Consider the following 54,176-nt stretch of genomic DNA (forward strand, 5'->3'; position numbering starts at 1 on the left):
ATTGTAAGGGTTGATCAGCGTGACGAATTCGCCGGTCGTCGGGGTGCTGTAGAGCCCGGGATTGATGGTCGGCGGAATCACGGTCGAGTCGATGCCGAACCTTTCCTTATAGGTGCGCGCGGTGAATTCGGAGTTGGCGATATAAAGCGCCGAATGCAATTCGCGCAGGTCGCCGGCCAGCTCGTGGAATTCGACGTTCCGCAGATAGACCACCAGCGGCACGCCGAGCGCCTGTAGCGCCTTTCCGATCGGCACCGATTTGTGGCACTGCACGACGGCGACATCGGGATCGAGCCGTTCGACCGCGAAGCGCGCCGCCTCCCAGGGAAACCATGCCCGCACGACCGGATAGCCGGGATAGCTGTCGATAACCGCACGCTGGCGAAGCAGCTTCATCTTGGCGCGCGCCTTGAAGCCGAACATGCCATCACCGAACAGCGCCGCCAGGACCGAGGCGTCATGACCGTGCTCGCGCAGCTGCTCGACCAGATGGTGCGTGCTCGACTGAACGCCACCGCTGAACTGCGGCGTGTAGCCGTTGCCGCCTGCAAACAGAACTTTCATGGACCTGGCTCCTTGCTGGACCACCTTATCGTCACGCCGCCATTCTGCCGATGCTGTGATATTCGATGCCGTGGCGAGCGATAACCTTGGGGTCGTAAAGGTTGCGTCCGTCGAAGATGACGGGCGTGGTCAGCGCGTCCTTCAATGCATCGAAGGACGGCGCACTGAAGCTCTTCCACTCGGTCACGATCAAGAGCGCGTCGGCGCCTCGCACCGCGGCCTCCTTGGTGCCGCACAGCTGCAGGTCGTCGCGCAACCCGTAGATTGCCTGGCATTCCTGCATCGCCTCAGGATCGTAGGCCTGCACATTGGCACCGGCGGCCCAGAGCGCCTCCATCAGCGTGCGGGCCGGGGCTTCGCGCATGTCGTCGGTATTGGGCTTGAAGGCCAGGCCCCACAGCGCAAAGGTCTTGCCCTTGAGATTGCCCTTGAAATAGCGGTCCACCTTCTCGAACAGGACCGACTTCTGCTGGTTGTTGCGCTCCTCGACGGCACGCAGCAGCTTGGCGTCGAACTTGATGGCTTCGGCGGTCTTGATCAGAGCGCGCACATCCTTCGGGAAGCACGAGCCGCCATAGCCGAGGCCCGGATAGATGAAGTGGTAGCCGATCCGCGGGTCGCTGCCGATGCCCTTGCGGACCTCCTCGATGTCGGCGCCCAGTTGCTCGGCCAAATTGGCCATTTCGTTCATGAAGCTGATCTTGGTCGCCAGCATGCAATTGGCCGCGTATTTGGTAAACTCGGCACTGCGCACGTCCATCACGATCATCTTTTCGTGGTTGCGGTTGAACGGCGCGTAGAGCTCGCGCATCACCGCCTCGGTGTCCTCGTTGCTGGTGCCGACGATGATGCGGTCGGGCTTCATGCAGTCGCTCACAGCGGACCCTTCCTTGAGGAATTCCGGATTGGAGGCGACGTCGAAAGCCAGATCCTCGCGCCCGCGCGCCCTCAGCGTCTCGGCAATCCTGGCCTTTATCCTTTCGCAGGTGCCGACCGGCACGGTCGACTTGCCGACGACGATCTTGGGCGCGTCCATCTCACGACCGATAGCCTCGGCGACGGCCAGCACATATTTCAGGTCTGCCGAACCATCCTCGCCCGGAGGCGTGCCGACCGCGATCATCTGGATCTGGCCATGCTTGATCGCCGCGGCGGCGTCGGTGGTGAACTTGATGCGGCCGGCGGCATGGTTCTCCTTGACCATGTTTTCGAGCCCAGGCTCGAAGATCGGGACATGGCCCTGGTTGAGCCGCTCGACCTTTTTCGCGTCGATGTCGACGCAAACCACCTGATGGCCGACTTCGGCAAGCACCGCCGCCTGTACAAGACCGACATAGCCGATTCCAAAGACAGTCAAATTCATTCGGTTTCATTCCTGTTCAAGGCTTCGGGCCTGTTCGAGCTTCGGGCTTCGGACCACCTTCGGCCCGGCCGGTTCAGATGCGCTTCTAGTTCGTTTTGCATGACAGCGATTCCGGGAATTGGCAGGGCTGGCCGAGTGCGGTGAATGCAACGCGGTCCACTTGCATGGCGAGCTTGCGGCCCGGATCCGAGAACGGCCCCATCCAGCCCTTCATAGTATCGCTGCCCCACAGGCTGAAATAGATCCTTTGCGAATGGGTGGGCAGCTTCGCCGGATCGGTGATCTCGTGGACAAGCTTGCCGTTGACGTACCAGCGCAGCCGGTCCTTTTCCCAGACGAAGGCGTAGTCGTTGAATGCCTTGTCGGTGCCGCCGGCGACGTCGACCAGCTTCTCGTTCTTGCCCTTGCCGGCTATGTAGGCGTTGACCTGGACCTTGGACGTGTCCTTGGTCAGCACCTCGAAGTCGATTTCATCATGCGGCTGCTTGTCGGCATCGCCGACGAAGCTGAAGAATGCCGCGTTGACGCCGGAGCCCGTGTCGGTCTTCATCCGCGCCTCGTAGGTGCCGTAGCCGAAGCGCTGCTTGGTCTGGATCTCGGCGCAGGCGAATTCGCGATCCTTCAGCTTGCGCTTCTCGAAACCGAGCGTCAGCATGCCGTCGGAAAGGCCGATCAGGCTTTTGGACCAGGTGCAGTTCTGATGCTTGCCGTTCGTCCAGCCGTCGGAAATGTACCAGCGCGCGCGACTGAGGCTGGTGAAATCATCGACAAAGGACGGCGCGGTTGGGAGATCCTGGGCGCGGACGGGCACCAGGCCCGCAACCAGGCTGCCGAGAACGATCAGCAGAAACGCGCCGTCTGAACGGAGCCGCCGCAGCTTGCCTGGGGTCGGGCGCGTGAGCGGGGTGCCGCCGGTTGCCGGGGTGGACGTGCTTTTAGGATCTGCGTTCATATCAAACTCACCTTTGTGCTGTACGCCCCCAAAGCGATCGTTCGAACCGTGATGAAACAAGCTAATCTTGACCTCTTCGCTCCTAGGCTCCTGTAGCGTGCCCAAAACCATTGCGCCGACCCCGGGATGTTCGCTCAACCTGTGCCGGGACCGGCGGGTTTCACAAAATCGGTCCTTATGTCTGGGCCGTTCTGCCGATCCTCCTCGAAGATTTCATCCAGCGAATGACGGAGATCCTTCATCATCTGCTTCTGGCGCGAGAGCGCAGCGATGCGCCGCTCGCAATTCAGGATCGACCTAGTCAGTTCGCCAACTTCGGAAGACCTGCGGGAGGAGACCGCCCCGTTTTCCATGGCCTCGACCAGGAAGGCGGCATTGGTGGCCGTTGTCCTGTAGCGGTTCTCAAGTCCGTTCTTCTCCGCCTCGACCTCGGCCGCGATCTGGTCCAGCAGCTTCGCCAAGCGATCGAGTCGCGCGGTGTCGGTCTGCGTGTCGCGCGCCGGATCTCTCGATCGGAAGCGAAAGATCGAGGCCATGCAGTCAGCGCCCCATCATCGTCGAGACGATGACCGGCCTTGGCGCCCGTCCACGTTCAAAAGACATTTCTCGCATCGTCCAGCTCCTCTGACAGGGGATGTCTCGGGCCAGTTCGGTTGGCCGTCCAAAATTGCTGCACCGCAACATAGATTGCCATTCCCCGCGCGCATAGGCAACCACCTAGATCGTAAACTCATAAATCGCGTCGAAATGGTGCGAGCCGACCGAGGTAAGGCGATCGCCACGTTGACGAGCCTAGCTTTCGCCGGCTGTGCTGGTTCCGGCCATGAGGAAGCGCAGCGGCGGCACATGCTGACGCTTCGCGGCGAAGCCAGCGCGGCGAAACAGCGCATCCAGCTTGTCGGAGGCAACGCCGCGGACGACGGCCGTGAGGTTGGACGAGCCGGCCAAGGCGTAGGCCACAGCCGGCGCCAGCCCGCGCTCAGTCTTCACGTCTAAGAACTTCCGCAACCGGTATTTGTCGCGAATGTGCCGCTCGTGCCTTCTCAGCGCAGCCTTCGATGCCTCCGGCAAACTGTCGATCGCAAGCAGTGCCAGGTCGGCATCGGCCAGATGCTTCAGATCCTGGGTGTTGTGCCGTCCGCTCAGCGAATCGGCGCGCACGATCGCGCCGTAGCCACAGGATTTGATGACCTTGAAGCGCGCGCCATGCGCAACCGCGCGCGCATAGAGTTCATAGTCTTCGCCAAGGCGCAGCTTCTCGTCGTAGCGCAGCCCATGCCGATCGAGGAAGGCGCGGCTGATCACGGGTTTGAGGAAGCCCAGTTCCCCTCGTTGCACACGGCGCCTGGAGATGTTGGCGTCGATGAAACCCTCGAAATCGAGGAATTCCGGCTCGGGCGAAAACGGTGGAGCGACGATTTTCGAGACGTCGGTTGCCGCGTCATCCCTGACAAGCATGATGTTGTCTGCCGCGAAATCCCAATCGGTGCTGGCGAACAGTCTGTGAAACCTGCCTTCGAAAAAGAAATCATCAGCGTCCAGGATGCTGATGAACGGCGACCTGGAACCGGCTATCGCGGCGTTGCGGGCAAAGGAGGGGCCGCGATTGACGTCGAAGCGGATGACGGAAAGGCGGCCCGTGCCGTCGTCGGCTGCATGGGCGACTTTCGCGGTATCGTCGGTGGACGCGTCGTCGACGACGATGACTTCCGCAACCTCCGGCTCGCGCAATGCCGATGCAATGGCAGCCGGGATTGTCCGCGCCGCGTTACGGGCAGCGATGATCACGCAGACTTGGGATGATGTCATGGACATGCCTCTCGATTGCAGAAATCGTTGCGGATTTCCTCGCCCTCCCCGCTCAATGCCTCACCGCCCGTCTGACATGCATCGGCCCAAATGCCTATGCTGCAAGTGCGAAGCAAGCATCGCCAAAATCATCGGCGCCGTCCAGTTTTTCATTTGGTTGGGTGTCATGACGCGGCTGGGCAGGCGGCGAGCCGCAATCGGGATAGCTCCCGAAAGGCGCCGCTTGGCAGAGCCGCTCCTGCACGGCCCGGATCAAGCCACTGGCGCGCTCAGTTGGCCAACCAGTCACTGCCGAGTAGGTCGTGGCGATGGAGAGCGGCCGCTTGGTGGAGGCCGGGAGCATCGAGGAATTGAAGAAACGGGATGCCGACTTGCGGCGTGTTGCTGGAGGCCAACGCCCGAAATCAGTGAAGGCCTCTCCTGGCGCTTAATTTCTCGCCTTCGGCCGCTTCGTTCGAACTCAGCTTTCGTTCTGCGTCGCGAATTTTGTCGGCCGAGGTCGGGGCATTTCTTGCGACCATGGCAAAGACCAGCAGAAAATAACCGAGTTGGATGACTATGGCGCAGCCGATGACGCGAAAAAGCGTCGTGCCGAGCGAGGCGCCGCCCAAATAGGACCAGACGACCACGATCGCCAGCGCAAAACACATTCCGATAATGAACTTTGGCAGTGACATACCCGATGGCCCATCAACCGGCTCGGGAAAAAATGTCGACAAGCCCACCCCGAGCACCTCCCTTAAACTCTGCGAGCTTGTTTAGGTTGCCCGCTTCTGGCCGGTTGCTTCCGGCCTTGCCCAATCTGTCCATACTCCGACAGAAACAATTTGCAACTCTATTGAGGCGAGCAATAGGCGGCAAGGGCAGCTACGGAATAATTTTAAGCGAATCCTCAGGATCGCCTCTGCCATGGTGCAATGCACACGTCGGCATCACCACTGATTGACGGATATCGACTCGCTCCAGTAAGATTTATAATATTGACCAGTATTATCATAACATCAGTCGATATTTTGAACTTCTAAATGACGGCAAAGCTCCACAACCGGGTATAAAGAGCGATTCGCCCAAAATCAGCCCCAAAATTGGACTAAATTTTCCAAAATTGCCCATAATCTGTCGCCTTTGCGACATAAAGGCAAAATTTTGTGCAGGACGAGTTCATTATTTAGTCAGTTCATGACGCGACTATTACAGCCGGCTGGGAAATTGTGTGTTGCGCTGCAACATTTTTTTGGTATCGTGCGCTAAACCATCCGTTCAACGTATGGAGTTTACGCATGAGGGACGTAGCCAAGCCGGCCGACGCGGATTTTTCGCAGGCCGGCGTCGATTTTCCGCCGCCGATCGGCGGCCTGCTCAAACGCAGCTTCGATATTGCCGGTTCGCTGATCGGCCTGGTCGCTCTCAGCCCGCTGTTCGTGATGATAGCGCTGCTTGTCAGGTTTTCCGATGGCGGGCCGATTTTCTATGGTCATAGCCGGATCGGCCGCGGAGGACGGATTTTTCCGTGCCTCAAGTTCCGCACTATGGTTCCAGACGGCGAGCGGGTGCTTGCTGCCTATCTAGCCGCGAATCCGGAGGCCAACGCCGAATGGATAGCGACCCGCAAGTTGAAGAACGACCCGCGGATCACGCGCGTCGGAGCGGTGCTGAGGAAGCTCAGCCTCGATGAGTTGCCGCAGATCATCAACATCCTGCAGGGGGATATGAGCCTGGTTGGGCCTCGTCCCGTGGTACGCGATGAGTTGGAGATCTATGGCAATTCGGCCGTCTATTACCTGAAATCGCGCCCCGGCCTGACCGGGCTCTGGCAGGTTAGCGGACGCAACGATGTTTCCTACGACAGCCGCGTCGCGTTCGATCGACACTATGTCGAGAACTGGTCGATGTTCGAAGACATTCGCATCATCATCAAGACCGTACCTGCGGTCTGGATGTCGCGAGGCTGCTACTGACGGCCGCTTGCTGGCCGTGCATCGAGGAGCGACTGTCCAGAATTCGAGCCCGGAACTCAGGCCCCGGGACTCAGGCATCGGGCGGGGCAAACCAGATCGGAAACGCTCAGTTGAAAGCAGATATAATCGATATCTTTTGCACCGGCATTCTCTCCAGACGCATGCGGCGAGTACGACTTTTGACGACTTGCCTCACGCTGGCGACCGGCCTGTCGCTGGCCCTGCCGCAGTTTGCCTTCGCCGATGACTATCGGCTTGGAGCACAAGACAAGCTAACCATCCGCGTAGCGGAATGGCAGACCGTCGAAGGCACGTTCCGTGACTGGTCGGCCATCAATGGAGAATACACGGTCGGGCCGGCAGGAACCTTGTCGGTGCCGTTCGTCGGCGAGATGCCCGCATCCGGCAAGACGACCTCGGAGATCGCGGCATCGCTCGGCGAGGCGCTACAGCGTAAGCTCGCCCTGGCTGACAAGCCCGAGGCCTCCGTCGAAATGGCGCAGTACCGGCCGTTCTATATTTCTGGCGAGGTGCAATCGCCCGGACAGTATCCTTGCGTGCCTGGGCTGACGGTGCTGAAAGCGATGAGCATTGCCGGCGGAACGCGGCGGAACTCGGAGAGCGGGCAGCGCTACGACCGCGACCTGATCAATGCCAAGGGCAATTTCGACGTACTTCAAGACCAACAGGTCAGGCTGATCGTCAAGCGCGCCCGCATCGAAGCGGAACTGGCGAACAAACCGTCATTCGAAGTGCCGAAAGAAGTGGCCGACGATCCGAAGCTGCCCAGCATCGTTGCCGATGAGACGGCGATCCTGGCGGCCGACCAGAAGAAACTCAACCTACGCTTGCAGGCGCTCGACGACTTGAAGGCGCTGCTGCAGAGCGAGATCGATTCGCTGCAGAAAAAGATCGTCAACCAGCAGAAGCAGGTCGATCTGGCGAAGGAGCAGCTCAACGGTATCGGCTCGCTGGCGCAAAAAGGCCTGGTCGTCAACACCCGGGTTTTGAATTCCCAGCAAACCATCGCCGACCTCGAAGGCCAGATACTGGATTACGAAACGGCGATTCTCACGGCCAAGCAGTCGATCAGCAAGGCCACTCAGGACGCTATCGATCTGGAGAACACCCAGAACTCCACCCTCGCGACCGACCGGCAACAGACGGAAGCCGACCTCAACGAAGCGACGCTGAAGCTGAATATGGAAAAAGGCTTGATGACCGAAGCCCTGTCGGGCAACCCCATGCCGCAATTCTATGGCAACAACGAACCAGCCGCCATGTCGTTTTCCCTAGTGCGGGTGGTCGACGGCAAGACCAGCGAAATCACCGCCGACGAAGACACGCCGGTACTGCCCGGGGACGTGATCAAGGTCAAACCGGCGCCCCTGGCCATCCAGTAGCTTCTTTCCACCGGAGCGAAGCACCCACCTCGCAGGCGGCGGCCTGCGGGGTTTTGGGCTTCATATTTTATGGATCAGAAAACAAGGCGGCCTTTGGGCGACGAACAGCCCGGATCGGCCCGCTCTAGCCTCGCACGGCGTCCGGTTCCTCGAGATGGTTCGCGGCGCTCCACCGGGAACGGGCGACGGACGGCACCTTCACCAGCTTGAAGTAGCTGTAATACAGCAGGAACGATCCCATGATGTAGGGATTGAGGGTCTCGACCTCGACGAAGGAGCGGATGAACAAAAGCACCATGACGCCGGCGAGAATCACAGACTCGGCTTGCCATGTCCTGAATATCAGCGCCGAGACGTGCCCCCAGAGCGTGCGCAGGATGATCAGCGACAGCAGTGTCGCTCCGACGAAGCCGAGTTCCACCAAGGTCTCGATGTAGGTGTTGTGGAAGTGGAAGCCGCTTCGGGCGGCGATGTAGAATTCATTCCACAGCCGCTCGGCCTCGGAGAAGCCCTGCACCCAATACGCCGCGTAGCCGACGCCGAGGATGGGCGATTGCTGCGCGGCATTCCAGCCCTGCTGCCAGAGGTAGGTTCGTCCGGTGAGCGTCGAATCCTTGCCGAAGAGGCCAAGGACAAAGTCCATTAGCCCGAGATTCAGCGCAATCACGATGCAGGCGACCAGCCCGCCTGCACCGATCACGAAAATCACCCGGCGATGGCGGAGCGAAAGCAGCTTGCCCATGGAAAGCAGCGCGACCAGGGCGAGAACCGCCGGGGTCGATGCCATCGAAGTGGCCGAATGCGACACGACCAGCAGATAGCCCGACAGAAGGACGATTGGTACAATCAACAAAAAACCTATGCGGCCGCGCCTGAGAAAGGCCAGGTAGACAACGCAGAAATAGATGCCAAGCGATGCGACAAAGCCGATCTGGTTCTTGGAGCTGAAAGCGCCGACGAAATTGTATGTCCCGTCGAGAACGTCGTAGGAATAACTCGCGACCTTGAGCGAGTAGAGCAGGACGACGAAAATCCCTATTAGGGCGCCTATGGTCAAGGTCCGGACGCTGACCGTGCGCGCGGCAATGTAGGCGCATGCGATATGGGAACAATATTGCACGGCCGTCCTTGCCGTGGTGCCGGGAGCTGCCGACCAGAACACCGAGAAGCAGACATAGGCTGCAAACGCCAGCGGAAGCCAGGCGCTGGAGGCGTGCCTTAATATTTTCCGATAGTCGACCAGGATGAGCGGCAGCCAGACCGCATAATAGGCCAGGATCATGGCCGGGCCGAAAATGGTCGAGTAGGAGAACGCCCAGATCGAGACGGCAACGGCAAAGCTGCCATAGACCGTGTTCTTGTCCGGATCAATCAACAGAGATTTTGGGATCTTCATCTCGGTAGCGGTTTTCCGTCCTTGCAGCTCAATGCCGATTTCATGGCCGCTCATGGGCCGATTCATCGGATCGATGGGGGCCTCGCCTGCAGGCGCTCGCATTGTGCAGTGCAATATAGCGCATCCGGCGCCGCATGTCACCCGGATGACAAACTGGGCGAAGTCGTTCCTGCAGTTCTCCCATGCCGGACGAGACGATTTGGCCAGGAGGCAGTGCCATTCAATTGCCTGGTGCTGGCCCATCACGAAGCTGTTCGGAGGCTGCAAGTCCGCGCTTGAACTTGTCCGCCGTTGACTACACATTCGCCGCCGATTGGGAGGAAGACCACATGCCGATGAGTTTCGCGGGACGATTTGCCGGACGGTCTGTTGTTATCACCGGCGGCGCCTCAGGCATCGGCCTTGCCGTCGCGCAAAGGATCACTGAGGAAGGCGGGCGTGTTTCGGTCTGGGATCGCGATGCCGCCCAGATCGAGCAGGCCAAGGCCATTGTTCCAGGCCTGCACAGCGTCACCTTAGACGTCGCCGACCCCATAGCGGTCGAAGCCGCCGCCCGAGAGACGATAGAAGCGATTGGCGCAGTCGATGTCCTTGTCACCAGCGCTGCCATCACCGGACCGAACATGACGACCTGGGAGTATTCCGTAGAGGATTGGCGCCGGGTCATCGACATCAACATCAACGGCGTCTTCTTCTGCAACAAAGCGCTGGTCCCGCATATGCTCGAACGCAATTACGGCAGGATCGTCAACATCGCCTCGATTGCCGGCAAGGAAGGTAACCCGAACGCCTCGGCCTACAGCACCTCCAAGGCCGCGGTGATCGGCATGACCAAGTCGCTCGGCAAGGAATTGGCCAAGACCAAGGTGACGGTGAACTGCGTCACGCCGGCGGCCGTGCGCACCGCGATCTTCCAACAGATGAGCCAGCAGCACATCGACTTCATGCTCTCTAAAATACCAATGGCACGGTTCGGCGAGGTCGAGGAGGTAGCGGCGCTGATTTGCTGGATCGCGTCCGAGGAATGCTCGTTCACGACGGCTGCCGTCTTCGACGTCTCCGGCGGCCGGGCGACCTACTGAGGCCGGACGGACGGCAACCGCTCGACCGGATCGCGGCGCCTCAGTCGTGGAGCTGCCGCGAGATCGGCGGGCCGATCAAAAAATCGCTGAATATGACCTCGAAGCCCTCGCGCTGCGGCGAGCAGCACATCATGCCGACATCAACCGTTTTCGAGGGTGGGAAATAGGCAAGCCGCACCGGCTTCCAATGCTTGTCGGACGCGTCCAGATACTGGACACGGATCGTCTCGGCATGACGCGTCAAGCGGATCCTGACGCCGTCCGGGTCGGCCGGAATATTGGCCAGCGACCAGTCGGAGGCATCGTTGGTGACGACGACGGAAAAATACATCAGCCCGTCGGTGTATTCGATGCCGGCCTTGATCCAATGGGTCTCGCTCAGGCGGACCATAAGCCCGGCTTGGTCGTAAAGCACTTCATAGCGCCCCTTGACGGTGACTTCGGCGCTGAAATCGCCCTCGACCTCACGATAGAGGAAATGGCCATTGTCGCGCCAGAAGCCGTAGAACGTCTCGCGCCAGAAGTCTGTCTCCTTGCCGGTCCGCACATGCACCGTATTGTCGCCGAACTCGTAGTGCGGCGGCGGATTGAGCCAGGTCAGGTCCGTATTTTCAGATGCCATCGATTTGCTCGCCTGCCTGGCTGGTCCCGGATGAGTGCCGCCGTGATCAGCCAGCGAAGGTATAGGCGGTCTTCACGGTGGTGTAGAACTCCGCGGCGTAACGGCCCTGCTCGCGTGGGCCATAGCTCGACCCCTTGCGCCCGCCGAAGGGCACGTGGAAGTCGACGCCCGCCGTCGGCAGGTTGACCATGACCATGCCGGCTTCCGAGTTGCGCTTGAAATGCGTGGCATGCTTGAGGCTCGAGGTGCAGATGCCGGACGTCAGCCCGAACGGCGTGTCGTTGGCCACCGCCAGCGCCTCGTCGTAGTCCTTGACGCGGATGACGTTGGCGACAGGTCCGAAAATCTCCTCACGGGAAATGCGCATGGCGTTGGTGGTTTCGGTGAACAGCGCCGGTTGCAAATAGAAGCCGCGGGTTTCGCGATCGAGCCGCTCACCGCCGAAAGCGAGATCGGCACCTTCCTGACGTCCGATGGCGATATAGTCCTCGTCCTGTTTGAGCTGGCTCTGGTCGACCACCGGCCCGATCTGGGTCTTGGCATCGAGAGCGTCGCCGATGACCAGCTTGCCCAGGCGATCTTTCATCGCCTCGACGAAGCGGTCATGGATGCCGTCCGTCACCACCAGGCGGGACGACGCCGTGCAGCGCTGGCCGGTCGAGAAGTAGGCGCCGTTGACCGCGCAGTCGACGGCGACGGCAAGGTCGGCATCGTCGAGCACGACAAGCGGGTTCTTGCCGCCCATTTCGAGCTGGAACTTGCGCATGTGCTCGACGCTGGCGGCGGCCACGCGCTTGCCGGTGCCGACCGAGCCGGTGAAGGTGATGGCGTTGAGATCAGGGCTGTCGAGCATGGCCTGGCCGACCACCGAACCTTTGCCCATCACCAGGTTGAGCACGCCGTTGGGCAGTCCGGCGCGGTGCAGGATGTCGACAATGGTCCAGGCGCTCTCCGGAACGAGTTCCGCCGGCTTGAAGACGATGGTGTTGCCGTAGGCCAGCGCCGGAGCGATTTTCCAGGCCGGAATGGCGATCGGGAAATTCCACGGCGTGATGATGCCGACCACGCCGACCGCTTCGCGGGTGATCTCGACGCCGACGCCGGGCCGCACGCTTGGCACCAGCTCGCCCGACAGGCGTAGCGTCTCGCCGGCGAAGAAGTCGAATATCTGGGCAGCCCGCACAGTCTCGCCGATGCCCTCGACCAGCGTCTTGCCTTCCTCGCGCGCCAAGGCCCGGCCGATTTCATCTTTCCGCGCGGTGATCTCGTCCGACGCCTTCCTCAGCACCGCGTGGCGTGCCAGCAGGCCCGATCGGGACCATGCCGGAAATGCCGCCTTCGCCGCCGCGATGGCCTGCCGGGCGTGCTCGGCGCCTCCCGATGCATATTCGCCGACCACGTCGTCGAGATTGGACGGGTTGATGTTGCGGGAGCCGGCATCGCCCACCCACTCGCCGTCGATGAGGTTCTTTCGAAACGGGATCATGTCGCTGTCTTCCTTGTCGTCCTTCGATCGCCGTCTATCTGGACCACCGACCGCCACACCGCAAGGCCGAAAGGCGGGCAAACTTCTCCTCCTCGACAGGCATGTGATAGGGGTCGGGCTGGAAAAGATGATTCCAGTATGGTGCGTCGTGGATCGCACGGGAGGAAAAGTATCATGTCCGACAACGCGTTGCCGCTGGTGATCAGCGCACCCCATCCACGCACGCTCGACCTGATCTTCACGCCGGCTGCGCTGACGAAATTTCGGTCGAAATACCGCATCGTCGAAACATCGCCCGAAGGTGTCGCGGCGCTGCCGGCCGATATCCTTGGCGAGGCGCGCTACATTGTCGGCCAGCCGCCGATCGCGCCAGAGACACTGGAAAAAATGAAGGCGCTGCGCTGCATCTTCAATGTCGAGAGCAACCTCATCAACAACATGCCATATGAGACGCTGTTTTCGCGCGGCATCCATGTCGTCACCACTGGGCTGGTCTTTGCCGAACCGGTGGCCGAGCTCGGCCTTGCCATGGCGCTCAACCTTGCCCGCGACATCGTCGATGCCGACCTCGCTTTTCGTCAAGGCAAGGAATTGTGGGGCGGCGACGGCAACCGGACGGCGCGGCTTCTTTCCGGCGCGGATGTCGGCATCATCGGCTTCGGCGATCTCGGCCGCGCGCTCAACCGGCTTTTGACGGGTTTTCGCACGCGGACAAAAGTCTTCGACCCGTGGCTGCCGCCGTCGATCCTGATCGAGAACGGCGTTGAGCCGGCCTCGCTCGATGAAGTCCTGTCGAGCAGCGATTTCGTCTTCGTCGTCACTTCGGTGACCAGCGAAAACCAGGGTTTCCTCGGCGCCGAAGCCTTTGCCAGGATGCGCGAGGGAGCCGCTTTCATCCTACTCAGCCGGGCTGGCGTGGTCGATTTTCCGGCACTGATGGATGCTGTCCGCAGCGGCCACATCGTCGCCGCCAGTGATGTTTTTCCTGAGGAGCCGCTGGCCCAAGATCACCCGGTCCGCACATTGCCGGGGTTCCTGCGCTCCGCCCACCGGGCCGGCGCACTCGACATCGCTTTCAAGCGGATGGGCGACATGGTGCTGGAAGACATGGACCTGGTCGACCGCGGCCTGCCGCCGATGCGTTCGAAGCGGGCCGAGCGTGAGACCGTTTCGCGAATGCGCTCAAAGCCGGTCGACAAGAATTAAGCCGTCTGTCCCGACGGTCGCACATGCTCAGATCGTGAAGGACCAAAACAGGCAGGCCAGTGTCGCAGCGGCGAAGACGACGAAGAACAGGCTTCTCAACAGGATGTTGCGCCGCAGTTCGTTGATGAAGAGATGGCATCCGACGATGGCTGCGACAAACAGGAACCGCCAGTTCAGCAGTGCCGAGAGCACATCGTGCTGACCGAAAGCAAATCTGGCGGCGAGACATCCAACGATGACCGCGAACAACACGATGACCGTCCAGAAGATTGCATCGGCGGCATGCGTCAGGACGATGCCGGCGAGCCTGATCGGCAGAACCATCATCAGCAGTGCGCTGAGGAAGTAGACCGCCGCGAGCGGAATGAATGCCCCTGCATCGGCGACGTCACTCAAGCGCTTGGCGCCGATCGCGCCATAGGGATAGCCATGCCTGGCCACCGCCAGGCTGAGCGCCATCAGCAAAGCCGTCAGCACGGCCGCAAGCGCGAATGAGGTCAGGGCTTTACTCATGGGGCTCCCGTTCCGAACGAATCGAAGTCAGAACGGTGGTAGCCTATGGTTTGTAAATTGCTAGTAAGCATCATGCAGCGGCGCGGCAGAGTTCCTCGGCGCATTCACTCTGCAGCTTGCAGACGCCGCCCGTCGATAATGGTCTTGATCTCGGCGCGGCAGGAGCCGCAATTGGTGCCGGCGTGAAGGGCGGCGCCGATTGCCGCGACGCTGGTGCAGCCGCCGCGCACCGCTTCCGCGATCTGGTTGGCACCGACCCCGAAACAGGCGCAGACGATGGCGCCGCGGTCGACGCTCTTGCCGCCAGGCCTGCCGGCGACGATCGCCAGCCGCGCCTGCCGATCGGCATGGTCGGCACCCAGTTGTTCGGCCGCCCAGCCGCGCGACACCGCTACCGGGGTAGGCGCAAGATAGAGCGCGCCGACCAGCCGACCGCCCGCGAAACGGGCGAAGCGATGGTGCCCGCCGGCCATGTCGTGATAGGCGAGCGCCTCGCCTTCCGGGCCGAACAGCGCGGCGGCAAACCCGGTCCAGTCGCGGCTGTCCTGCAGCGCAATTTCAAGGCGCCAGCCGGCGGGGCAGCGGGCGAGGCTCCAATAATCGGCGTCGATGGATGCGGGCCGTTCCGCAAGCACCGCGAAGCCGAAGGCCGTGGCGGCGAACCGCTCGATTCGGGCGGCAACGTTCTTTGAAGCCGGCTGGCCTGAAATCGCATCAGTCGTCGGCGCGACCAGGGCATCGACGCGCGCGCGCGCGGAAAACTGATCGGTCCAGTGCATCGGCACGAACACAGAGCCTTGGCGTTGGCGCCCTGTCACCAGCGCGCGGACCACGACCTCGCCATAAGCTGTCGAGACGCGCACAATATCGGCATCGCCGATGCCGTAGTGCTGCGCATCAGCCGGGTGAATTTCGACGAAAGGCTCGGCCATGTGCTGCGACAGGCGCGGGCTCTTGCCGGTTCGCGTCATGGTGTGCCAGTGGTCGCGCACGCGCCCGGTGTTGAGCACCAACGGGTAGTCCAGGCTGGTGCGGGTTTGGGCGGTTGGGCGGATGGCAATAAAGCGTGCCTTGCCGTCGGGTGTGTAGAAATTGCCGTTGGCAAAGAAGCGGGTGCTTTTGTCCTCCGGCTGGCGCCACGCACCCCCCTCTGGCCTGCCGGCCATCTCCCCCTCAGGGGGGGAGATTGGCAGTTTTGCCGGCACCGCCTTTTCAGCAATGGTAACGATTGGCGAAACCGGTGGCGACATCCAATCTCCCCCCTTGAGGGGGAGATGGCCGGCAGGCCAGAGGGGGGTGCCTTGGCTCGGCGCTGGCCATTGGAATGGCGCCAATTTCTCAAAGGTCCCTGAATCAATCGCGCCATACGCGCCTATATCAAAATCGCGCGCGCCGTCATTCTCGAAACCCGACAACGCCGCATGCTCGGCGAAGATGTCGGCCGCCGACACATGCGAAAAAGCTTCGGCAAACCCCATCCGCCTGGCGACTTCAGCGATGATCCACCAATCTGGCCTTGCCTCGCCGGGCGTGGCCAAAAAAGCCCGCTGGCGCGAGATGCGGCGCTCCGAATTGGTGACGGTGCCGTCCTTCTCGCCCCATGCCGCCGCCGGCAGCCGGACCTGAGCATGGCGGACCGTGTCGGTCTCGCCCAGCACGTCCGAGACAACGACAAACGGGCAAGCCTTGATCGCCGCCTCGATGGTATCGGCGTCCGGCATCGAATCGACCGGATTGGTCGCCATGATCCACAGCGCCTTGATGCGTCCGTCGGCCACCGCTTGGAACATCTCGACCGCTTTCAGGCCGGGCTTTTCGACGACGGTCGGCGCGTTCCAGAAGCGCTGCACGCGGTTGCGGTGCTCGGGGTTTTCGATCTCCATGTGGGCGGCCAGCATGTTGGCCATGCCGCCGACCTCGCGGCCGCCCATAGCATTGGGCTGGCCGGTCACCGAAAACGGCCCGGCGCCGGGCTTGCCGATGCGGCCGGTGGCGAGATGGCAGTTGATGATGGCGTTGACCTTGTCGGTGCCCGAAGACGACTGGTTTACGCCCTGGCTGTAGACGGTCACCGTCTTCGCCGTCGCGGCAAACAGGCTGTAGAAGCGGGACAGTTCGTCCTCACTGAGACCCGTGGCAGCCGCGATGCCGGCAAGGTCGAGCGCCGAGGCAGCGAAAAGCGCTTGCCCGAATCCGGTCGTGTGCGCCGTGATATAGGTACGGTCCAGCGCGTTATGCTGGCCGAGATAGGCGAGCAGCCCTGTGAACAAAGCGACGTCGCCATCGGGCGCGATCGCCAGATGCATGTCAGCGATATCCGATGTCATGGTGCGGCGTGGGTCGATCAGCACCACCTTCATCTCGGGCCGCTTTTCCCGGGCAGCGGCAATGCGCTGATAGAGCACCGGATGGCACCAGGCGAGATTGGAGCCGACGAGCACGATCAGGTCGGCAAGTTCCAGATCCTCGTAATTTCCCGGAACCGTGTCCGAGCCAAAGGCGCGGCGGTGGCCGGCGACCGACGAGGCCATGCACAGGCGCGAATTGGTGTCGATATTGGCCGAGCCGACAAACCCCTTCATCAGCTTGTTGGCGACGTAGTAGTCCTCGGTCAGCAACTGGCCGGAAACATAAAAGGCGACCGAATCGGGGCCGTGTTCGGCAATGGTTTGCGAGAAGGTCGAAGCGACTAGATTGAGCGCTTGGTCCCAGTCGGTACGGCGACCGTGGATTTCCGGATGAAGCAGCCTGCCGTCGAGATCGATGGTCTCGGCCAGTGCGGAGCCTTTGGAGCAGAGGCGGCCGAAATTCGCCGGGTGGTCCGGGTCGCCACGAACGGTTATTTCACCGTCCGCGGCGACCTTCGCCAGCACGCCGCAACCCACCCCGCAGTAGGGGCAGGTGGTCCTCACCTCGCGCGCTTCATCAATCTGCATGGTTCACGCCGCGCGGCTGGCCAGCGCTTCCAGCGCAATGAACAGCCGCTCGCCGTCGATCCGCACCGGAATGGTGCGCACCACGCCCTCGTCGGCGCCGAGCGCCTTGCCTGTCTCGAGCGAGATCACCCAATTGTGCAAAGGACAGGTCACCGCCGTGCCATGGACGATGCCCTGGCTGAGTGGCCCACCCTTGTGCGGGCAATGGTCGTCGATGGCGAAGACTTGATCGTCGGCCGTGCGGAAGACGGCGATCTTTCCTTCGGGTGTGGCGACGCAGCGCGCACCGCGACGCGGAATGTCCGAGAGCGTGCCGATGGATACCCAATTCATGTGGCTATTCCTCTTTTGCGCGTGTTCTTGTCCGAAAACCGCATTCCACTTTTCGGGAACACGCGCCTACTCCGCCGCCTGCGCAAAGCCGACCGAAGCCATCGGCCGGAATTCATGCTTGTCCTTGCCGGAAGCACGTTCCGACCACGGGTCGACCTGGGCGAATTTCTGCGAGAAGACGAAGCGCGCGAAATAGGCCTTGCGCTTCTCGCCATCGTTCATGATCTGGCGCTTGATCTCGGCGATGCCGACGCGCTTGGCCCATTTGTAGATACGCTCGAGATAACGGCCCTGCTCGCGATACATCTGCGTCAACGCCACGATATGCTCCAGCGCCTCGTCCTCGGTCTTGACCAGGCCGAGCACTTCGGTGCCCTTGATGTCGAGTCCGGCGGCGCCGGCGAAATGGATCTCGTAGCCGCTATCGACGCAGATCACGCCGACATCCTTGCAGGTCGCCTCGGCACAGTTTCGCGGACAGCCCGATACCGCCATCTTGACCTTGGCAGGGGTCCACGAGCCCCACATGAATTTTTCGATACGGATGCCCAAACCGGTCGAATCCTGCGTGCCGAAGCGGCACCAGTCGGAACCGACGCAGGTCTTTACGGTGCGCAGCCCCTTGGCATAGGCGTGGCCGGAGACGAAGCCAGCCTGGCCGAGATCGGCCCACACCGCCGGCAGGTCTTCCTTGCGGATGCCGAGCATGTCGATGCGCTGGCCGCCGGTGACCTTGACCATCGGGATCTCGAACTTGTCGACGACGTCGGCGATGGCGCGCAATTCGGCGGCGTTGGTGACGCCGCCCCACATGCGCGGCACCACCGAATAGGTGCCGTCCTTCTGGATGTTGGCGTGAACGCGCTCGTTGATGAAGCGCGACTGGTAGTCGTCGGCGTATTCGTCGGGCCAGTCGCAGACGAGATAATAGTTTAGCGCCGGCCGGCATTTGGCGCAGCCGCAGGAGGTCTTCCATTCCAACTCCTGCATGACGGCGGGAATGGTCTTCAGGCCCTTGGCCTTGATCAGCCGGCGGACCTCGTCATGGCCAAGCGCGGTGCAACTGCACATCGGCTGGACCGCCGCGGGGTTGTATTTGTCGCCGATGGTCAGCACCATCAACTTCTCGACCAGTCCGGTGCACGAGCCGCAGGAGGCAGACGCCTTGGTGTGCGCGCGCACGTCGTCGAGCGAGGTCAGGCCCTTGGCCGTGATCGCGCCGGTGATCTTTCCCTTGCATACGCCGTTGCAACCGCAGATTTCCGCATCATCCGGCAAGGCTGCAACGGCCGCCATAGGGTCCAGGGGGGCGCCTCCCTGGTAGGACTGGCCGAAGATGAGCGTATCGCGCATCTCGGATATATCGGTCTGCTTCTTCTTGAGGTCGTTGAACCAGGCGCCGTCGGCCGTCTCGCCGTAGAGCACTGTGCCGATGATGCGGTCGTCCTTGAGCACCAGGCGCTTGTAGACGCCGGCCGCCGCATCGCGCAGCACGATCTCCTGGCGGTCATCGCCCTCGGCGAAGTCGCCGAGCGAGAACAGCTCGATGCCGGTGACCTTGAGCTTGGTCGGCGTGTCCATATGGACGAAAGCCGCCGCCTCGTTGCCGGCCAGATGGCTGGCGGCGACGCGCGCCATCTCGTAGAGCGGCGCGACCAGTCCGTAGACCTGGCCGTTGACCTCGGCGCATTCGCCGATTGCGTAGATATCGGGATCATTGCTGCGCATGCCGGCGTCAACGACGATGCCGCGATTGACCGCAATGCCGGCTTCTTTTGCCAGGACCGCGTTCGGCCTGATGCCCACCGCCATGACGACGAGCGTTGCGGGAATGACAGTGCCGTCGGCAAGTTCCACCCGCTCGACCTTGCCGTTGCCGGTGATCGCCTGGGTGTTGGCCTTGGTGATGACCTTGATGCCGCGCTGCTCGACGGCGCGCTGCAGGAGATATCCGGCGGCCGGATCGAGCTGACGCTCCATCAGCGTCGGCATGACATGCAGCACGGTGACGTCCATGCCTTGCGCATTCAAGCCCGCTGCTGCCTCGAGCCCGAGCAGGCCGCCGCCAATGACCACAGCCTTGGCCCGCGACTGGGCGGCAAGCATCATGGCCCGGACGTCGTCCAGATCGCGATACGTGAGCACGCCCGGCAGGTCATGGCCCGGCACCGGAATGATAAACGGCACCGAGCCGGTGGCGATGACGAGTTTGTCATAGGGCTCGGTCACGCCATGATCGGAGGTGACGGTCTTTGCCTGCCGGTCGATGGCGACGATCTTGTGGCCCTTGTAGAGGGTGATGCCGTGCTTGATGTACCAGCCGTCGCCATGGATGATGATCTCTTCATAGGCCTTTTCGCCCGACAGAACCGGCGACAGCATGATGCGGTCGTAGTTCACGCGCGGCTCGGCGTTGAAGATGGTGACCTGGTAGCGCCCAGGCGCCTTTTCCAGGAGGTGCTCCAGCATGCGCCCGGGGGCCATGCCGTTGCCAATGATAACGAGTTTCTCGGTCATATCCTGATCCACTCCGGTCTCACTCAGCCGCGTAGGAAAGGCCTGAAGCTTCGTCAGACGCCGTGCGCTCCATCCGCCGGATGGAAAAATGCATCCAGGCAAAGCAGGTGGCGACGATGACGAAGAGCAGCATGAAGCAGCTCGACCAGACGCCGGTGAGGTCGTTGAGCGCGCCGAAGACGATTGGCAGGATAAAGCCGCCGAGCCCGCCAATCATGCCGACAACGCCGCCGACCGCGCCGACACTCTGCGGATAGTAAGCCGGGATGTGCTTGTAGACGGCAGCCTTGCCAAGGCTCATGAAGAAGCCGAGCACACAGGCAACGGCTATGAAGGCGAGCGGGCCGACCTCGAAATGGAAGGCGATCGGCCCGCTGACACCGCGCACGACGTAGTCTGCCGAGGGGAGAGACAGAACGAGAGTCGCGGCGGCACTGACAGCGAAGGTCCAGTAGAGCACGGTGCGGGCGCCGATCCGGTCGGAAAGCACGCCGCCATAGGCGCGGAAAATACTTGCCGGAATTGAATAGGCCGCGCCGATCATACCGGCGGTCGCAAGCCCGAAGCCGTAGACGCCGATCAGGTAGCGGGGCAGCCATAGCGAGAGCGCCACGAATGCACCGAAGGCGAAGAAATAATAGAAGGCGAAGCGCCAGACCTGCAGGTTCTTGAGCGGCGCGAATTCCTGCCAGAAGCTTCTCGAGGGCGCGGCCTTGCCGGCGCGGCGCTCGCGGATGACCGGATCGTCGCCGGTCGTGAACCAGAAGACGGCGGCCATGACGACGAGTGCTGCCGCCCAGATCAGCGCGACCGACTGCCAGCCCCAGGAGAGAAGCACGAACGGTGCCAGGAACTTGGTGACCGCGGCGCCGACATTGCCGACACCGAAAATGCCAAGCGCCGTGCCCTGCTTGCCGGCCGGGAAGAAGCGCGAGACATAGGCGACACCGACGGCGAAGGAACCGCCAGCGAGCCCGACGCCCAGCGCAGCGACCAGCATCTGCCCGTAGGTGTGCGCAAAAGCGAGCAGAAAGGTCGCGACCGCCGCCGCAAGCATGGTCGCGGTGTATACCAGCCGTCCGCCAAAACGGTCGGTCCAGACACCGAGCACCATACGCACGAGCGAGCCGGTGAGGATCGGCGTGCCGACGAGCAGGCCGAACTCCGTCTCGTTCAGCCCCAGCTCCTGCTTTATGCGCACGCCGATGATTGAAAAGATCGTCCACACCGCGAAGCAGACGGTGAAGGCGATGGTGGACATGACAAGCGCCTGCCGGGGAGCACTGTCCTGGCTGGGCGCGGCTGGGAGATTTGCGGTCATTTTCTGGCTCCGGTTAGCGGCGTGGGAAGCACCGCCCTTGTGCTGTTCGTTCGCGACTGTCAGCGGCGCGGCATCGCCCGCAGCGCGCTGACGGCGAGAAAATCGCGGCGCGTGAAGTCCGCGAGGGACGCGCCAGTTCCGATCCGTTTCGTCATCGTCGTCTCCGGTTGGGCGCCGCTTGGGACCAGCGCCGTCGATTGCGTCAAAACAAAAAAGCCGCCGGCCAGGTCTTCGCGTCCGGAGTTCCGGGAGCGCGTGTGGACCTGAGCGGCAGCTTTGCCTGTAGCGCCCGCCATTGGACGCCGTGTCACTTGGCCCTTGCGGACCTACATTTTGAAAAGCAGGAAGCGTGCCAAGTCGACAGCGCTCTGAATTATCGAATGAAATCAATGTGAACTGCAGCCGCGCGACTCTTGACCAAGCTCGGCAGCGGATCAAAGATTAGTCAGAATGACTTGCACAGCAGCATAATATTTGTGCAATGCGGCAGATTGCCCATTGCCGATGCAGATTGCCAATGATGATGACGAGTTTTCCGGTTATTGCCTTACTCCGCGGCTTCGACGAAGCGGTGGCGTTCGTAGAGGAATTTCAGCACCGCCTCGCGGCAGCGCAGGAAGGTGCGGTCAGAGGAAAGCTCGATCCGCCGACGCGGCCGGGCCAGCGGCACGGGAAGCACCTCGCCGATGGTGGCCGCCGGGCCGTTGGTCATCATGACGATGCGGTCGGACAACAGCACCGCCTCGTCGACATCGTGGGTGATCATGATCGTCGTCGAGCCGAGCCTCGAATGGATATCCATCACCGCGTCCTGAAGATGGGCGCGCGTCAGCGCGTCGAGCGCGCCGAAGGGCTCGTCGAGCAGCAGGATCTTCGGCTCCATGGCCAGCGCCCGGGCGATGCCGACGCGCTGCTTCATGCCGCCCGATATCTCGGCCGGACGTTTATCCTTGGCATGCGCCATCTGCACGAGATCGAGATTGCGCATGATCCAGTCATGCCGTTCGGCCCGGCTCCTGCTCCGGCCAAAGACCTTTGATACTGCCAAATTGATGTTTTCGTAGACGGTCAGCCATGGCAGCAGGCTGTGGTTCTGGAACACCACGGCGCGTTCCGGGCCGGGACTATCGACCTCCTTGTCCTCGAGCAGAACGGCGCCGGCCGAGACCTTGGTCAGGCCGGCGATCAGGTTGAGCAAGGTCGACTTGCCGCAGCCTGAATGGCCGATGATCGAGACGAATTCACCTTTGTCGATGGTCAGCCGGATGTCCTTCAGCACGTCGCTGACCTGGCTGCCGCGGGCGAAGGATTTGTCGATGTGGTCGAGTTTCAGATAGGCCGTCATCGTCCCTCTCCTCACTTTGCCGTTGTGCCGCGGGTGACGAAGACGCCGACCGCCGCGACCAGGCGGTCGAGGCAGAAGCCGGTGACGCCGATATAGGCGAGCGCGACGATGATGTCGGGCAGCCGCGATGAGTTCCACGCGTCCCAGATGAAGAAGCCGATGCCGACGCCGCCGGTCAGCATTTCGGCGGCGACGATGGCGAGCCAGGACAGACCGATGCCGATGCGCAGGCCGGTGAAAATGTAAGGTGCAGCTGCCGGCACCATGATCTTCACGAAGAATTCGAACTGGTTGAGCCTGAGGATGCGGGAGACGTTGCGGTAGTCCTCAGGGATGTTGCGGACGCCGACCGCGGTGTTGATGATGATGGGCCAGATCGAGGTGATGAAGATGACGAAGATCGCCGACGGGCTGGAATCGCGGAACGCCGCCAGCGACAGCGGCAGCCAGGCGAGCGGCGGCACCGTGCGCAGGATCTGGAACACTGGATCGAGGCCGCGCATCGCCCAGATCGACTGACCGACAAGCGCGCCGAGCGCAACGCCGACGATCGCCGCAAGGCCGAAGCCGACGGCGACGCGCTGCAGCGAGATCAGCACCCGCCAGGCGAGCCCGATATCCTGCGGGCCGTTGTCGAAGAACGGATGGGCGATCAGGTCATAGGCCTCGTTCCACACCTGGCTTGGCGGTGGCAGGCTGGCTGTGGGCGACGAACAGGCGACCTGCCAAACGACGAGCATGATGGTGATGACAATGACCGGCGGCACCAGCGTGCTGGCCAGCTTGCCGGCGATCGCGGCCGGGTCGAAGCGGCGCCGCGCCCTGGCGGTGAAAGCGATGACCTCGGCGGGCTTGGCCGGCGCGGGGAACGGCTTCACCTTGCTGTCCTCGATGGCTTGGATAGACATTTCTCGAAAACTCCTTGGCAGCACATGCACAACGGGCGGCGTTGCCAACGCACTGTCGCGCATCTATGTCGGGCTCAGGCCGACGCCTTGATCTTCAGGCTGTCGAGATAGGCCGACGGATTCTCCGGATCGAAGATCTTGCCGTCGAAGAAGGTTTCGGTGCCGCGCGACGAAGACGCCGGAATATCGGCCGCGGCGACACCAAGATCCTTGGCCGCCTCGCGCCACAGATCCTCACGGTTGACCTGGCCGACCAGTGCTTTGATGTCGGTGGTCGGCGCGAACTTGCCCCAGCGGATGTTCTCGGCGAGGAACCAGCTGTCGTGGCTCTTGAAGGGATAGGACACGCCGCCCTGCCAGAACTTCATGTAGAGATCGGTGCCGTTGGCGACGCGGCCATTGCCGTAGTTGATGTCGCCCTTGAGGCGGCCGATGATGTCGGCGGTCGGCACGTTCATCCACTGCCGCTTGCCGATGATGGCGGCCATCTCGTCCTTGTTTTCTTTTGCCTCGCACCATTGCTGGGCCTCCATGACGGCCATCAGGATCGCCTTGGTGGCGTTCGGATATTTGTCGATGAAGGCGGCGCGCAGGCCGAGCGCCTTTTCCGGATGGCCCTTCCACAGTTCGCCGGTGGTGGCGGCGGTGAAGCCGACGCCCTGATGGACGAGCTGCTCGTTCCATGGCTCGCCGACGCAGAACACGTCCATGTTGCCGACCTTCATGTTGGCGACCATCTGCGGCGGCGGCACGACGATGGTCGAGACATCCTTGTCGGGATCGATGCCGCCGGCAGCCAGCCAGTAGCGCAGCCAGAGGTCGTGCGTTCCGCCCGGGAAGGTCATGGTGGCCTTGACCTCCTTGCCCGCGGCCTTCTTGGCGGCGAAGGCTTCCTTCAGCTTTGAGGCATCGAGGCCGACGCCGGTGGCGGCATATTCCTGGGCGACGGAAATGCCCTGGCAGTCGTAGTTGAGCCGGGCCACGATCGCCATCGGCAGCGGCTGTTTGTTCTGCGTCACCTTGCCGGTGTGCATCAAATAGGGCATCGGCGTCAGGATATGGGCACCGTCAATGCCGTTGGCTTCGCCGCCGAGCACCAGATTGTCGCGCGTTGCGCCCCACGAGGCCTGCTTGAGCACCTCGACATCGGGCATGCCGAATTTCTCGAACAGGCCTTTTTCCTTGGCAATCATCAGCGGTGCCGCATCGGTCAGCGCAATGAAGCCGAGCTTGGCGCCGGTGACTTCCGGCGCGGCGGGTGCCGCATAGGCCCCGGAGGGCAGCAGCGCACGCGCCGCCGCCAGCGTTGCCGCGGTGGCCGCGCTGATCCTCAGGAAATCGCGGCGGCTGATCGCCGGTTGGGCGGAATGGCTATTGGTGCGTTTCGTCATCGTCATCTCCGGTTGGGCGCGGCTTGGGATCGGCGCCGTCGATTGCGTGTTCGACCAAAACAAAAAGCCGCCAGCCAGGCCGCGCGCGTCCGTCATCCGGGATCGCGTGTTGACCTGAGCGGCAGCTTTGCCTGTAGCGCCCGCCATTGGACGCGTATTCCGTGACCCCGAGAAGAGTCTGCCTATTGCAATGCAGGAACCGTGCCAGTTTTCGGAATGGATGGCAAACATCAATGAGATCAATGACATACCACAATCGTCGGCGCGCCGGCCCGCTGGGCGCGCAAGCTAAGGATTGTTCATTAGCGCAGTTGCACGCACATTTTTTGTGCAGTGCACAAGAATGGCGCGGAAATGATCAGGCTTCGGCGCGCGCCAATTTCTGGCAGGCAATGTAGGCGTCGATCTCGTCGGGATCGAAGATTTGGCCATCGAAGAAACCGTCGGGACCGAGCACCAGGCTTGCCCCCGCCGAACCGACCGGAGTCGCGGCCTTCAGCGCGCCCTCGACCTTGGCATTGGCACCGGGAAGCGCCACGCCAAGCGGCTTCAACGCCGAGCGGTAGAGATCGGGGCGGTAGCAGTCGCGGGCAATAGCGAGGTTTTCCGGCGTGTGCGCGACATGCCCCCAGCGCACCATCTGCGTGTAGAACCACAGCGCATGGCTCTTCCACGGGAAGTTTGCCGCCTTGTCGAAAGGCAGAAAGAAATCGCCGACGCTCAGTTCGGCGCCGCCGCCGAGCGCAAGATGTCCGCTGAGGATCGGCATCTGCAGTGCCGGCTCAAGCCCGAGGAAGGCCGGCTGCGCCATCAGGGCCGCAAGTTCGCCGCGGTTTGCCGGATCCTGGCACCAGCGCGCCGCGTGATGAAGCGCGCGCAGCAAGGCTGAGAGCGCGTCCGGCTGTTTTTCCGCCCATGCCTTGCGCACGCCGACGACTTTCTCCGGGCTGGTCTTCCAGATGGCCGCCTTGACCGTGGCGATGTGGCCGGTGCCGGCGACGACGGAGGCGCTGTTCCAGGGTTCGCCGACGCAGTAGCCGTCGATCCTGCCGGCAGCGAGCGCGTCCGCCATGAAGGGGGGCGGCACGATGACGATTTCGATCTCATGCGACGGGTCGATGCCGCAGGCGGCGAGCCAGTAGCGCAGTTCGTAATTGTGCCCGGAGTGCGGATGGACGACGGCGAAGCGAAGCAGATCGCCACTGGCATTCGCCCGTTCACGAATCAGCGCCCCCAACGCCCTGCCGGCTCGTGCCGGATCGAGGTCGGGTCGGGCGCCGTGCGCGGCCATGCCCGCCCAGACGGCGTTCGAAACGGTGACGCAATTGCCGCCAAGGCCGAGTGAAAACGGCACGACCGTATCGGAGGCGAGCGGCGTCAGCCCCAGATTGCAGGCGATCGGCATCGGCCCCAGCATGTGCGCGAGATCGAAATGGCCGATGGCGATGCGGTCGCGGATGTTGGCCCAGGACGTTTCCCGGTTGAGCATCAGATCGATGCCTTCGCGCAGGGCGAAGCCGATTTCCTTCGCCGCGACAAGGACAGCGCTGTCGAAGAGCGGCATGAAGCCAGCATTGATCCGGTGCTCGGCCGCCATCGTCAACTCTCCTCGGGATCCAGAAGGCCTGCCGCCGTCACCAGGCTCTGGGCGATTTCGCCGATCTTGCGGTTCTGGTTCATGGCGGTCTTGCGCAGCAGCGTATAGGCCGCGTCCTCCGACAGGCCGCGCGACTTCATCAGTATGCCCTTGGCGCGATCGATCACCTTGCGGCTTTCCAATTCGCTGCGGGCCTCTTCCAGCTCGCGCGCCATGCGCGAAAACGCGTTGAAGCGGCTGATCGCCATGTCGAGGATCGGCTTGACCCGCTCCTGACGCAGGCCGTCGACAACATAGGCTGACACCCCGGCTTCCACCGCCGCTTCGATCGAAGCCTGGTCCGAGCGATCGACGAACATGGCGATCGGCCGCTTCACCACGCGCGACAGCTGGAACATGTTTTCGAGCATGTCGCGGTTGGGATTTTCGAGGTCGATGACGATCACGTCGGGTTCGATCTCGGCGATCCGCCGCGCAATGCCGGCGACGTCATGGATGACGGTGACCTGCTGGTGCCCGGCCTCCCGCAGCCCCGCTTCGATTATCGAAGCGCGGATGTGGTTTTCATCGATCACCAGGACAGTGAGGGATTTGCGGATCATGCCGCATTTTGCGCAGGCGAGACGATTGTGCAATGCGGCATGGCGAGATTCACGCAAACAAAGCCAGCGTTCAGGCGCCGCCTGAGGCATTGGACGCGACGGCCGCAGCGACCAACTTGACGCCGCGGGAGCCGGCACCAGCCTTCACCTTGAGCCGCACCGGCTTTGCCCTTCTGCTCTATGCCGTCGGCGACAACGAGGCGGATTTTGTTGGGCTGATCGTGCTGTTTGTGGCGGCGGCTTGTTTGCGGATTGTGGAGGAGAGATAGGGGGCGCGACACCACCAGCTGCTTTTGACCCGAAGCCGACCGTCGCAGACCAAATCCTGAATGGCTGCTTTTCACGCAGGCGGACTGGCCGCTTTTAGGTCCTTGGACCATCGATCCGGCCTCAGTTCGGATCTGCCGACGTTGCTTTCGACCGGTCCTGTGACCACCGCGGCTTCTACCGGATCGCCAGGGAAGCGAGGCAAGGCAGCGTCAAGTTCGAGCCAGAGATTAAGAAGAACGGAGCCATCGCCGCATAGGCGTCTGCCTCCGTGGGTATGGACGGATTCACTCATGCGCAATATGGATGGGGAGGCCTGCCGTGGCGCTCACATTTTCGCCGCGTCGCTGAGGCAGGTGACGTTCGTTCAATGACGCTGCGCAGGGCGGGTTGCCGCCCGCAGAAGTGTCGATATCAGGGGATCTGGTCGATGACCGACAACAAGCCAGACGTTACCAAGGATTGGCAAGCGACGCAGGGCCAGAAGTCCTCCGCCACGCGTCTTCGCCTTTTCGCCGCACTCTCGTGGATCGTCGCCATTGGCGGCGAGATCTACGGGATTATTCTGCTTCGCCAGAACAAGTTCGACCAGGGACACCTGCCGCTGATCATCGGCCTTCTGGTCGGCATCGCGATTTTCGCAATCGCCGGCAACTTGCTGTGGAAGGCGGCCAACAGGCACGATCCGGCCCGTGCATCCGACGCGGCCAGGTTCTTCTTCCAAAACCAGCTCGGCGCAATCATGACGCTGATTGCCTTCCTCCCGCTGGTTTTCCTGATCCTCACCGACAAAAACATGGATCCGCAGACCAAGAAGGTTGCCGGCGGCCTCGGCGCTGCGCTGGCCGTGCTCGCGACGGTCATGGGGATCAGTTTCAAACCCCCGTCGGTCGAACAGTACACCCAGGATATGAACGCATGCGCAGCCCAGATCAAGTCGGGGCAGCCCACCACCGCCTGTTCGCCCGATGTCGCCGCTCAGGCGCAGGCGATCGCGACGGACACCGCCGCGGTGGCGGCGGCGACGCGGGACGCGAGCCACCCCGCCGGTCAGGATGTCGTCTACTGGATCGCGCCCGAAAACGGAGCCGCGAAGTCCACCGAGCCGCATGTTTTCCACCTCTGCGCAGGCGTGAGTCCGCTGAAGGACAAGACCGTGAATAGTGGCTCCGTAACGGAGGCCTACGCACAGAACGCCGTCCGCATCACGAAGCAGATCGATATGGAACAGAAGCAGTGCGGGTTCACCCCCACAACCAGCACCAACTGAACCCGCCTGCGCTCGATCCCGTCCAGCCGTTGGTCTTGTCGAGAGGGATGGCGCGCAAGCGCAGGCTCAGTATTGACCCGCCGAAGCAACGCTAAATACCGGGATCGCCCGGCTGGCCATTATTGTCCAGCTGCAAACTTATCCGCGGCGGGCAATGACTGGGCGTCCTTACGCACGGCAGCTTCCGGCCTGAGCGCTTCGAATGGAGAATGACGTTAATGCGGCGCAAAGCAGACTTCACCCCGGCCTGATCCAGCGGCGCTTTCTCAGTGCGCCTGCCCCGCCGCTTCACCCCGCCAAGCTCCCCTGCTCCGCCTCCTCGGCATTCGGATCGCCCGGCGCCGTCGCCCAGGCCAGTTCCACCAGGGTCACCGTCCGCCGTCCGCCCCCGTCAAGCTGACACACGATCAGCCTCTGCTCCTCGATATAGGTCAGCAGGCGCCGTGCGCGGCGTAGCGAGTGCGAGCCGTAGGCACGGGCGATCGCGGCATCGCTTGGGCAGGGCCAGCCCTCCTTGGCGGCGCGGGCGATCATCATGAACACGCCTTGCATGTCCTCGGGCAGCAGCGAGGCGCGCGCCGAGACGTCCTGCCAGGCGTCGTTGCATGCCATGTCGGAGCCGAGCCCGGCGCGGGCGCGGGTCAGCATGCGGCGAAACTCCGGCAGGTCCGGCACGACCGCGGCGAGGCCCTCGATGCGGCAGCGGACCACGAACTCCTGATAGAGCACGCCGATGACGCGGAAGCCGGCATCGGGTTGCGCCAAGAGGCGGCTGATGGTGTCGGGACTGCGAGCAGCGCGGCATTCGCGGTCGGCTACGAAAGCGGGATGCCGAAGAGGCGAGAGGCAGAACCTTGGCCGCAGCATGAGCAGGCCGTGAGCAGCGATGAAGCCGGCAAAGGTCATCCTCAGGAGGCTAAGCGGTCGGCCGGAAATAGCCGATGTCGCGCTTGCCTTGCCGGGAAATATACCGTCCGTCAGGTCCCTCCATAGCGCCAATCATCGCGCACGTCCTCCCGATCAGCGCGAAAATCAGCGTGGAGCGATCTCCGCGACGAGATCGTTCGTCGTCTTGACCCCAGCCATGAAGCCGGCGGCATTGAATTCGTTCATGACGAAGAAAGCGCCGACGCCGCGTGTCGGTGCAATCGCAACATAGAGAAACATCCCTTGCAGGCCGCCGCTCTTCTGGAGGATGAGCGGGCGATGCTCGTTAGGGAGCATGATGACCCATCCGAGACCCATGGCGTCCATCGGCCCGCCGTCATCCAGCCCCATCACCGACGCGAGCCCGTCCCGGTACAAAAAAGCCGCGTGGTTCAAAAGGCGCAACTCGGCGTCGGCCGCGGAAGGCTTGTTGTCGACATGCCAGTTCATCCAGCGCAGCAGGTCATCCGCGGTCGAGTACAATCCACCGGCGCACTCCATGGCTGTGCTCGTCGGCACGATTGGCATGGGGCTGCCGTCGAAGTTATGGCCCTGCATCAGGCGCGGCTCGTCCTCCGGTCTTGGGTTGAAAACCGTGTCTTTCATGCCGAGGGGATCGAGGACACGCTCTCGAAGGACCTCGGCATAAGGCTTTCCAGAGACATTAGCGAGCGCCGCTCCGAGGAGGTCGTATCCGAAGTTCGAATAGAGAACGGCGGTGCCCGGCGCGAACAGCAGCGGATTGTCCTTGAGGGCGGCAATCTGCGCCTCTTTGGTGTTCGTAGAGAAAGGGTCTGAGGGGGGCGCCTCGGCCACTGGCACCTCCCGCGGAAGGCCGGAAGCTTGCGCGACGAGATCGATCAGGCGGAGGGCGCGGCCGTCCTTCTCCGGGAGCGTGACGTCCCAGCCAAGGCGATCCTGCAGCCGGTCGGTGAGTTGTACCTTGCCGTCGATCGCCAGCGAGGAAAGCACACCGCCGCAGAACACTTTGCTCACGGACGCGATGCGGAACATTGTGTCGCCGTCGGGCACTTTTTCACTCCCGTCGGCAATCTTGCCGAAACCGGCCAAGGCCGTCTCGCCGTTGCGCACGGCGCCGAAGATCAGGCCAGGCACCTTGGTGGAGAGATACAGGATCGTACCGTTGAACTGCACCGCTTCCGTCAGCAGCTTGTCCTCGGCATGTCCATAAGAGGGAAGCGTGACGGCTGCGATTGCCGTCAAAGCGATGGCCATAAGTCGGCGCGATCGAGACAAACGCATTGCCAAAATCCTTTGATAAAGCTGCAGAATAAAATCTTCGGAAAAAGGGCCGCCGCGTAGTATCTTACCATCTCTCCAGAAGCAGGAGATGTCAACAGAATGAACCGAAGGGGTAATCGGCGGAGGTAGCGTAGGTTCGGCGGATATTTGCGCTACAGTCCTGCCGTATTTCTTGTCTTCGTCAGTTGATCGCGGCTGATCTCTTCATTGGCAAACCGACCCGCTGGTAACTTAGAAGATATGTAAAGCGCCGTCGGCAAGAGGGAGTGCTGTAGCGTCGAACAACTTACAATAGCGGATCTGCGTCGCGCCAATCGTCGTCGTATGATGAAGACCGCGCTCGGCCGCCGCCTCACCCCACCGCACTCCGCTGCTCCGCCTCCACCGCATTCGGATCGCCCGGCGCCGTCGCCCAGGCCAGCTCCACGAGCGTCACCGTCCGCCGTCCGCCCCCGTCAAGCTGACACACGATCAGCCTCTGCTCCTCGATATAGGTCAGCAGGCGCCGTGCGCGGCGTAGCGAGTGCGAGCCGTAGGCGCGGGCGATCGCGGCGTCGCTCGGGCAGGGCCAGCCTTCCTTCGCCGCGCGGGCGATCATCATGAAGACGCCTTGCATGTCCTCGGGCAGCAGCGAGGCGCGCGCCGAGACGTCCTGCCAGGCATCGTCGCCTATCATGTCGGAGCCGAGCCCGGCGCGGGCGCGCGTCAGCATGCGGCGGAACTCCGGCAGGTCCGGCACGACCGAGGCGAGGCCTTCTATGCGGCAGCGGACGACGAACTCCTGATAGAGCACGCCGATGACGCGGAAGCCGGCATCGGGCTGCGCCAGCACGGCGCGCAGCACCCGGTCGACGCGCTCGCGCCGCTCCGCCAGATCCTCGGCGCTGATCGGCGGCTCCACCGGTTCGGGGCGGATTTCCAGCGCCGCCGATTTCGCCGCCATCAGCTGATCGAGCAGGTCCGGCGAGGAGCGGCGCTGCGGCCGGACGGTTTCCGGCGGCGGGGCCGCCAGGATGATCGCGCGGGCATCCTCCAGCGCCGATTCCGGCAGCGGCATCAGGCGCGGGGTCGCGTTGCGCGGACTCGTATCGGTCGGGCCGATGCGCAGACCGAGCGGACGGCGCGACAGCGCCGGGCCGAGCGCCATGAACTGCCCGCGCTCGAGGTCGCGAAAAGCCTCCGCCTGGCGCCGCTCCATGCCGAGAAGATCGGCGGCGCGCGCCATGTCGATGTCCAGAAAAGTCCGGCCCATGAGGAAATTGGAAGCCTCGGCGGCGACGTTCTTGGCGAGCTTGGCCAGCCGCTGGGTGGCGATGATGCCGGCCAGCCCGCGCTTGCGGCCACGGCACATCAAATTGGTCATGGCGCCGAGCGAGAGTTTGCGCGCCTCGTCGGAAACCTCGCCGGCAACTGCCGGCGCGAACAGCTGCGCCTCGTCTACCACCACCAGCATCGGATACCAGTGGTCGCGGGCGACCTCGAACAGCCCGCCGAGAAAGGCGGCGGCGCGCCGCATCTGGTTCTCGGCGTCGAGCCCTTCGAGATTGAGCACCGTGGAGACGCGGTGGATGCGCGCCCGCTCGCCGGCGCTCTGCAGGCCGCGCTCGGTATGCTCCTCGGCATCGATCACCAGATGGCCGAAACGGTCGCCAAGCGTGACGAAGTCGCCTTCGGGATCGATGATGGTCTGCTGTACCCAGGGCGCACTCTGCTCCAAGAGCCGGCGCAGCAGATGGGATTTGCCGGAACCCGAATTGCCCTGCACCAGAAGCCGCGTCGCCAGCAGTTCCTCAAGATCCAGCGCCGCCGGGGCGCCCGCGCTCGTCTGGCCGATCTCGATCGCAACGGTCATGTCCGACTCTCCTTGGGGAGAGGGCTTATCAACCGCATCACAGCCCGTCGAGCACGCCATGGCCGGCGCTCCGTGTTGCGCACAGGCTGGATGCTGCTAGGGTCAAAGATACGAAACGTACCGTTTCGATTCGAGACTGCCGCTAAGGGGTGGATTCCTGTCCTTGGCATCGGCAACCGGATCAAACCGATCGCCCAAAGCCTTCATTGACGCGATGGAGATCGAGCGGCCGAAGCCGGTTTTTTGCGGACATTTGCCCGCTCCTCCAGGTCTCGCCAGAAGCCAAGCACTGTCGCGACGATCGCTTCCGGCGCGTCCTCCTGCATAAGATGCTTCGCGTTCGGCACGACATGGAAGGAAGCACTCGAAATGCGGCGCGCGAGCTCGCGACCGTCATCGATGGGAATCCACTGGTCGTCCTCGCCCCACAGGATGGCAACGGGGCAACGAATCTCGCCGTAGCGCCACTCGACCTCTTGCGAGTATTTGTCATCCATCTGAGCGACCTGGCGCCAGAAAGCTTTTTGACCTTCGGCTCCCAGCCACGGCGCGAGGTAGAGCGCCATCTCTTCCTCGCGCAGCGCATTCGCTACGGCGGCGCCGATGTAGGCGCGCAGGATTGCTTCATGAATGTAGTGCGGAAGGCCGGAAAAGACCGCCTCGTGTTTCTTGGCGGCCTGAACAAGTGGTGAGCCTTGCGGGCTGATTGCGACCGGATCGATCAGCACCAGCGACCGATAGTCGAGCCCATTGAGCAAATGACCGCGTAACGCTGTTGAGCCGCCGAAATCATGCGCGACGACATCGGGGGCACGCAGGCCCCAATGATCGTAAAGGGCCGCGAAAAGCTCGTTCTGAATGCCACGAGACACGTCGCTATCGGGTTTATCAGATAGACCATAGCCGAGCATGTCAAAGCAATAGATTCGCCTCTGTTGGCCGAGCAAAGGCGCAATTCTACGCCATGCCGACGATGAGAAAGGCGTGCCATGCAGCAATACCGCGGGTGAGCCCTCGCCCATCGCGCCCCAGGCGATCGAGTTCCCTTGAAAGGTGAAGCGTTCAGGAAGAGGCCAGTCCGCTGTCGCCATCAGTCTCTCCTCCGATCCTAACGCAGCCAGCGACCTATCCAACGACAACCTGTACGTCAGGTTCCAATGGTCCGCTTCTTCGCCGGCTGGGCCTGCTTGGCCCTCTGCGCGCCGGTGCGCGCAGCCGCTGCAAGAATGCTCTCCATCAGGTCCTTTTCGCGCAGCGGTTTGCCGAGCAGCGGCACGTCGGGGGGCCGGTCGGCGATCGCGTCGGCGTCGGCATATCCGGTTATCATCACCGCCGGCCAATCAGACCGCAGATTGCGGGCGAACCGAATGACCTCCAGGCCCGAGACGAGCGGCATGGCAAAATCGGTAACGATGACGTCGAAATCGTACGGTGCCCGTTCGATCATCGCCAGCGCTTCCGCGCCGCCCCCGGCACAGGTCACCGCAAAGCCGTGTTGGCGAAGCGATTGCGCCGTCAGTTCCCGCAGTACATTGCTGTCGTCGATCAGCAGGACCGATGGATAGTCCTCGCCGGCATTCCCGACGGTGTCGTCGGCATCGGACTTCTCGGCGATTTCCACCGGGCGCTCGATTGAACGCGGCAGCCAGAGCTGAACGGATGTTCCACTGCCGACGGCGCTCTCGATCCGGAGCGTGCCGCCCGATTGCTTGACGAAGCCATGCACCGTGCTCAGGCCGAGGCCAGTGCCCTTGCCGACCGGTTTTGTGGTGAAGAACGGTTCGACGACCTTGGCGAGAATGCCGGCCGGTATGCCCGACCCCGTGTCCTTGACGGTGACCACGACATAATCGCCCGCGGAAATGTCCTCGGCTGCACTGCCTAGCGTTCGATTTTGCGCCTCCACGATTATCGTGCCGCCGGACGGCATGGCATCGCGCGCGTTGAAGACCAGGTTCATCAGCGCGAGCTCCAGCTGGCTGGCGTCGACATGCGCCGGCCACACAGTGTCGTCGACAAGCCAATCGAAACGGATCAGGCCTCCCAAGACCGGGGCGACCAACCCGTTCATGGTGTCGCCGAGCGCGGCGAGGCGCACGGCCTGCGGCCTCAGTGTCTGGCGGCGCGAGAAGGCAAGCATGCGGTTGACGAGCTCGGCGCCTTGTTTTGCCGACCGGCGTGTCAGTTCCAGAACCTGCCTGGCCTGTCCGTCGAACTCGGCGTGGCGCTCGAGCAATCCCAATCCGCTGAGAATGGCGGCAAGCAGATTGTTGAAATCATGCGCCAGTCCGCCGGTAAGCTTGCCGATCGCGTCGAGGCGCTGCGATTGCAGCAGCTGGTTCTCAAGCTCGCGCCGCTCGGTAATGTCCAGCAATGTGCCGAGGATCTCGGGCTTTTGGCCGTCGGAGCCGTTCGACAGGACGCCCTGGTCGAGAAAAATCCGGTAATTGCCGTCGGCGCATTGCCAGCGGAATTCGCAGGTGTAGGAGCCGGTGGCCTTGGCCGCGAGCAGGGCTTGCCTCACTCTCGGCAGATCGTGGGGATGAACGCGGCTCAGGCCGAAGCCCGGATCGGAGGTCAGCCGTTCGGCAGGAAAGCCGGTCAGGCGTTCGACCCCTTCGGTGACAAAGCTGGCGCCGAACGGCGGCTCCGCCGCCCGCGCATGAAAGCAGACCGGAAGAGAGCTCAAAATTGCATGCTGCCGCTCTTGGGCGCTGCGCAGCGCCCGCTCGGCCTCGAGCTTCCCCTTCTGCGCCTGCAGTGCCTGGGCCAGCAGCCCTTGCTCGGCAGCCGCCTTTTGCTGGATTTCGAGCGTCTTCTCATGAAGTTCGACGAACACGGCGACCTTGGAACGCAGCATGGCCGGGTCGAAGGGCTTGAACACGTAATCCACCGCGCCTGCGTCATAGCCACGCAGCATGTGGGCGTCTTCCTTGTTGATAGCGGTGAGAAAGATTATCGGCGTTCGCCTGGATTGCTCGCGCTGGCGGATCAATCCCGCCGTCTCGTAGCCATCCAGCCGGGGCATCAGCACATCCATCAGGATGACGGCGAAATCCTCCTTCAGCAGAGCGCGCAGCGCCTCTTCGCCCGACTGCACGCAGACGACATCGCCGATAGGGGCCAGAACCTCGCCGATCGCCAGCAGATTGCGCTCGTCGTCATCCACGGCCAGGATGCGCGCCTTTGCCGGCCCCACGGCCGGGGCCACAACCTCCGGCTTCCTTGCTCCGTGCCTCGACAGTTTCTGCATCGAGCGGCCGTCAGTTCACTGCCATGAGCGTCTTTTCCGGACCATGGACACGGGATCGCGAGCGGCCGATCCAGACACGCAGCAACGCCAGCAGCAGATCGAGGTCGACAGGCTTGGCGATATAGTCGGAGGCGCCGGCGTCGAGGCACTTCTGCCGGTCGCCCTTCATTGCCTTGGCGGTAACCGAGATCAGCGGGATATGGGCGATCGCCGACATGCCGCGGATCTGCCGCATCGTCTCGTAGCCATCCATCTCCGGCATCATGATGTCGATCAATGCGGCGTCGATATCCGGGCTCTGCTCCAGAAGCGCAATACCTTCCCTACCGCGCTCCGCGTGCAGCACCTGGATGTCATAGGTCTCGAGAACGCTGGTGAGCGAATAGATGTTGCGGATGTCGTCGTCGACGATGAGGACCTTTGCGCCGGCGAGGTCGAATTTGTCCGGCTGTTCGGCTGCCGAACTTTCGTGGCCTCGCCCCGGGAGCGTTGCGGACATCAGGAGAGCCAGCTGCGCGAAATTCTCCGCCCGCGGAACATCCGCCAATGCCGGATGCAAGGCGAGCGACTGTTGCAGCGCTTCCGGATGCGGCGCGAAGAACAACAGTCGCGACACGGACTGCCCGAACAGGACGGCAATTTCATCCAGCATCTGGGCGTTGTCCTTGGCCGAGCGGCCAAAGCCGAGCACAACGGCATCATAGCCGGCGATGCCGATGTCGTCGGCATTCGCCGCGACGCGGCCGATCGCGGTGACCGAGGTGACGCCGTCGCGGATCGCCTCGATCAACGAGAGACGGCGCTCGGGATCGGTATCGGCAATGAGGACGCGGCGCTGGACGCGGAGCTTTCTGGAGTGAATGTCCTGGAAGACCTTCATCAGTTCGTCCGACGACACGGGCTTGGTTGAAATGCTGGATGCACCCTTGCGGGCAAGCACCTCGATATCTTCGGCGCCCGAAATGACGTGGACGGGAATGTCCTTGGTTTTCGGGTCATGGCGAAGCAGATCGAACAACACCCAGCCGTCGATATCCGACAGTCCGAGATCCAGCGTGATCGCGTCGGGAACCAGCTTGCGCGCCAAAGCCAGCGTGCCGGAGCCAGCGGTCGACAGGACGCCCTTCAGCCCGGCCGAACGCGCGAGGCCGAGCAGCAAACCGCCGAAGGTCGGGTCGTCCTCGACGATCAGCACGACCCGATCTTCCGGTGAGATCGTATCGCGATCATCGAGCAATTCGGAAGATGGCGGGCTCGGCTGCGCCGTCGATGCGGCCACTTCGGTCGCCGGCAGCAACGCCGATTGCGTTGCCAAGGCCATCCGAGGTCCGTCGAACGGGATGACCAGCGTGAACGTCGAACCCGTGCCCGGCGTGCTCTCGACCCGCAATTCGCCGCCGATCAGCCGGGCGATCTCCCGGCTGATCGAGAGCCCAAGCCCGGTGCCGCCATATTTGCGACTGGTGGTGCCGTCGGCCTGCTGGAAGGCCTCGAAAATCAGCTTCTGCTTGTCTTGCGGAATACCGATGCCCGTATCGGTAACCGCGATCGCGAGCGCTTCCATCGGTTGCACCGAGCCGTTGTGACGGCCAGTCTTTTCGGCCCAGAAATTCAAGCTGACTTCGCCTTCGGAGGTGAATTTGAACGCGTTCGACAAAAGGTTGAGCACGATCTGCTGCAAGCGCTTCTCGTCGGTGCGGACCGTCTCCGGAAGCTCGGGGTCGACATTGATGGTGAAGCCAAGTCCCTTGTCGGTCGCCAGTTGCCGGAAGGTTCGCTCCATATGCTGGCGAAGATGCACCACCGGCATGTCGTTGATGTCGATCGAGACGGTGCCCGATTCGATCTTCGACAGATCGAGGATATCGTTGATGAGGCTCAGAAGGTCGGTGCCGGCCGAGTTGATGGTGCGCGCGAACTCGACCTGCTTGTCGTTGAGATTGCCTTGCTGGTTGGTTGCGAGCAGGTTTGAAAGGATGAGCAGCGAGTTCAGCGGCGTACGCAGTTCGTGGCTCATATTGGCGAGGAATTCCGACTTGTATTTCGAGGTAAGCGCCAGCTGCTCGGCCTTCTCCTCCAGCGCACGGCGCGCCATCTCGATTTCGAGGTTCTTGTTCTCCACCTGCTTCTTTTCGTTCTCGAGCAACTGCGCCTTTTCCTGCAGCTCCTCGTTGGTGGCGTGCAGCTCTTCCTGCTTTTTGGTCAGCTCGGTCTGACGCGCCTGCAGCTCCGAAGTCAGCAGCTGCGACTGCTTGAGCAGGCCTTCGGTGCGCATGGTGGCGGCGATGGTGTTGAGAACGATGCCGACGGATTCCATCAGTTGGTTCAGGAACGACTGGTGCGTGTCGCGGAATTCGCTGAACGAGGCGAGTTCGATGACGGCCTTCACCTCGTCTTCGAACAGAGCCGGAAGAATGATCACGTTCGCTGGCGCGGCATTGCCAAGGCCGGACGTGACGCGCAGGAAATTCGGCGGCACATTGTCCAGCATGATGGCGCGCTTGTCGGCGGCACTTTGCCCGACAAGGCCTTCGCGCAGATCGAGACGTTGCTTGATCTCCGCCTTGCTTTCGGCGCCATAGGAGGCGGCGAGTTCCAGATAGAATTCATCCTCGTCGCGGTTGGTCACGTAGAACACGCCATATTGCGCATTCACCAGCGGCGCGAGTTCGGACATGATGAGACGCGAGACCGTTGCCAGGTCGCGCTCGCCCTGCAGCATGCGCGAGAACCGGGCGAGATTGGTCTTCAGCCAGTCCTGCTCGGCATTCTTCAGCGTCTGGTCCTTCAGATTGCGGATCATCTCGTTGATGTTGTCCTTCAGCGCCGCGACCTCGCCGGAGGCCTGGACGCTGATCGAGCGGGTCAAATCGCCCTTGGTCACCGCAGTCGACACTTCGGCGATGGCGCGCACCTGGGTGGTCAGGTTGGCCGCAAGCTGATTGACGTTGTCGGTCAGGTCGCGCCAAAGGCCGGCGGCGCCGGGCACGCGGGCCTGGCCGCCGAGCTTGCCTTCGATGCCCACCTCGCGGGCGACGTTAGTCACCTGATCGGCGAAGGTCGCCAACGTCTCGATCATGCCGTTGATGGTGTCGGCGAGCGAGGCGATCTCGCCCTTGGCATCGACCGTCAGCTTGCGCTTGAGATTGCCTTGCGCGACCGCGGTCACGACATCGGCGATGCCGCGCACCTGGTTGGTCAGGTTCGTCGCCATCAGGTTGACGTTGTCGGTCAGGTCCTTCCAGGTGCCGGCGACGCCCTCGACCCGTGCCTGGCCGCCGAGCTTGCCCTCGGTGCCGACCTCGCGGGCGACACGCGTCACTTCGCCGGCAAAGGAGTTCAGCTGGTCGACCATGGTGTTGATGGTCGATTTCAGCTCCAGGATCTCGCCCTTGACGTCGACCGTGATCTTCTTCGACAGGTCGCCGCGCGCCACAGCCGTCGTCACCTCGGCGATGTTGCGGACCTGGCCGGTCAGGTTCTCGGCCATTGAATTCACATTGTCGGTCAGATCTTTCCAGGTGCCGGCAACGCCGCGCACCTGCGCCTGACCCCCGAGCTTGCCCTCGGTGCCGACCTCGCGCGCCACGCGCGTCACTTCCGAGGCAAAGGAATTCAGCTGGTCGACCATCGTATTGATGGTGTCCTTCAGCTCGAGGATCTCGCCGCGCACGTCGACCGTGATCTTCTTCGACAGATCGCCAAGCGCCACCGCAGTCGTCACCTCGGCGATGTTGCGCACCTGCCCGGTCAGGTTGGCGGCCATCGCATTGACGTTGTCGGTCAGGTCCTTCCAGGTGCCGGCAACGCCGCGCACCTGCGCCTGGCCGCCGAGCTTGCCGTCGGAACCGACTTCGCGCGCCACGCGCGTCACCTCGGAGGCGAAGGAATTCAGCTGGTCGACCATCGTGTTGATGACGTCCTTGATCTGCAGGATCTCGCCCAATGCATCGACCGTGATCTTCTGGGTGAGGTCGCCGGTCGCAATTGCCGTCGCCACCTTGGACACGTCGCGCAACTGCACGGTCAGATTGCCGGCCATGGCATTGACGTTGTCGGTCAAATCTTTCCAGGTGCCGCCGACACCCTCGACATGCGCCTGGCCGCCGAGCTTGCCTTCCGATCCCACTTCGCGCGCCACACGCGTCACTTCGGAGGCGAAGGAGTTCAGCTGGTCGACCATCGTGTTGACGGTGTCCTTGAGCTCCAGGATTTCGCCCTTGACGTCGACGGTGATCTTCTTCGACAGGTCGCCGCGGGCCACGGCGGTCGTCACCTCGGCAATGTTGCGCACCTGGCCGGTCAGGTTGGCGGCCATCAGGTTGACGTTGTCGGTCAGATCCTTCCAGGTGCCGCCGACGCCCTTCACCTCGGCCTGGCCGCCGAGCTTGCCTTCGGTGCCGACCTCGCGGGCCACACGCGTCACTTCCGAGGCGAAGGAGTTCAATTGGTCGACCATCGTGTTGATGGTGTCCTTGAGCTCGAGGATTTCGCCTTGCACGGCGACGGTGATCTTCTTCGACAAGTCGCCCGAAGCAACCGCGGTCGTCACCTCGGCGATGTTGCGGACCTGGCCGGTCAGGTTCTCGGCCATCGAATTGACGTTGTCGGTCAAGTCCTTCCAGGTGCCGGCAACGCCGCGCACCTGCGCCTGGCCGCCGAGCTTGCCCTCGGTGCCGACTTCCCGGGCGACGCGCGTCACTTCGCCGGCAAATGAGTTCAGCTGGTCGACCATGGTGTTGATGGTTGATTTCAGCTCGAGGATCTCGCCCTTGACGTCGACCGTGATTTTTTTCGACAGGTCGCCAAGCGCCACAGCCGTGGTCACCTCGGCGATATTGCGCACCTGGCCTGTCAGGTTTTCGGCCATCAGGTTGACGTTGTCGGTCAGGTCCTTCCAGGTGCCGCCGACACCTTCGACGCGCGCCTGGCCGCCGAGCTTGCCTTCTGTACCGACCTCGCGCGCAACGCGCGTCACTTCCGAGGCGAAGGAATTGAGCTGGTCGACCATCGTGTTGATGGTGTTCTTGAGCTCGAGGATTTCGCCCTTCACATCGACGGTGATCTTCTTCGACAGGTCGCCGGAAGCGACGGCGGTCGTCACCTCGGCGATGTTGCGCACCTGCCCGGTCAGGTTCGTCGCCATGGCGTTGACGTTGTCGGTCAGGTCCTTCCAGGTCCCGGCCACACCTTTCACGCGGGCCTGGCCGCCGAGCTTGCCTTCGGTGCCGACCTCGCGCGCCACGCGCGTCACCTCCGAGGCGAAGGAGGCCAGTTGCCCGACCATGGTGTTGACGATCTTGCCGATGCGCAGGAATTCGCCGCGCAACTGCCGGCCGTCGATTTCGACCATCATCGTCTGCGACAGGTCGCCTTTGGCGACCGCGCCGATGACGCGCGCCACTTCGGCCGTCGGCTGAACCATGTCCTCGATCAGATCGTTGACGGAACGGACGCTCGATTCCCAACTGCCGGTGGCGTTGCGGACACGGCCGCGTTCGCCGATCCGGCCATCCTTGCCGACGACCTTGCTGAGGCGTTCGAACTCGCGCGTGACCTGATCGTTGAGTTCTACGATTTCGTTGAAGGTGTCGGCGATCTCGGAATCGAGGCCGGTGTAGACATTATCGATGCGAACGGAGAAATCACCGCTCCGAAAAGCCTTCAGCGCGTTCAGTATTTGACGGTGGTCCAATTGCCTTGTGGATGCAAGCACGCTCACAGCGCCCCTCCCAGCTCACGGATTTCTTGAATGTCCTGGTGAAACTGTCCCCTGCGGCCAACACAACTCCCCGCAAGCGCAACAACGCGGTATGTTCGATTTGGTTCCAAAGGAAGTTGCCGCTATGCGGCAGAAATTTCGCCGCCGCATTTCATGAAACGACGAGCAACAAAGATCCATAGTATTGTATCGATCACTATTTCTGTCGAACGGAACATCTCGGAAAAACTCTCGTTGGTACAGATCGCGATAGAGCGATGCAACTCGATGGAGACACTAAGATGATGAAAATTCTCTCTGCATCCCTACTTGCTATCGGCCTGGCCACATCTGCCATGGCACAATCGACCGGCTCGGGAACCAGCGGAACTGGCACGGGCGGAAAATACCGGCGCCGATATGGGCACCTCCGGCGGCAACACCGGCACCGGTAGCGCAACCACGCCGAATACGATCGATCCGAACGCAACGAACGCCACGCAAGGAAACGGCATGGATGACCGCTGCAAGGATACGGCAGGCAACGATACCGACAACAACACCCCCAGCGGCGCTATGACGTCGGATATGCAGAACTGCAACAAGTAACGGAGTTTTGCTCAGCCGTCGTTTCAGGCCGCCACCTAGTCCAAACCCGGTGCTCGCGGTTCAAACCACAAATCAGGCCTGCTGAGACATGTGCTGACCGGGCACGGGCTCACCATATTTGGCGAGCCCAGGCCGACGGTCGATCACACTAGTCTCAGCTAGGTTCCGCGATAGGCGGCGGCCAGCCCGGGACGGGCGGCCGCTCTGCTGATGATTTCGGTAGGTAGAACTGGTGGAGCCAATCGGAATCGAACCGACGACCTCTTGAATGCCATTCAAGCGCTCTCCCAACTGAGCTATGGCCCCACTCCGGCAGTCCGCCGGCGCCGTTTCGGCGAAGAGATCCGGCGCGGGTTGAGACCGCGCCGTTAGTGCAGGCGGCTTCTAACCCCGCCTTCAGTCAATATCAAGCCTTCAAGAACCGCTTTTTCTAGGCGGGGGCTGCGAAAGCCGGCGAATGCGGTTCGCTCAGACTTCGTCGTCGTCTTCGCCGACGCCGATCATGTCGGCAACGTCGTCGTCTTCTTCCTCCTCGTCGGCAAGGAACGTGTCATCCTCGTCATCGCCAAGGTCAACGTCGTCCTCGTCATCGCCGAGATCGGGAAGCTCGTCGGCCTTCGCGTCCTCGTCCGCCTCTTCGAGAGAGACGACCTCGACGCCCTCTTCCTCCTCGGCGTCCACTTCCTTCTCGGCAACTTCCTCTTCCTCCTCGAGGGCGGCTATCTTGCCTTCCTCGAAATAGGAGCGCGGATAGCTCTTGCCCGTGTAAGGCGAGACGATCGGGTCCTTGTTCAAGTCATAGAATTTTCGACCCGTCTCCGGGTCGATGCGTTTGGTGCCAAGTTCGGGTTTTGCCACAGCAAGCCTCGTCGATGAAAGTTTGGTCCCCTTAACCAGAGTTTACGGCGCTGTCAAAGCGAAAAGCCGGCGTCCCAAAAAGCTTGAATTCGAAGGCCTTCGTACCAAGGGGATGACCATCTCGATCCGCCATGATAGGAGACCGCGCAAACCACAAGAAAATGGCCGGCCGCCGGCGTTTCCAGGAAAGAACCATGTCGCACACTGCCGCCCCGAAGCAGGCCACCGCCCGAAAATCATCTGGTCTTTCCGGCGCGGCACGGGTGCCGGGCGACAAGTCGATCTCGCACCGTTCCTTCATGTTTGGCGGGCTGGCCTCCGGCGAAACCCGCATCACCGGACTACTGGAAGGCGAGGACGTGATGCGTACGGGCGCTGCCATGAAGGCGATGGGCGCTCATATCGAGAAGCATGGCACTGAGTGGGTGATCCGCGGAACCGGCAATGGCGCGCTGCTGCAACCGGAGGGCCTGCTCGATTTCGGCAATGCCGGCACGGGCTCCCGCCTCACCATGGGCCTGGTCGGCACCTATGACATGGAAACCACCTTCATCGGCGACGCCTCGCTGTCCGGCCGGCCGATGGGCCGCGTGCTCGAACCGCTTCGCCAGATGGGCGTGCAGGTGCTGAAGGCGACACCCGGCGACCGCATGCCGATCACGCTGCGCGGGCCCAAGCACGCCGCGCCGATCACCTACCGCGTGCCGATGGCCTCGGCACAGGTCAAGTCGGCGGTGCTGCTGGCGGGGCTGAACACGCCGGGCATCACCACCGTCATCGAGCCGGTGATGACGCGCGACCACACCGAAAAGATGCTCAAGGGGTTCGGCGCCAATCTGTCGGTCGAGACCGACGAGCGCGGCGTGCGCCACATTTTCATCGAAGGCCAGGGCAAGCTCACCGGCCAGACCATCGCGGTGCCTGGCGACCCCTCCTCGGCCGGCTTTCCGCTGGTGGCGGCGCTGATCGTGCCGGGCTCGGACATCACCATCGAAAACGTGCTGATGAACCCGACGCGCACGGGCCTTCTTTTGACGCTGCAGGAAATGGGCGCCTGGATCGACATAATCGATCCGCGCAACGAAGGCGGCGAGGACGTCGCCGACCTGCGCGTACGCTATTCCGAACTGAAAGGCGTCACCGTGCCGCCCGAACGGGCGCCGACCATGATCGACGAGTATCCGGTGCTTGCCGTGGCGGCGAGCTTTGCCGAGGGCGAAACGCTGATGCTCGGGCTTGAAGAACTGCGGGTGAAGGAATCCGACCGGCTGTCGGCGGTCGCCAACGGGCTGAAGCTCAACGGCGTCGATTGCAGCGAGGGCGAGGCCACGCTGGCCGTGCGCGGAAAACCTGGCGGCAAGGGCCTCGGCCAACACCCCAACGGACAGGGCACCATCGTCCAGACCCATCTCGACCACCGCATAGCCATGAGTTTTCTGGTAATGGGGCTGGCGACGGAAAAGCCCGTGACCATCGATGATCAAGCGATGATCGCGACAAGTTTTCCGGAATTCATGGGCCTGATGAAGGGGCTCGGTGCGGCGATCGAGTGAGATACTTTTACGTTTATTGGAAACATAGCATACCGGAGGAGCCGTCCCATCTCTGGTATGAAGTTGCCGACGACATTTCCAGAACCGGACTATAGAGTTCTATGCCGATGGCTCCGTGGGTTTTGCCATTCGCGGCGCTGCCCTCGACGGGTCGGAGGATATTGAGATCGGGGGCACCAGAAATTCCGTAGAAGGCTTTCCCGATCTCACAGAGATCAATTCCGACAATCAGTTCGAGGCCTCGGAGGTCAACGCGGTTGACTTCGAGCGCCGATGGAGTGAGGCACTTGCATCGAGGTTTCGAATGACGACAGGCTTCACCATCGCCATCGACGGCCCTGCAGGCGCTGGAAAGGGCACCCTTGCCCGACGGCTCGCCGATCACTACCGGCTAAACCTGCTCGACACCGGCCTCACCTATCGCGCGGTGGCGCATTCGCTGCTCCGGCTCGGCATGCCGCTCGACAATGTCTCGGCCGCTGAAACCGCGGCTCGTCAGGTCGATCTGGCAAAGCTCGACCGCGCCGTGCTTTCGGCACACGCCGTCGGAGAGGCTGCCTCGAAAGTGGCTGTCATCCCGTCGGTGCGGCGCATCCTGGTCGACAAGCAGCGCGACTTTGCAAAAACCCCGCCGGGCGCGGTGCTCGACGGCCGCGACATCGGCACTGTCGTCTGTCCCGATGCCGACGTAAAACTCTATGTCACGGCCAGTGCCGAGGTGCGGGCAAAGCGGCGGCTGGACGAAATCGAGAGCATCGGCGGCACTGCCAATTTCGATGAAATCCTTGCCGATATCGTGCGTCGCGACGAGCGCGACATGGGCCGCATGGACTCGCCCTTGAAACCGGCAGCCGATGCGCACTTGCTCGACACGTCGGAAATGGCTATAGAAGCCGCGTTTCTGGCAGCTCGGGCGATCATCGATGACGTCCTGGCCAAGAGAAACGAAGCCTGAGCCGGGTTTTCCTGCCGCCGCCGATTGCCGGCGACAAAAAGAATTCCCATATCGGGCATGAACCAGCCTGCCAGCATTCTTCATGCGCCGGAATTGCCGCCCAAAGGCGGCCAGGGCTTTTTGCCCGGAACGCCGGCAGGCCAACGCAACGCTAACCCACGGCGCCCGCCCCGCGACAGATTGCGGGGCATTCCAGGAGAAACTATGTCAGTTGCAAATCCCACTCGCGATGATTTCGCGAGCCTGCTCGAAGAATCATTTTCCGCCGGCCATTCCGGCGAAGGCCAGGTCGTCAAGGGCATCATCACCGCCATTGAGAAGGACATGGCCATCATCGACGTCGGCCTCAAGGTCGAAGGCCGCGTGCCGCTGAAGGAATTCGGCGTCAAGGGTAAGGACACGACGCTCAAGGTCGGCGACACGGTCGAGGTCTATGTCGAGCGTATCGAGAACGCGCTTGGCGAAGCCATGCTGTCGCGTGAAAAGGCCCGCCGCGAAGAGAGCTGGGTCCGTCTCGAAGAGAAGTTCACCAAGGGCGAACGCGTCGAAGGCGTCATCTTCAACCAGGTCAAGGGCGGCTTCACCGTCGACCTCGACGGTGCCGTGGCTTTCCTGCCGCGCAGCCAGGTCGATATCCGCCCTATCCGCGACGTCTCGCCGCTGATGCACAACCCGCAGCCCTTCGAGATCCTCAAGATGGATCGCCGCCGCGGCAACATCGTGGTGTCGCGCCGCACCGTACTCGAGGAAAGCCGCGCCGAACAGCGTTCGGAAATCGTGCAGAACCTCGAAGAAGGCCAGGTGGTCGAAGGCGTCGTCAAGAACATCACCGACTATGGTGCGTTCGTCGACCTCGGCGGCATCGACGGCCTGCTGCACGTCACCGACATGGCATGGCGCCGCGTCAACCATCCGACCGAAATCCTCAATATCGGCCAGACGGTCAAGGTGCAGATCATCCGCATCAACCAGGAAACCCACCGCATCTCGCTCGGCATGAAGCAGCTTGAGAGCGATCCGTGGTCCGAGATCGGCACCAAGTTCCCGATCGGCAAGAAGATCAAGGGTACCGTTACCAACATCACCGACTACGGCGCATTCGTCGAGCTGGAGCCGGGCATCGAAGGCCTCATCCACGTTTCGGAAATGTCGTGGACCAAGAAGAACGTGCATCCCGGCAAGATCCTGTCGACGACGCAGGAAGTCGACGTGGTGGTGCTCGAAGTCGATCCGGCCAAGCGCCGCATCTCGCTCGGCCTCAAGCAGACGCTGGAGAACCCGTGGGAGGCCTTCGCGCGCAGCCATCCGGTCGGCAGCCAGGTTGAGGGCGAGGTCAAGAACAAGACCGAGTTCGGTCTGTTCATCGGCCTCGAAGGCGATGTCGACGGCATGGTCCACCTTTCCGACCTCGACTGGACCCGTCCGGGCGAGCAGGTGATCGAGGAGTACAATCGCGGCGACATGGTCAAGGCGCAGGTGCTCGACGTCGACATCGACAAGGAGCGCATCTCGCTCGGCATCAAGCAGCTGGCCAAGGACACGGTCGGCGAAGCGGCGACGTCAGGCGAACTGCGCAAGAACGCAGTCGTCACCTGCGAGGTTATCGGCGTGAAGGATGGCGGTCTGGAAGTGCGGCTGGTCGACAGCGGCATCGAGACCTTCATCAAGCGCTCCGACCTCAGCCGTGACCGCGACGAGCAGCGCCCCGAGCGCTTCACTGTCGGCCAGAAGGTCGACGCCCGCGTCATCGCCTTCGACAAGAAGACCCGCAAGCTGCAGGTCTCGATCAAGGCGCTGGAAATCGCCGAAGAGAAGGAAGCGGTCGCCCAGTACGGTTCGACTGACTCCGGCGCTTCGCTGGGCGACATCCTGGGTGCCGCGCTGAAGAAGCAGGGCAGCTAAGCCAACACTGCGCCTCGCGCAGGTTGTAAACGAAACAAAAAGCCCCGCCGGAGCGATCCGGCGGGGCTTTTTTTGCACCCGACCTGAATTTCAGGCCCTGCCGTAAAGCGGCACCAGCGTGCCGCTCATCGCCAGATTGGCCGGCGAAGCGAGGTAGGCAATGGCCTCCGCGGCTGCTTCCAAGCTGACCCATTTGCTGAAATCGGCGCCCGGCATGTCAGCCCGGGTGGCCGGCGTGTCTAGGGTCGAGGGCGCTACGGCGTTGACCAGTATGCCCTTGCCCTTCAGCTCTTCGGCCATCGCCACGGTCATCGCGGCGACCGCCGCCTTGGCGGCAGCGTAAGCCACCTTGCCGGAGCCGCGCCGCGGATCGAGCCCGGCTCGCGCGGTGACATTGACGATGCGGCCCGATACGGAAGATTCCAGCATCGAGCGTATCGCCGCGCGGCAGCACAGGAAGGTGGTGCGGGCGTTGGTGTCCATCATCTCGGCAAAGGAGGCGGGCTCGATCTTCTCGACCGGTGCGGCGGTGAAGCCGCCGGCCAGATGCACCGATGCCCACAAATCCGGAACGCTGGCATAAAAGGCATCGACCTTGGCAGCGTCGGCGAGGTCGACATTGTGCGCCAGCCTGACGCGGTCATGTGCCGGGAAGGGAAAATGGGCAGGCGCGGCAGCGTGGGCATTGGGCACATGGCAAATCGCGCCCTGCTCCAGCAGTTTCCCTACGACCGCGCCGCCAAGCGCCCCGGTGCCGCCGGTCACCACGATATGTCTGCCGTCCAGTGTTTCCGTCATATTCGACCGCTCCGTCGTTGCGCGCCGCCGATGCGGAAGGTCGCGCCTTTCGCGCGATCACTCAACCGAAATCTCGATGACGTAGGGTCGTCCAGCCGCCCGCGCGCGCCCAAGCGCCTCCGCCAAGCCGCCGGCGCCGGAAATCCGCTCGGCGGCAATGCCATAGGCTTCGGCCAATTTGCAGAAATCCGGCGGTGCCGGGGAGACGCCGACCGGCTCGACGCCGACATCGAGCATCGAGGTTTCGATCTCGCGGTAGCCGCGATTGTTCCAGACGGCGAAGATCACCGGCGCCACCGCGTCGAGCGCGGCGCCCAGTTCCGGCAGGGTGAACTGGAAGCCGCCGTCGCCGGTGAGACAAACGACCGGCGCCTCAGGCCTGGCAAGGGCAGCACCGATCGCCGCCGGCGGGCCATAGCCGAGCGCGCCGAAGCCGGTAGCGGCGTTGAACCAGCCGCCCGGCCGGTCGTGATCGTAATAGAGGTTGGCGGCGTAGACCGGCTGGGTCGAATCGCCGACGATGATCGAGCCAGGCAGCGCATCACGGATCGTCTCGACGGCGCGCAATTGCGCCTGCATAGCTGGGCCAATCTCGGCAAAGGCCGCTTGCCGCGTCGCGGCCGCGCGAGCGGCGCCGTCGCCTGATTGCGCCTGGCCCATGCCGAGTTCGGCATGCAGCGCCTCGAGCGCTGCGCCACAATCGGCCTGGATCGAAATCCGGGCCGGCCGCCTGGTAAGTTGGTCGGCGCCGATGTCGATGCGGATCAGATTGGCGGGCAGGACAAAACCGCCGTCGCCATAGCCGTCATAATCGGTCGGACCGAATTCGGTACCGGCGGCGATGACCAGGTCGGCATCGGCCATCAGCGCACGCACCGCCTTCAGGCTGGGGCTGGCCGGCACGCCAAGCGGATGGCGATAGAGCAGGCCGCGCGCATTGGCGGTTTGGACGACCGGCGCTCCTAACCTCTCGGCCAGGCGCTGCAACGGCGCTTCGGCAGCTTTGGCGCCGCCGCCGGCCAGGATAAGCGGCCGGCGGGCGGCAGCGCAAAGCCTGGCTGCCTCAGCGATCACCGCGGCGCCCGGCTCGGGCGGGGCCGAATTCCGCAGCAGCGCCACGATGCCGGTGGCGGGCATGGTCATGACATCGGTCGGGATCTCGATATGCACTGGCCCCGGACGCGAGGATGAAAAAAGTGCAAAAGCGCGGGCGAGCACGCCGGGCAATTCGCCGGCCTCGGTGACACGGTGCGAAAACAGCGCCACCTTCTCCATCATGCCGCGCTGGTCCGGCAGTTCATGCAGATGGCCAAGGCCCTTGCCCAGCGTCGGCGTGGCGTTGACGCCCGAGATTACCAGCATCGGCACCGAATCGGCGCGCGCCTGGCCCATGGCGGTGATGGTGTTGGTCAGCCCCGGCCCGGTGATGACGAAGGCGACACCCGGCTTGCCGCTCGCGCGCGCATAGCCGTCAGCCATGAAGCCGGCGCCCTGCTCGTGGCGCGGCGTGACGTGACGGATCTTCGACCGCGCAAGCCCGCGGTAGAGCTCGACCGTGTGCACGCCGGGAATGCCGAAGACGGTGTCGACGCCGTGCGCTTCCAGCAAGGTGATGAGCGCTTCGCCGATCGTCGTCATTGTCTTAGCACCGGGCGCGTGAGGCAGGTTGGGCCGCCCTCGCAGGCAATGCACAGCGCATCGGCCTCGAATGTCGAGACCGTACAGCCGGCGGCCTGCATGGCAGCCGCCGTCTTCGGAAAACCGGCAACGGCGATAACCTGGCGCGGCGCGGTCGGCAGGACGTTCAGGCTGAGCCCGCTCGAGGCGAAGAATTCGTCGGCGTCGCCCTCGACCAGGCGAATGCCATGCGCACGCAGCATCTGGTGGAAGGCGACCGGCAGGAGCGGCCCATAGACCAGCGCCAGATCGTCGGCGAGCGGGCTGATCACCGACATCAGATGCAGGCAGGCGTCCTCGCCTTGCCAGAGCGGCAGGTCGAAGCCATAGACCTGGATGCCTTTGGGTGAAAGCAGGTTGGAGAGCTGCTGGATGCCGTGCTGATTGGTGCGTACGCCGCGGCCGACCGCCAGTGTGTTTGCATCCATCCACACGCAGTCGCCGCCCTCGACCTGGCCGGGAGTCTCGATACGGCCGAGGACAGGTATGCCCATGCGCCCATAAGCTGCCTCGTGCAGGCCGGGCTCGGGCCGGCGCAGCGCCTTGCCCATGGCAAGGATGACCGCGCCATGGTCGGTCATCAGCGAGGGATCGTGGGTAAAGACAGAATCGGCAAGCCCGTCATCGGCGTCGCTCAGCCATTCGATCTCGGCGCCTGAGCCGGAAATCAGCCCGGCCAGCGCTTCATGCTGGGCCGCCGCTTTTTGCGGATCGAAGCCGGGACCGTAGTGCCATTCCAGTGCTTCGGCCCGATGCATGGCGCTGGCGGCGGAGCGCATCAGCACGCGCTGCAGCGGCCCTGCCATCGACTGCGACCCGTATGCTTTGCCCACTAAATTCTCCTGAAACGCGCTCCCTCCTGCCAATAGCCACTCGGCAGGCCGTGATCAATGGTCCAAAAACTGCGGTTGACGGAGGCAAGCGGAACGGTCCATCTTGAGAATCGGAACGCTGTCCAGTGACGGGTAATGGGTAATAAATTCCAGCAAGGACTGCCTCGGCTGCTCCGCGGGGCACCGCGACGATGACAGCGCCGGCCACCGCCCTGAAGCATACGGTGCAGAACGGCGCCGCCGAAGCCATCCACGTCGAGAACCTGCACAAGAATTTCGGCAAGCTGCACGTATTGAAGGGCGTTTCGCTGTCGGCGCGCGATGGCGAGGTGATCGCCATCATCGGCGGCAGCGGCTCGGGCAAGTCGACGCTGCTGCGCTGCATCAATTGCCTGGAGAACCCGACCAGCGGCATCATCCGCGTCAATGGCGAAGAGATAAAGCTGAAGGCCGACAGCCACGGCCACACCGTGCCCGCCGACCGCAAGCAGATCGAACGCATCCGCTCCAAGCTCGGCATGGTCTTCCAGAACTTCAATCTTTGGAGCCACATGACGTTGATCGAGAACGTCATCGAGGTTCCCGTGCATGTGCTCGGCGTCAAGCGCGATGTAGCGATCGGCGAGGCGGAAAAGCTGCTCGCCCGCGTCGGCCTGGCCGAAAAACGCGACGTCTACCCCGCCTATCTGTCGGGCGGCCAACAGCAGCGCGCAGCGATAGCCAGGGCGCTGGCCATCAATCCGCGCGTCATGCTGTTCGATGAGCCGACCTCGGCGCTCGACCCGGAGTTGGTCGGCGAAGTGCTGAAGGTGATCGGCGACCTGGCGCGCGAAGGCCGCACCATGGTGCTGGTCACGCATGAGATGAAGTTTGCCCGCGAGGTGGCGACGCATGTCGTCTATCTCCATAACGGGCTGGTCGAGGAAGAAGGGCCGCCGGAACAGATCTTCGGCGCACCAAAATCCGAAAGGCTGAAGCAGTTTCTGCGCAATGTTGGATGACTTGCGAGAAAAGCAGACGGGAACGTCAAAACCAAAAAACGGGAGAACTGAAAAATGAAACCTTTTCTCAAAACGGCGCTCGCGGCCACGCTGATCGCATTGTCGGGCGCATTTTCGGCAAGCGCCGAACAGATCAAGGTGGGTTTTTCGCCGGAAGCCTATCCGCCGTTTTACTCGCAGGATGCTTCCGGCAAGTGGGGTGGCTGGGAAGTCGACATCGTCAACGCCATTTGCGGCGAAGCCAAGCTGGATTGCGCATTGACGCCAGTCCCGTGGGACGGCCTCATCCCGGCGCTTAAAACCAAGAAGATCGATGCGATCATGAATTCGATGTCCATTACCGACGAGCGCAAGAAGGAAATCGACTTCTCCGACAAATACTATAACACGCCGACTGCGGTGATCGGCGCCAAGGATCAGAAATTCGATGCGACGCCAGAGGGGCTGAAAGCCAAGATAGTCGGCGTTCAGGCGTCTACGGTGCACGCCGCCTACGCCAAGAAGCACTTCACCGACGCTGCGGAAATCAAGGAATACCAGACGCAGGACGAGGCAAATCAGGATCTCGCCGCCGGCCGGATCGATGCCACTCAGGCCGATTCGATCGCGCTCGACGCGTTTTTGAAGTCGGACCAAGGCAAGGCGTGCTGCGACCTCAAGGGTTATGTCGCGCCGGACCTTGAAGTGCTCGGGCCGGGCGTCGGCGCCGGCATGCGCCAAGGCGACACCGAGCTCAAGGACAAGATCAATGCCGCCATCAAGGCCATTCGGGCCAATGGCAAATATGCCGAAATCACCAAGAAGTACTTCGATTTCGACATCTACGGCGAAGCGTCGCAGTCCAACTGACGGAAACGGCGTCAAGCCGGGCATGCCTAGCCGCCGTCGTCGCGGTGGGCATGTCCGGCTTGACGCATCATTGGCGCCTCAACCCGCAAGTCCAGGGGACATAAGCTGAGCGACGTTCTCGCCACCATGTTCGGAGCCAGTTCGCTGGAATTGCTGTCCTTCGAACCGCCGAACGGCAGGGGTCTCAGCCTTCTGCATGGGCTGGCAAACTCCGTCGGAATTGCTTTCGGTTCCTTTGGGGTTGGTCTTTTGATCGGCGTCGGCGGCGCCTATGGCAAGCTCTATGGCGGGCCGGTGGTCCGTGACCTGCTGGAAGTTTACACCACAGTGGTCCGCGCCGTGCCCGAGCTGGTGCTGATCCTGCTGCTTTATTTCGCTGGTACCGACCTCATCAACCAGTTGCTTACCGCGCTCGGCTGTGCCGCGATCGACATCAACGGGGTTGTCGCCGGCATAGGCGTGCTCGGGGTCGTGCAGGGCGCCTACTCCACCGAAGTCTTGCGCGGCGCGATCCGCGCCGTTCCGCAAGGCCAGATCGAAGCCGCGCGGGCCTATGGAATGCCTCCCGGCCTGCTTCTCAGGCGTATAACGCTGCCGGCGATGCTGCCTTTCGCCATTCCGGGGCTGGCAAATTTGTGGCTGATCGCCACCAAGGACACCGCGCTTCTCGCGATCGTCGGCGTCAATGAACTGACCCAAACCACACGGACGGCAGCCGGCGCGACGAAGGCTTATTTCACCTTCTTCATGGCGGCGGGCGCGCTTTATCTCGTTCTGACCCTCGTCTCCAACGTCGTCATCGGGCGGGTTGAGCGCTGGGCGCGACGCGGCATGCCGTCGATCGCGGGATCGCACTGATGGCGACCGAAACCCCGGTCATTGACGCCGTCGCACGGGCCTCGCTCTGGATGCAGCCACACCGCATAGCTCTGATCCTGATCGCGCTGGTTGTCGTACTGGCATCGATTTTCCTCATGCGTTGGGATTGGCTTCCCACCTATCTGCCGCTGGCTTTGCAAGGCATGTGGCGGACCATCTGGCTGCTTGTGGTAACGTCGGCTCTGGGCATCGCGCTCGCCATCCCCCTCGGCCTGGCGCAGGTGATCGGCCCGCCGATCTTGAGCGTGCCGGCCAAGGTGTTCTGCACGATTGTTCGCGGCACGCCGCTGCTGCTCCAGCTCTGGCTGCTCTACTACGGACTGGGTTCGCTGTTTCCGCAATTTCCGTGGATACGCGAGTCGTTCCTCTGGCCCATTCTAAGGCAGGCATGGCCCTACGCCGTTCTTTCTCTGACGATCTCGTAT

The 54,176-nt window shown here is 62.7% G+C and carries 42 protein-coding genes, 1 tRNA gene and 2 pseudogenes (1 of these 45 running past the window's edge); 15 read left to right on the top strand and 30 right to left on the bottom strand.

All coding sequences use genetic code 11. The annotated features are described in order from the left end of the window. The 6 genes from NKH43_RS23860 to NKH43_RS23885 form a co-directional block, all read right to left on the bottom strand. A protein-coding gene (locus NKH43_RS23860; protein ID WP_023717986.1) for a glycosyltransferase crosses the window boundary here: on the bottom strand, nt 1-564 show its 5' portion. It extends 516 nt beyond the left edge of the window; the window shows 564 of its 1,080 coding nt (coding positions 1-564); it begins with the start codon at nt 562-564; its stop codon lies beyond the left edge, outside the window. Between the two features lie 31 nt (nt 565-595). Beyond that, complete coding sequence (locus NKH43_RS23865) at nt 596-1,927, bottom strand: UDP-glucose dehydrogenase family protein (protein ID WP_023717987.1); 1,332 nt, start codon at nt 1,925-1,927, stop codon at nt 596-598. Nucleotides 1,928-2,012: 85 nt separating this feature from the next. Then, the gene (exoK, locus tag NKH43_RS23870; protein WP_023717988.1) at nt 2,013-2,879 is read right to left on the bottom strand and encodes an endo-1,3-1,4-beta-glycanase ExoK; all 867 of its coding nucleotides are present in this window, start codon (nt 2,877-2,879) and stop codon (nt 2,013-2,015) included. A gap of 134 nt (nt 2,880-3,013) precedes the next feature. Continuing rightward, on the bottom strand, nt 3,014-3,415 hold the full coding sequence (locus tag NKH43_RS23875; protein ID WP_023717989.1) for a hypothetical protein: 402 nt from the start codon (nt 3,413-3,415) through the stop codon (nt 3,014-3,016). 256 nt (nt 3,416-3,671) lie between these two features. Further along, nucleotides 3,672-4,694: a glycosyltransferase family 2 protein gene (locus NKH43_RS23880; protein WP_023717990.1), complete on the bottom strand. Its 1,023-nt coding sequence runs from the start codon at nt 4,692-4,694 to the stop codon at nt 3,672-3,674. 398 nt (nt 4,695-5,092) lie between these two features. Further along, the gene (locus NKH43_RS23885; protein ID WP_023717992.1) at nt 5,093-5,365 is read right to left on the bottom strand and encodes an exopolysaccharide production repressor protein; all 273 of its coding nucleotides are present in this window, start codon (nt 5,363-5,365) and stop codon (nt 5,093-5,095) included. A gap of 603 nt (nt 5,366-5,968) precedes the next feature. Here NKH43_RS23885 and NKH43_RS23890 point away from each other — a divergent pair. Together NKH43_RS23890 and NKH43_RS23895 are read left to right on the top strand one after the other, a co-directional pair. Continuing rightward, nucleotides 5,969-6,646 carry a sugar transferase gene (locus NKH43_RS23890; RefSeq protein WP_023717993.1) on the top strand — a complete coding sequence of 226 codons (678 nt, stop codon included), beginning with the start codon at nt 5,969-5,971 and terminating at the stop codon, nt 6,644-6,646. A 161-nt stretch (nt 6,647-6,807) separates the two neighbouring features. Next, a complete protein-coding gene (locus tag NKH43_RS23895) occupies nt 6,808-8,049 on the top strand; it encodes a polysaccharide biosynthesis/export family protein (protein WP_156948041.1) in 1,242 nt (413 codons plus the stop codon). A 124-nt stretch (nt 8,050-8,173) separates the two neighbouring features. On the opposite strand, the gene NKH43_RS23900 is transcribed toward NKH43_RS23895, so the two are convergent. After that, nucleotides 8,174-9,445: an O-antigen ligase family protein gene (locus NKH43_RS23900; protein WP_352860145.1), complete on the bottom strand. Its 1,272-nt coding sequence runs from the start codon at nt 9,443-9,445 to the stop codon at nt 8,174-8,176. Between the two features lie 329 nt (nt 9,446-9,774). Between NKH43_RS23900 and NKH43_RS23905 the strand changes: the two genes are divergently transcribed. Continuing rightward, on the top strand, nt 9,775-10,527 hold the full coding sequence (locus NKH43_RS23905; protein ID WP_352860131.1) for an SDR family NAD(P)-dependent oxidoreductase: 753 nt from the start codon (nt 9,775-9,777) through the stop codon (nt 10,525-10,527). 40 nt (nt 10,528-10,567) lie between these two features. Here the strand turns inward: NKH43_RS23905 and NKH43_RS23910 are convergent, their stop codons facing one another. Together NKH43_RS23910 and NKH43_RS23915 are read right to left on the bottom strand one after the other, a co-directional pair. Next, nucleotides 10,568-11,149 (bottom strand): DUF1349 domain-containing protein, encoded by a 582-nt coding sequence (locus NKH43_RS23910; protein ID WP_352847826.1) that lies wholly within the window; start codon nt 11,147-11,149, stop codon nt 10,568-10,570. 46 nt (nt 11,150-11,195) lie between these two features. After that, complete coding sequence (locus NKH43_RS23915) at nt 11,196-12,632, bottom strand: aldehyde dehydrogenase family protein (protein ID WP_352860146.1); 1,437 nt, start codon at nt 12,630-12,632, stop codon at nt 11,196-11,198. A 177-nt stretch (nt 12,633-12,809) separates the two neighbouring features. On the opposite strand from NKH43_RS23915, the gene NKH43_RS23920 reads away from it, so the two are divergent. Beyond that, a complete protein-coding gene (locus NKH43_RS23920) occupies nt 12,810-13,841 on the top strand; it encodes a hydroxyacid dehydrogenase (RefSeq protein ID WP_352860132.1) in 1,032 nt (343 codons plus the stop codon). 27 nt (nt 13,842-13,868) lie between these two features. On the opposite strand, the gene NKH43_RS23925 is transcribed toward NKH43_RS23920, so the two are convergent. The 10 genes from NKH43_RS23925 to NKH43_RS23970 all read right to left on the bottom strand — a co-directional run bounded on the left by NKH43_RS23925 (nt 13,869) and on the right by NKH43_RS23970 (nt 27,304). Continuing rightward, nucleotides 13,869-14,354, bottom strand: coding sequence for a hypothetical protein (locus NKH43_RS23925; protein ID WP_023717999.1), 486 nt, complete (start codon nt 14,352-14,354; stop codon nt 13,869-13,871). 104 nt (nt 14,355-14,458) lie between these two features. Continuing rightward, the gene (locus NKH43_RS23930; protein WP_352591585.1) at nt 14,459-17,290 is read right to left on the bottom strand and encodes a nitrate reductase; all 2,832 of its coding nucleotides are present in this window, start codon (nt 17,288-17,290) and stop codon (nt 14,459-14,461) included. Nucleotides 17,291-17,293: 3 nt separating this feature from the next. Continuing rightward, complete coding sequence (gene nirD, locus NKH43_RS23935) at nt 17,294-17,623, bottom strand: nitrite reductase small subunit NirD (RefSeq protein ID WP_352483963.1); 330 nt, start codon at nt 17,621-17,623, stop codon at nt 17,294-17,296. Between the two features lie 66 nt (nt 17,624-17,689). After that, nucleotides 17,690-20,140 carry a nitrite reductase large subunit NirB gene (gene nirB / locus NKH43_RS23940; RefSeq protein ID WP_352483962.1) on the bottom strand — a complete coding sequence of 817 codons (2,451 nt, stop codon included), beginning with the start codon at nt 20,138-20,140 and terminating at the stop codon, nt 17,690-17,692. 19 nt (nt 20,141-20,159) lie between these two features. Next, complete coding sequence (locus NKH43_RS23945; protein WP_352483961.1) at nt 20,160-21,461, bottom strand: MFS transporter; 1,302 nt, start codon at nt 21,459-21,461, stop codon at nt 20,160-20,162. A gap of 547 nt (nt 21,462-22,008) precedes the next feature. Next, nucleotides 22,009-22,806, bottom strand: coding sequence for an ABC transporter ATP-binding protein (locus tag NKH43_RS23950; protein ID WP_352483960.1), 798 nt, complete (start codon nt 22,804-22,806; stop codon nt 22,009-22,011). 11 nt (nt 22,807-22,817) lie between these two features. Continuing rightward, nucleotides 22,818-23,714: a nitrate ABC transporter permease gene (gene ntrB, locus NKH43_RS23955; protein ID WP_352483959.1), complete on the bottom strand. Its 897-nt coding sequence runs from the start codon at nt 23,712-23,714 to the stop codon at nt 22,818-22,820. A gap of 74 nt (nt 23,715-23,788) precedes the next feature. Further along, complete coding sequence (locus tag NKH43_RS23960) at nt 23,789-25,105, bottom strand: CmpA/NrtA family ABC transporter substrate-binding protein (protein ID WP_352860133.1); 1,317 nt, start codon at nt 25,103-25,105, stop codon at nt 23,789-23,791. A gap of 358 nt (nt 25,106-25,463) precedes the next feature. Further along, nucleotides 25,464-26,702: a CmpA/NrtA family ABC transporter substrate-binding protein gene (locus tag NKH43_RS23965; RefSeq protein WP_352860134.1), complete on the bottom strand. Its 1,239-nt coding sequence runs from the start codon at nt 26,700-26,702 to the stop codon at nt 25,464-25,466. Between the two features lie 2 nt (nt 26,703-26,704). Beyond that, on the bottom strand, nt 26,705-27,304 hold the full coding sequence (locus NKH43_RS23970) for an ANTAR domain-containing response regulator (protein WP_352483956.1): 600 nt from the start codon (nt 27,302-27,304) through the stop codon (nt 26,705-26,707). Between the two features lie 32 nt (nt 27,305-27,336). On the opposite strand from NKH43_RS23970, the gene NKH43_RS23975 reads away from it, so the two are divergent. After that, the gene (locus NKH43_RS23975; protein WP_352847810.1) at nt 27,337-27,573 is read left to right on the top strand and encodes a hypothetical protein; all 237 of its coding nucleotides are present in this window, start codon (nt 27,337-27,339) and stop codon (nt 27,571-27,573) included. 428 nt (nt 27,574-28,001) lie between these two features. After that, the gene (locus NKH43_RS23980; protein ID WP_352591564.1) at nt 28,002-28,841 is read left to right on the top strand and encodes a hypothetical protein; all 840 of its coding nucleotides are present in this window, start codon (nt 28,002-28,004) and stop codon (nt 28,839-28,841) included. Nucleotides 28,842-29,129: 288 nt separating this feature from the next. Here the strand turns inward: NKH43_RS23980 and NKH43_RS23985 are convergent. The 6 genes and pseudogenes from NKH43_RS23985 to NKH43_RS24010 all read right to left on the bottom strand — a co-directional run. After that, nucleotides 29,130-29,606, bottom strand: a pseudogene (locus tag NKH43_RS23985) (ATP-binding protein); the annotation flags it as partial. Between the two features lie 267 nt (nt 29,607-29,873). Then, nucleotides 29,874-31,004, bottom strand: coding sequence for a D-alanyl-D-alanine-carboxypeptidase/endopeptidase AmpH (gene ampH / locus NKH43_RS23990; RefSeq protein WP_352847805.1), 1,131 nt, complete (start codon nt 31,002-31,004; stop codon nt 29,874-29,876). A gap of 379 nt (nt 31,005-31,383) precedes the next feature. Continuing rightward, nucleotides 31,384-32,883, bottom strand: a complete 1,500-nt coding sequence (locus tag NKH43_RS23995; RefSeq protein WP_352860135.1) for a helicase HerA domain-containing protein — start codon at nt 32,881-32,883, stop codon at nt 31,384-31,386. Nucleotides 32,884-33,086: 203 nt separating this feature from the next. Then, on the bottom strand, nt 33,087-33,974 hold the full coding sequence (locus NKH43_RS24000) for an alpha/beta fold hydrolase (RefSeq protein ID WP_352860136.1): 888 nt from the start codon (nt 33,972-33,974) through the stop codon (nt 33,087-33,089). A gap of 56 nt (nt 33,975-34,030) precedes the next feature. Next, nucleotides 34,031-36,094 (bottom strand): PAS domain-containing hybrid sensor histidine kinase/response regulator, encoded by a 2,064-nt coding sequence (locus tag NKH43_RS24005; protein WP_352860137.1) that lies wholly within the window; start codon nt 36,092-36,094, stop codon nt 34,031-34,033. 52 nt (nt 36,095-36,146) lie between these two features. Then, a complete protein-coding gene (locus tag NKH43_RS24010) occupies nt 36,147-41,852 on the bottom strand; it encodes a HAMP domain-containing protein (protein ID WP_352860147.1) in 5,706 nt (1,901 codons plus the stop codon). A 405-nt stretch (nt 41,853-42,257) separates the two neighbouring features. Between NKH43_RS24010 and NKH43_RS24015 the strand changes: the two genes are divergently transcribed. After that, entirely contained in the window at nt 42,258-42,446 is a 189-nt protein-coding gene (locus tag NKH43_RS24015; RefSeq protein WP_352860138.1) for a hypothetical protein, read from the top strand. A gap of 230 nt (nt 42,447-42,676) precedes the next feature. On the opposite strand, the gene NKH43_RS24020 is transcribed toward NKH43_RS24015, so the two are convergent. Continuing rightward, nucleotides 42,677-42,752: transfer RNA gene (locus NKH43_RS24020), tRNA-Ala, on the bottom strand. Nucleotides 42,753-42,914: 162 nt separating this feature from the next. After that, nucleotides 42,915-43,304 (bottom strand): TIGR02300 family protein, encoded by a 390-nt coding sequence (locus NKH43_RS24025; RefSeq protein ID WP_023676282.1) that lies wholly within the window; start codon nt 43,302-43,304, stop codon nt 42,915-42,917. 194 nt (nt 43,305-43,498) lie between these two features. Between NKH43_RS24025 and aroA the strand changes: the two genes are divergently transcribed. From aroA to rpsA, 4 genes and pseudogenes are all read left to right on the top strand, one after another. Next, on the top strand, nt 43,499-44,857 hold the full coding sequence (gene aroA / locus NKH43_RS24030; protein ID WP_352860139.1) for a 3-phosphoshikimate 1-carboxyvinyltransferase: 1,359 nt from the start codon (nt 43,499-43,501) through the stop codon (nt 44,855-44,857). Nucleotides 44,858-44,942: 85 nt separating this feature from the next. Next, a pseudogene (locus NKH43_RS24035) lies at nt 44,943-45,131 on the top strand (DUF6881 domain-containing protein); the annotation flags it as partial. Nucleotides 45,132-45,161: 30 nt separating this feature from the next. Next, nucleotides 45,162-45,812 (top strand): (d)CMP kinase, encoded by a 651-nt coding sequence (gene cmk, locus NKH43_RS24040; RefSeq protein ID WP_352860148.1) that lies wholly within the window; start codon nt 45,162-45,164, stop codon nt 45,810-45,812. Between the two features lie 204 nt (nt 45,813-46,016). Then, on the top strand, nt 46,017-47,714 hold the full coding sequence (gene rpsA / locus NKH43_RS24045; RefSeq protein WP_023676278.1) for a 30S ribosomal protein S1: 1,698 nt from the start codon (nt 46,017-46,019) through the stop codon (nt 47,712-47,714). Nucleotides 47,715-47,804: 90 nt separating this feature from the next. Here the strand turns inward: rpsA and NKH43_RS24050 are convergent, their stop codons facing one another. Genes NKH43_RS24050 through NKH43_RS24060 form a run of 3 tightly spaced genes read right to left on the bottom strand, consistent with a single transcriptional unit; the run spans nt 47,805 to nt 50,995 of the window. Further along, the gene (locus tag NKH43_RS24050) at nt 47,805-48,512 is read right to left on the bottom strand and encodes an SDR family NAD(P)-dependent oxidoreductase (protein WP_023718023.1); all 708 of its coding nucleotides are present in this window, start codon (nt 48,510-48,512) and stop codon (nt 47,805-47,807) included. Nucleotides 48,513-48,569: 57 nt separating this feature from the next. After that, nucleotides 48,570-50,150, bottom strand: coding sequence for a 5-guanidino-2-oxopentanoate decarboxylase (locus NKH43_RS24055; protein WP_352860140.1), 1,581 nt, complete (start codon nt 50,148-50,150; stop codon nt 48,570-48,572). Further along, nucleotides 50,147-50,995 (bottom strand): dimethylarginine dimethylaminohydrolase family protein, encoded by an 849-nt coding sequence (locus NKH43_RS24060; protein WP_031193690.1) that lies wholly within the window; start codon nt 50,993-50,995, stop codon nt 50,147-50,149. The genes NKH43_RS24055 and NKH43_RS24060 overlap by 4 nt, the downstream gene beginning before the upstream one ends. A 218-nt stretch (nt 50,996-51,213) precedes the next feature. On the opposite strand from NKH43_RS24060, the gene NKH43_RS24065 reads away from it, so the two are divergent. The 4 genes from NKH43_RS24065 to NKH43_RS24080 all read left to right on the top strand — a co-directional run. Further along, nucleotides 51,214-52,023: an ABC transporter ATP-binding protein gene (locus NKH43_RS24065; protein WP_023718026.1), complete on the top strand. Its 810-nt coding sequence runs from the start codon at nt 51,214-51,216 to the stop codon at nt 52,021-52,023. Between the two features lie 54 nt (nt 52,024-52,077). Beyond that, complete coding sequence (locus tag NKH43_RS24070; RefSeq protein ID WP_352483947.1) at nt 52,078-52,872, top strand: transporter substrate-binding domain-containing protein; 795 nt, start codon at nt 52,078-52,080, stop codon at nt 52,870-52,872. Nucleotides 52,873-52,998: 126 nt separating this feature from the next. Further along, nucleotides 52,999-53,730, top strand: coding sequence for an ABC transporter permease (locus NKH43_RS24075; protein WP_352860141.1), 732 nt, complete (start codon nt 52,999-53,001; stop codon nt 53,728-53,730). After that, a partial coding sequence (locus NKH43_RS24080; RefSeq protein ID WP_352860142.1) for an ABC transporter permease subunit occupies nt 53,730-54,176 on the top strand: 447 nt, incomplete at its 3' end. The genes NKH43_RS24075 and NKH43_RS24080, both read left to right, overlap by 1 nt.

It is taken from the genome of Mesorhizobium sp. M1163, assembly GCF_040318415.1.
In the GTDB taxonomy this organism is placed as follows: domain Bacteria; phylum Pseudomonadota; class Alphaproteobacteria; order Rhizobiales; family Rhizobiaceae; genus Mesorhizobium.

What these genes read in the sequence shown, in the direction of transcription:
- NKH43_RS23865 (WP_023717987.1), bottom strand. Translation starts at nt 1,927, where the DNA reads ATGAATTTGACTGTCTTTGGAATCGGCTATGTCGGTCTTGTACAGGCG.
- exoK (WP_023717988.1), bottom strand. Translation starts at nt 2,879, where the DNA reads ATGAACGCAGATCCTAAAAGCACGTCCACCCCGGCAACCGGCGGCACC.
- NKH43_RS23875 (WP_023717989.1), bottom strand. Translation starts at nt 3,415, where the DNA reads ATGGCCTCGATCTTTCGCTTCCGATCGAGAGATCCGGCGCGCGACACG.
- NKH43_RS23880 (WP_023717990.1), bottom strand. Translation starts at nt 4,694, where the DNA reads ATGTCCATGACATCATCCCAAGTCTGCGTGATCATCGCTGCCCGTAAC.
- NKH43_RS23885 (WP_023717992.1), bottom strand. Translation starts at nt 5,365, where the DNA reads ATGTCACTGCCAAAGTTCATTATCGGAATGTGTTTTGCGCTGGCGATC.
- NKH43_RS23890 (WP_023717993.1), top strand. Translation starts at nt 5,969, where the DNA reads ATGAGGGACGTAGCCAAGCCGGCCGACGCGGATTTTTCGCAGGCCGGC.
- NKH43_RS23895 (WP_156948041.1), top strand. Translation starts at nt 6,808, where the DNA reads ATGCGGCGAGTACGACTTTTGACGACTTGCCTCACGCTGGCGACCGGC.
- NKH43_RS23900 (WP_352860145.1), bottom strand. Translation starts at nt 9,445, where the DNA reads ATGAAGATCCCAAAATCTCTGTTGATTGATCCGGACAAGAACACGGTC.
- NKH43_RS23905 (WP_352860131.1), top strand. Translation starts at nt 9,775, where the DNA reads ATGCCGATGAGTTTCGCGGGACGATTTGCCGGACGGTCTGTTGTTATC.
- NKH43_RS23910 (WP_352847826.1), bottom strand. Translation starts at nt 11,149, where the DNA reads ATGGCATCTGAAAATACGGACCTGACCTGGCTCAATCCGCCGCCGCAC.
- NKH43_RS23920 (WP_352860132.1), top strand. Translation starts at nt 12,810, where the DNA reads ATGTCCGACAACGCGTTGCCGCTGGTGATCAGCGCACCCCATCCACGC.
- NKH43_RS23925 (WP_023717999.1), bottom strand. Translation starts at nt 14,354, where the DNA reads ATGAGTAAAGCCCTGACCTCATTCGCGCTTGCGGCCGTGCTGACGGCT.
- NKH43_RS23930 (WP_352591585.1), bottom strand. Translation starts at nt 17,290, where the DNA reads ATGCAGATTGATGAAGCGCGCGAGGTGAGGACCACCTGCCCCTACTGC.
- nirD (WP_352483963.1), bottom strand. Translation starts at nt 17,623, where the DNA reads ATGAATTGGGTATCCATCGGCACGCTCTCGGACATTCCGCGTCGCGGT.
- nirB (WP_352483962.1), bottom strand. Translation starts at nt 20,140, where the DNA reads ATGACCGAGAAACTCGTTATCATTGGCAACGGCATGGCCCCCGGGCGC.
- NKH43_RS23945 (WP_352483961.1), bottom strand. Translation starts at nt 21,461, where the DNA reads ATGACCGCAAATCTCCCAGCCGCGCCCAGCCAGGACAGTGCTCCCCGG.
- NKH43_RS23950 (WP_352483960.1), bottom strand. Translation starts at nt 22,806, where the DNA reads ATGACGGCCTATCTGAAACTCGACCACATCGACAAATCCTTCGCCCGC.
- ntrB (WP_352483959.1), bottom strand. Translation starts at nt 23,714, where the DNA reads ATGTCTATCCAAGCCATCGAGGACAGCAAGGTGAAGCCGTTCCCCGCG.
- NKH43_RS23960 (WP_352860133.1), bottom strand. Translation starts at nt 25,105, where the DNA reads ATGACGAAACGCACCAATAGCCATTCCGCCCAACCGGCGATCAGCCGC.
- NKH43_RS23965 (WP_352860134.1), bottom strand. Translation starts at nt 26,702, where the DNA reads ATGGCGGCCGAGCACCGGATCAATGCTGGCTTCATGCCGCTCTTCGAC.
- NKH43_RS23970 (WP_352483956.1), bottom strand. Translation starts at nt 27,304, where the DNA reads ATGATCCGCAAATCCCTCACTGTCCTGGTGATCGATGAAAACCACATC.
- NKH43_RS23975 (WP_352847810.1), top strand. Translation starts at nt 27,337, where the DNA reads ATGCGGCATGGCGAGATTCACGCAAACAAAGCCAGCGTTCAGGCGCCG.
- NKH43_RS23980 (WP_352591564.1), top strand. Translation starts at nt 28,002, where the DNA reads ATGACCGACAACAAGCCAGACGTTACCAAGGATTGGCAAGCGACGCAG.
- ampH (WP_352847805.1), bottom strand. Translation starts at nt 31,004, where the DNA reads ATGGCCATCGCTTTGACGGCAATCGCAGCCGTCACGCTTCCCTCTTAT.
- NKH43_RS23995 (WP_352860135.1), bottom strand. Translation starts at nt 32,883, where the DNA reads ATGACCGTTGCGATCGAGATCGGCCAGACGAGCGCGGGCGCCCCGGCG.
- NKH43_RS24000 (WP_352860136.1), bottom strand. Translation starts at nt 33,974, where the DNA reads ATGGCGACAGCGGACTGGCCTCTTCCTGAACGCTTCACCTTTCAAGGG.
- NKH43_RS24015 (WP_352860138.1), top strand. Translation starts at nt 42,258, where the DNA reads ATGGGCACCTCCGGCGGCAACACCGGCACCGGTAGCGCAACCACGCCG.
- aroA (WP_352860139.1), top strand. Translation starts at nt 43,499, where the DNA reads ATGTCGCACACTGCCGCCCCGAAGCAGGCCACCGCCCGAAAATCATCT.
- cmk (WP_352860148.1), top strand. Translation starts at nt 45,162, where the DNA reads ATGACGACAGGCTTCACCATCGCCATCGACGGCCCTGCAGGCGCTGGA.
- rpsA (WP_023676278.1), top strand. Translation starts at nt 46,017, where the DNA reads ATGTCAGTTGCAAATCCCACTCGCGATGATTTCGCGAGCCTGCTCGAA.
- NKH43_RS24050 (WP_023718023.1), bottom strand. Translation starts at nt 48,512, where the DNA reads ATGACGGAAACACTGGACGGCAGACATATCGTGGTGACCGGCGGCACC.
- NKH43_RS24055 (WP_352860140.1), bottom strand. Translation starts at nt 50,150, where the DNA reads ATGACGACGATCGGCGAAGCGCTCATCACCTTGCTGGAAGCGCACGGC.
- NKH43_RS24060 (WP_031193690.1), bottom strand. Translation starts at nt 50,995, where the DNA reads ATGGCAGGGCCGCTGCAGCGCGTGCTGATGCGCTCCGCCGCCAGCGCC.
- NKH43_RS24065 (WP_023718026.1), top strand. Translation starts at nt 51,214, where the DNA reads ATGACAGCGCCGGCCACCGCCCTGAAGCATACGGTGCAGAACGGCGCC.
- NKH43_RS24070 (WP_352483947.1), top strand. Translation starts at nt 52,078, where the DNA reads ATGAAACCTTTTCTCAAAACGGCGCTCGCGGCCACGCTGATCGCATTG.
- NKH43_RS24075 (WP_352860141.1), top strand. Translation starts at nt 52,999, where the DNA reads ATGTTCGGAGCCAGTTCGCTGGAATTGCTGTCCTTCGAACCGCCGAAC.